The organism is Kitasatospora sp. NPDC023120 (genome assembly GCF_055560835.1).
Window position 1 is genome coordinate 1 of the sequence record NZ_JBVHHY010000021.1, and the last position, 55,531, is coordinate 55,531.

The 55,531-nt window shown below is 72.6% G+C and carries 55 protein-coding genes and 2 pseudogenes (1 of these 57 cut by a window edge); 24 read left to right on the top strand and 33 right to left on the bottom strand.

The window, feature by feature from the left end; genetic code table 11:
• Positions 1-594 precede the first annotated feature (594 nt).
• On the bottom strand, positions 595-1,380 hold the full coding sequence (locus ACZ3TI_RS28075; RefSeq protein ID WP_465730916.1) for a maleylpyruvate isomerase family mycothiol-dependent enzyme: 786 nt from the start codon (positions 1,378-1,380) through the stop codon (positions 595-597).
• Positions 1,381-2,139: 759 nt separating this feature from the next.
• Between ACZ3TI_RS28075 and ACZ3TI_RS28080 the strand changes: the two are divergent.
• A pseudogene (locus ACZ3TI_RS28080) lies at positions 2,140-2,768 on the top strand (zinc-binding dehydrogenase); the annotation flags it as partial.
• Positions 2,769-2,949: 181 nt separating this feature from the next.
• Here ACZ3TI_RS28080 and ACZ3TI_RS28085 read toward each other — a convergent pair.
• Together ACZ3TI_RS28085 and ACZ3TI_RS28090 are read right to left on the bottom strand one after the other, a co-directional pair.
• A complete protein-coding gene (locus ACZ3TI_RS28085; protein WP_465730918.1) occupies positions 2,950-3,318 on the bottom strand; it encodes an Imm63 family immunity protein in 369 nt (122 codons plus the stop codon).
• Positions 3,319-3,475: 157 nt separating this feature from the next.
• Complete coding sequence (locus ACZ3TI_RS28090; protein ID WP_465730920.1) at positions 3,476-4,600, bottom strand: alpha/beta hydrolase; 1,125 nt, start codon at positions 4,598-4,600, stop codon at positions 3,476-3,478.
• 268 nt (positions 4,601-4,868) lie between these two features.
• Here ACZ3TI_RS28090 and ACZ3TI_RS28095 point away from each other — a divergent pair, with 268 nt between their 5' ends.
• Positions 4,869-5,807, top strand: coding sequence for a hypothetical protein (locus ACZ3TI_RS28095; protein WP_465730922.1), 939 nt, complete (start codon positions 4,869-4,871; stop codon positions 5,805-5,807).
• 111 nt (positions 5,808-5,918) lie between these two features.
• Here the strand turns inward: ACZ3TI_RS28095 and ACZ3TI_RS28100 are convergent, their stop codons facing one another.
• Both ACZ3TI_RS28100 and ACZ3TI_RS28105 read right to left on the bottom strand, forming a co-directional pair.
• A complete protein-coding gene (locus tag ACZ3TI_RS28100) occupies positions 5,919-9,449 on the bottom strand; it encodes an NACHT domain-containing protein (protein WP_465730924.1) in 3,531 nt (1,176 codons plus the stop codon).
• Between the two features lie 845 nt (positions 9,450-10,294).
• The gene (locus tag ACZ3TI_RS28105; protein WP_465730926.1) at positions 10,295-10,654 is read right to left on the bottom strand and encodes a transposase family protein; all 360 of its coding nucleotides are present in this window, start codon (positions 10,652-10,654) and stop codon (positions 10,295-10,297) included.
• A gap of 287 nt (positions 10,655-10,941) precedes the next feature.
• On the opposite strand from ACZ3TI_RS28105, the gene ACZ3TI_RS28110 reads away from it, so the two are divergent.
• The 4 genes from ACZ3TI_RS28110 to ACZ3TI_RS28125 all read left to right on the top strand — a co-directional run bounded on the left by ACZ3TI_RS28110 (position 10,942) and on the right by ACZ3TI_RS28125 (position 16,116).
• Positions 10,942-12,318, top strand: coding sequence for an FAD-binding oxidoreductase (locus tag ACZ3TI_RS28110; RefSeq protein WP_465730928.1), 1,377 nt, complete (start codon positions 10,942-10,944; stop codon positions 12,316-12,318).
• Between the two features lie 206 nt (positions 12,319-12,524).
• Positions 12,525-12,776: a hypothetical protein gene (locus ACZ3TI_RS28115; RefSeq protein WP_465730930.1), complete on the top strand. Its 252-nt coding sequence runs from the start codon at positions 12,525-12,527 to the stop codon at positions 12,774-12,776.
• Positions 12,777-13,122: 346 nt separating this feature from the next.
• Positions 13,123-15,039, top strand: a complete 1,917-nt coding sequence (locus tag ACZ3TI_RS28120; RefSeq protein ID WP_465730933.1) for a lamin tail domain-containing protein — start codon at positions 13,123-13,125, stop codon at positions 15,037-15,039.
• Positions 15,040-15,171: 132 nt separating this feature from the next.
• Complete coding sequence (locus ACZ3TI_RS28125; protein ID WP_465730935.1) at positions 15,172-16,116, top strand: DUF5996 family protein; 945 nt, start codon at positions 15,172-15,174, stop codon at positions 16,114-16,116.
• Between the two features lie 5 nt (positions 16,117-16,121).
• Here the strand turns inward: ACZ3TI_RS28125 and ACZ3TI_RS28130 are convergent, their stop codons facing one another.
• Positions 16,122-16,481: a UBP-type zinc finger domain-containing protein gene (locus ACZ3TI_RS28130; protein ID WP_465730937.1), complete on the bottom strand. Its 360-nt coding sequence runs from the start codon at positions 16,479-16,481 to the stop codon at positions 16,122-16,124.
• Between the two features lie 221 nt (positions 16,482-16,702).
• Here ACZ3TI_RS28130 and ACZ3TI_RS28135 point away from each other — a divergent pair, with 221 nt between their 5' ends.
• From ACZ3TI_RS28135 to ACZ3TI_RS28145, 3 genes are all read left to right on the top strand, one after another.
• On the top strand, positions 16,703-17,563 hold the full coding sequence (locus ACZ3TI_RS28135) for an NAD(+)/NADH kinase (RefSeq protein ID WP_465730939.1): 861 nt from the start codon (positions 16,703-16,705) through the stop codon (positions 17,561-17,563).
• A gap of 132 nt (positions 17,564-17,695) precedes the next feature.
• Positions 17,696-18,076 carry a gamma-glutamylcyclotransferase family protein gene (locus ACZ3TI_RS28140; RefSeq protein ID WP_465730941.1) on the top strand — a complete coding sequence of 127 codons (381 nt, stop codon included), beginning with the start codon at positions 17,696-17,698 and terminating at the stop codon, positions 18,074-18,076.
• A gap of 256 nt (positions 18,077-18,332) precedes the next feature.
• Positions 18,333-19,886: an MFS transporter gene (locus ACZ3TI_RS28145; RefSeq protein ID WP_465730943.1), complete on the top strand. Its 1,554-nt coding sequence runs from the start codon at positions 18,333-18,335 to the stop codon at positions 19,884-19,886.
• A 129-nt stretch (positions 19,887-20,015) separates the two neighbouring features.
• Here the strand turns inward: ACZ3TI_RS28145 and ACZ3TI_RS28150 are convergent, their stop codons facing one another.
• The gene (locus tag ACZ3TI_RS28150) at positions 20,016-20,555 is read right to left on the bottom strand and encodes an ArsR family transcriptional regulator (protein WP_465730945.1); all 540 of its coding nucleotides are present in this window, start codon (positions 20,553-20,555) and stop codon (positions 20,016-20,018) included.
• 122 nt (positions 20,556-20,677) lie between these two features.
• Positions 20,678-21,169, bottom strand: coding sequence for a signal peptide protein (locus ACZ3TI_RS28155; protein ID WP_465730947.1), 492 nt, complete (start codon positions 21,167-21,169; stop codon positions 20,678-20,680).
• Between the two features lie 256 nt (positions 21,170-21,425).
• Between ACZ3TI_RS28155 and ACZ3TI_RS28160 the strand changes: the two genes are divergently transcribed.
• Complete coding sequence (locus tag ACZ3TI_RS28160) at positions 21,426-21,728, top strand: hypothetical protein (protein ID WP_465730949.1); 303 nt, start codon at positions 21,426-21,428, stop codon at positions 21,726-21,728.
• Between the two features lie 62 nt (positions 21,729-21,790).
• Positions 21,791-22,621: an ATP-grasp domain-containing protein gene (locus ACZ3TI_RS28165; RefSeq protein WP_465730951.1), complete on the top strand. Its 831-nt coding sequence runs from the start codon at positions 21,791-21,793 to the stop codon at positions 22,619-22,621.
• 30 nt (positions 22,622-22,651) lie between these two features.
• Here ACZ3TI_RS28165 and ACZ3TI_RS28170 read toward each other — a convergent pair whose 3' ends face one another.
• From ACZ3TI_RS28170 to ACZ3TI_RS28250, 17 genes are all read right to left on the bottom strand, one after another.
• Positions 22,652-23,377 carry a hypothetical protein gene (locus tag ACZ3TI_RS28170; RefSeq protein ID WP_465730953.1) on the bottom strand — a complete coding sequence of 242 codons (726 nt, stop codon included), beginning with the start codon at positions 23,375-23,377 and terminating at the stop codon, positions 22,652-22,654.
• An 80-nt stretch (positions 23,378-23,457) separates the two neighbouring features.
• Positions 23,458-23,844 (bottom strand): hypothetical protein, encoded by a 387-nt coding sequence (locus tag ACZ3TI_RS28175; protein WP_465730955.1) that lies wholly within the window; start codon positions 23,842-23,844, stop codon positions 23,458-23,460.
• 454 nt (positions 23,845-24,298) lie between these two features.
• Positions 24,299-25,288 carry a hydrogenase expression/formation protein HypE gene (hypE, locus tag ACZ3TI_RS28180; protein ID WP_465731199.1) on the bottom strand — a complete coding sequence of 330 codons (990 nt, stop codon included), beginning with the start codon at positions 25,286-25,288 and terminating at the stop codon, positions 24,299-24,301.
• Between the two features lie 79 nt (positions 25,289-25,367).
• Positions 25,368-26,498, bottom strand: coding sequence for a hydrogenase formation protein HypD (gene hypD, locus ACZ3TI_RS28185; RefSeq protein ID WP_465730957.1), 1,131 nt, complete (start codon positions 26,496-26,498; stop codon positions 25,368-25,370).
• Complete coding sequence (locus ACZ3TI_RS28190; protein WP_465730959.1) at positions 26,495-26,815, bottom strand: HypC/HybG/HupF family hydrogenase formation chaperone; 321 nt, start codon at positions 26,813-26,815, stop codon at positions 26,495-26,497. The genes hypD and ACZ3TI_RS28190 overlap by 4 nt, the downstream gene beginning before the upstream one ends.
• Before the next feature lie 6 nt (positions 26,816-26,821).
• Positions 26,822-29,140: a carbamoyltransferase HypF gene (gene hypF / locus ACZ3TI_RS28195; RefSeq protein WP_465730961.1), complete on the bottom strand. Its 2,319-nt coding sequence runs from the start codon at positions 29,138-29,140 to the stop codon at positions 26,822-26,824.
• A complete protein-coding gene (gene hypB, locus ACZ3TI_RS28200) occupies positions 29,137-29,925 on the bottom strand; it encodes a hydrogenase nickel incorporation protein HypB (protein ID WP_465730963.1) in 789 nt (262 codons plus the stop codon). The genes hypF and hypB overlap by 4 nt, the downstream gene beginning before the upstream one ends.
• Before the next feature lie 5 nt (positions 29,926-29,930).
• A complete protein-coding gene (hypA, locus tag ACZ3TI_RS28205) occupies positions 29,931-30,308 on the bottom strand; it encodes a hydrogenase maturation nickel metallochaperone HypA (protein ID WP_465730965.1) in 378 nt (125 codons plus the stop codon).
• Between the two features lie 177 nt (positions 30,309-30,485).
• Complete coding sequence (locus tag ACZ3TI_RS28210) at positions 30,486-30,590, bottom strand: DUF6893 family small protein (RefSeq protein ID WP_465730967.1); 105 nt, start codon at positions 30,588-30,590, stop codon at positions 30,486-30,488.
• A complete protein-coding gene (locus ACZ3TI_RS28215; protein ID WP_465730969.1) occupies positions 30,584-31,090 on the bottom strand; it encodes a hydrogenase maturation protease in 507 nt (168 codons plus the stop codon). Before ACZ3TI_RS28215 ends, ACZ3TI_RS28210 begins: the two co-directional genes overlap by 7 nt.
• Complete coding sequence (locus ACZ3TI_RS28220; protein WP_465730971.1) at positions 31,087-32,460, bottom strand: hypothetical protein; 1,374 nt, start codon at positions 32,458-32,460, stop codon at positions 31,087-31,089. Before ACZ3TI_RS28220 ends, ACZ3TI_RS28215 begins: the two co-directional genes overlap by 4 nt.
• Positions 32,457-33,119 (bottom strand): DUF6084 family protein, encoded by a 663-nt coding sequence (locus tag ACZ3TI_RS28225; RefSeq protein WP_465730973.1) that lies wholly within the window; start codon positions 33,117-33,119, stop codon positions 32,457-32,459. Before ACZ3TI_RS28225 ends, ACZ3TI_RS28220 begins: the two co-directional genes overlap by 4 nt.
• Positions 33,116-33,763, bottom strand: a complete 648-nt coding sequence (locus tag ACZ3TI_RS28230; protein WP_465730975.1) for a DUF5947 family protein — start codon at positions 33,761-33,763, stop codon at positions 33,116-33,118. Before ACZ3TI_RS28230 ends, ACZ3TI_RS28225 begins: the two co-directional genes overlap by 4 nt.
• Complete coding sequence (locus tag ACZ3TI_RS28235; RefSeq protein WP_465730977.1) at positions 33,760-34,239, bottom strand: thioredoxin; 480 nt, start codon at positions 34,237-34,239, stop codon at positions 33,760-33,762. The genes ACZ3TI_RS28230 and ACZ3TI_RS28235 overlap by 4 nt, the downstream gene beginning before the upstream one ends.
• Positions 34,236-36,020 carry a nickel-dependent hydrogenase large subunit gene (locus ACZ3TI_RS28240; protein WP_465730979.1) on the bottom strand — a complete coding sequence of 595 codons (1,785 nt, stop codon included), beginning with the start codon at positions 36,018-36,020 and terminating at the stop codon, positions 34,236-34,238. Before ACZ3TI_RS28240 ends, ACZ3TI_RS28235 begins: the two co-directional genes overlap by 4 nt.
• A gap of 83 nt (positions 36,021-36,103) precedes the next feature.
• The gene (locus tag ACZ3TI_RS28245; RefSeq protein WP_465730981.1) at positions 36,104-37,150 is read right to left on the bottom strand and encodes an NADH-quinone oxidoreductase subunit B family protein; all 1,047 of its coding nucleotides are present in this window, start codon (positions 37,148-37,150) and stop codon (positions 36,104-36,106) included.
• A 133-nt stretch (positions 37,151-37,283) separates the two neighbouring features.
• Positions 37,284-38,975, bottom strand: a complete 1,692-nt coding sequence (locus ACZ3TI_RS28250; RefSeq protein WP_465730983.1) for an enoyl-CoA hydratase-related protein — start codon at positions 38,973-38,975, stop codon at positions 37,284-37,286.
• A gap of 237 nt (positions 38,976-39,212) precedes the next feature.
• On the opposite strand from ACZ3TI_RS28250, the gene ACZ3TI_RS28255 reads away from it, so the two are divergent.
• Positions 39,213-40,106 (top strand): hypothetical protein, encoded by an 894-nt coding sequence (locus ACZ3TI_RS28255; RefSeq protein WP_465730985.1) that lies wholly within the window; start codon positions 39,213-39,215, stop codon positions 40,104-40,106.
• Positions 40,107-40,142: 36 nt separating this feature from the next.
• Here the strand turns inward: ACZ3TI_RS28255 and ACZ3TI_RS28260 are convergent, their stop codons facing one another.
• Entirely contained in the window at positions 40,143-40,751 is a 609-nt protein-coding gene (locus ACZ3TI_RS28260) for a hypothetical protein (RefSeq protein WP_465731201.1), read from the bottom strand.
• 110 nt (positions 40,752-40,861) lie between these two features.
• On the opposite strand from ACZ3TI_RS28260, the gene ACZ3TI_RS28265 reads away from it, so the two are divergent.
• Positions 40,862-41,365 carry an N-acetyltransferase gene (locus ACZ3TI_RS28265; protein WP_465730987.1) on the top strand — a complete coding sequence of 168 codons (504 nt, stop codon included), beginning with the start codon at positions 40,862-40,864 and terminating at the stop codon, positions 41,363-41,365.
• 54 nt (positions 41,366-41,419) lie between these two features.
• On the opposite strand, the gene ACZ3TI_RS28270 is transcribed toward ACZ3TI_RS28265, so the two are convergent.
• Positions 41,420-42,277, bottom strand: coding sequence for an alpha/beta fold hydrolase (locus tag ACZ3TI_RS28270; RefSeq protein ID WP_465730989.1), 858 nt, complete (start codon positions 42,275-42,277; stop codon positions 41,420-41,422).
• Between the two features lie 130 nt (positions 42,278-42,407).
• Here ACZ3TI_RS28270 and ACZ3TI_RS28275 point away from each other — a divergent pair, with 130 nt between their 5' ends.
• The 5 genes and pseudogenes from ACZ3TI_RS28275 to qcrB all read left to right on the top strand — a co-directional run bounded on the left by ACZ3TI_RS28275 (position 42,408) and on the right by qcrB (position 46,390).
• A complete protein-coding gene (locus tag ACZ3TI_RS28275; protein WP_465730991.1) occupies positions 42,408-42,911 on the top strand; it encodes a MarR family transcriptional regulator in 504 nt (167 codons plus the stop codon).
• 102 nt (positions 42,912-43,013) lie between these two features.
• Positions 43,014-43,658 (top strand): hypothetical protein, encoded by a 645-nt coding sequence (locus ACZ3TI_RS28280; protein ID WP_465730993.1) that lies wholly within the window; start codon positions 43,014-43,016, stop codon positions 43,656-43,658.
• A 48-nt stretch (positions 43,659-43,706) separates the two neighbouring features.
• A pseudogene (locus ACZ3TI_RS28285) lies at positions 43,707-43,997 on the top strand (outer membrane protein assembly factor BamB family protein); the annotation flags it as partial.
• Between the two features lie 151 nt (positions 43,998-44,148).
• Positions 44,149-44,568, top strand: coding sequence for an SsgA family sporulation/cell division regulator (locus ACZ3TI_RS28290; RefSeq protein ID WP_465730995.1), 420 nt, complete (start codon positions 44,149-44,151; stop codon positions 44,566-44,568).
• 115 nt (positions 44,569-44,683) lie between these two features.
• Positions 44,684-46,390: a cytochrome bc1 complex cytochrome b subunit gene (gene qcrB / locus ACZ3TI_RS28295; RefSeq protein ID WP_465730997.1), complete on the top strand. Its 1,707-nt coding sequence runs from the start codon at positions 44,684-44,686 to the stop codon at positions 46,388-46,390.
• Here the strand turns inward: qcrB and ctaF are convergent.
• From ctaF to ACZ3TI_RS28310, 3 genes are all read right to left on the bottom strand, one after another.
• Positions 46,359-46,751, bottom strand: a complete 393-nt coding sequence (gene ctaF, locus ACZ3TI_RS28300; RefSeq protein WP_465730999.1) for an aa3-type cytochrome oxidase subunit IV — start codon at positions 46,749-46,751, stop codon at positions 46,359-46,361. The two genes, qcrB and ctaF, sit on opposite strands and share 32 nt — an antisense overlap.
• Positions 46,748-48,436, bottom strand: a complete 1,689-nt coding sequence (gene ctaD, locus ACZ3TI_RS28305; protein ID WP_465731001.1) for an aa3-type cytochrome oxidase subunit I — start codon at positions 48,434-48,436, stop codon at positions 46,748-46,750. Before ctaD ends, ctaF begins: the two co-directional genes overlap by 4 nt.
• Before the next feature lie 175 nt (positions 48,437-48,611).
• On the bottom strand, positions 48,612-49,253 hold the full coding sequence (locus ACZ3TI_RS28310; RefSeq protein ID WP_465731004.1) for an L-threonylcarbamoyladenylate synthase: 642 nt from the start codon (positions 49,251-49,253) through the stop codon (positions 48,612-48,614).
• 164 nt (positions 49,254-49,417) lie between these two features.
• Between ACZ3TI_RS28310 and ACZ3TI_RS28315 the strand changes: the two genes are divergently transcribed.
• Complete coding sequence (locus tag ACZ3TI_RS28315; protein WP_465731006.1) at positions 49,418-49,759, top strand: hypothetical protein; 342 nt, start codon at positions 49,418-49,420, stop codon at positions 49,757-49,759.
• 73 nt (positions 49,760-49,832) lie between these two features.
• Positions 49,833-50,105 (top strand): helix-turn-helix transcriptional regulator, encoded by a 273-nt coding sequence (locus tag ACZ3TI_RS28320; protein WP_465731203.1) that lies wholly within the window; start codon positions 49,833-49,835, stop codon positions 50,103-50,105.
• A gap of 16 nt (positions 50,106-50,121) precedes the next feature.
• On the opposite strand, the gene ACZ3TI_RS28325 is transcribed toward ACZ3TI_RS28320, so the two are convergent.
• On the bottom strand, positions 50,122-50,277 hold the full coding sequence (locus tag ACZ3TI_RS28325) for a DUF6131 family protein (protein WP_465731008.1): 156 nt from the start codon (positions 50,275-50,277) through the stop codon (positions 50,122-50,124).
• Positions 50,278-50,457: 180 nt separating this feature from the next.
• Here ACZ3TI_RS28325 and ACZ3TI_RS28330 point away from each other — a divergent pair, with 180 nt between their 5' ends.
• The gene (locus tag ACZ3TI_RS28330; protein ID WP_465731010.1) at positions 50,458-50,868 is read left to right on the top strand and encodes a nuclear transport factor 2 family protein; all 411 of its coding nucleotides are present in this window, start codon (positions 50,458-50,460) and stop codon (positions 50,866-50,868) included.
• Between the two features lie 556 nt (positions 50,869-51,424).
• On the opposite strand, the gene ACZ3TI_RS28335 is transcribed toward ACZ3TI_RS28330, so the two are convergent.
• The gene (locus ACZ3TI_RS28335; protein WP_465731205.1) at positions 51,425-52,828 is read right to left on the bottom strand and encodes an FAD-dependent oxidoreductase; all 1,404 of its coding nucleotides are present in this window, start codon (positions 52,826-52,828) and stop codon (positions 51,425-51,427) included.
• Between the two features lie 86 nt (positions 52,829-52,914).
• Here ACZ3TI_RS28335 and ACZ3TI_RS28340 point away from each other — a divergent pair, with 86 nt between their 5' ends.
• Both ACZ3TI_RS28340 and ACZ3TI_RS28345 read left to right on the top strand, forming a co-directional pair.
• The gene (locus tag ACZ3TI_RS28340; protein WP_465731012.1) at positions 52,915-53,589 is read left to right on the top strand and encodes a TetR/AcrR family transcriptional regulator C-terminal domain-containing protein; all 675 of its coding nucleotides are present in this window, start codon (positions 52,915-52,917) and stop codon (positions 53,587-53,589) included.
• 156 nt (positions 53,590-53,745) lie between these two features.
• Positions 53,746-53,970, top strand: coding sequence for a hypothetical protein (locus ACZ3TI_RS28345; protein WP_465731014.1), 225 nt, complete (start codon positions 53,746-53,748; stop codon positions 53,968-53,970).
• Positions 53,971-54,133: 163 nt separating this feature from the next.
• Here the strand turns inward: ACZ3TI_RS28345 and ACZ3TI_RS28350 are convergent, their stop codons facing one another.
• Positions 54,134-54,370 carry a DUF6296 family protein gene (locus tag ACZ3TI_RS28350; RefSeq protein WP_465731016.1) on the bottom strand — a complete coding sequence of 79 codons (237 nt, stop codon included), beginning with the start codon at positions 54,368-54,370 and terminating at the stop codon, positions 54,134-54,136.
• 211 nt (positions 54,371-54,581) lie between these two features.
• Between ACZ3TI_RS28350 and ACZ3TI_RS28355 the strand changes: the two genes are divergently transcribed.
• Positions 54,582-55,531, top strand: partial view of an AI-2E family transporter gene (locus ACZ3TI_RS28355; protein WP_465731018.1) — the 5' portion only. Its footprint extends 310 nt past the window's final position; 950 of the gene's 1,260 nt are visible here — the first part of the coding sequence; its start codon is at positions 54,582-54,584; its stop codon lies beyond the right edge, outside the window.

The window sequence follows — 55,531 nt, forward strand, 5'->3', positions numbered from 1 at the left end:
ACAAGGGGTGGCGGTTCGCCTACAACGGGGTCGTGTTCACCGGCGCATCCAGCGTCGCAGTGGAGCGCTACCGCTACCGCGGAAGCGACATCCCGGCCCCATGGACCCCGAAACCAGCAGCCGCCACGACAGGCGGCTGACCAACGGTCAAGACACGTGGAGCGCCCGGTGCGGAGAAATTCGCACGCTGGGTGCGGGAGGGGGCCCGAGGGAGACGACCGACGGAGACGTCGGCACCGCGCCCACGGGCCTACCTCACCGACCTGCTGGCTTTGTACGCGAGAACGGGAGTCGTTTGTCGATGAGCTCGGGAGGCGCCCTGCCGGCGGGCAGGTCGATGTTCACGAGTTTGGGAGACACCCGCCGCTGAGCTGATGGGTACATGTACCGGTGTGCCCAGACTCCAGTGGCCGCGCATCGTTGCCGCCGCCCTCGTCACCAGCTACGACCAGACCGGCGGGTGTTAAATCCTCGAAGGACGCGAAACCCCCTGCTCTCAACCATGTCAGGACGGCAACGCCACGCCGACGCTCCGCCCAGGGCACGGTCGGATGAGCCGACGACGCGACCGGGCGCCGCGTCGTCGACACCGCCTTACGCGTTCGGGTCCCAGGCGAAGAGCCGCTCGAAGATGGCCCGGTCGCCGTCGATCTTCACCGAGTCCAGCGGGGTGCGTCCGTAGAACCACAGGACCAGCTCACCGGCCGTGCCCCGGGCGGAGGCGTCGGCCTGGGCCTCGCCCTCGCCGGCAGCCGGGAGGCGGACGGCGCGGGCGCCATCCGCCTCGACCGTGAAGCGCCAGGAGCGGCCCTCGGTGGCGTGGTAGTCGACGACGGCCGGCTCGTGCGGCCAGACGCCCGACCACGCGCAGCAGGTGAACAGGAAGTCCTCGACGCCGTCCAGCGCCACCTCCGCCGGCAGCGGCTGCGCGGCGCCCACGGTGAGCTGGGCGTCATAGGTGTGCATCGCGATCTCCTGAAGCTGGTGCCGGGCGACGGCACCGCTGGTCCGCGGCGACTGCGAGGCACCCCACCACGTCCAGCACTCGGCGTCCGGGCCGACCTCCCGCAGGGTGTCCAGCAGCTCCTGCGTCGACGCGGCCAGCCAGGCCACCAACGCCTCGCGCTCCCGGGGCGCCTGCGCCTCGGCGCGCGCCGCCACGGCCTCGGCCGGCGGGGCGTCGGCTGGACCGGCCTCGACGACGGCGGCCCAGAAGGGGCGGCCCGAGCCCAGGTGCCGCGCCAGGTCGAACAGCGTCCACTCGGGACAGGTCGGCACCTGCACGTCCAGGCTGGGCGCGGCGGCGATCGCGGCCCGGAAGGCCGTCGCCCGCTCGTCGATCAGTCGCAGCAGGTCAGGGAGTTCAAGATTCTTCTGCACTACGGCTGTCTATCACCGCACTCCGGCGGCCGAAAGCGAATTTCCCGGCCGCCGCCTGCCGACGCCGCCGTCCGAACCATCCGCCCGAACCGCCGCCGACACCGAACCTCCGGGCAAGGCGGGCGACGCGCGTTGGCCGGGGTTCGCCCGTCGGTACAAACTCGCCGCCGAACAGCCGGTGCAGTGGAAGGTTGAGGCTCTCGGCCCTGCCGAGCCTCAGCGCCTGGTCCTCGCCGCCGTCGCGCCGTACATCGACCGCCGCGTTCTCACCGACCGGATCACAGAGGAGGAACGGCAGCGAGATCAGCTCAGGGCCTTCACCGAGGGATGGACCCTGAATCGCTCGCCGGACCGTGAGTGACTCCCAAACTCATCGACATTGATCACGGAACAGGCCCACGCGGTGACTCCCGAAGCCGACGACAAACGACTCCCGTCCTCGCGTACAAAGCCAACCTGCTGAAGGAATCGCCGCATCTGGCTCCGTGGCGGCCCGAGATCGGCATCAAGCCGCGGCTGAGCGACGCCGAACTGGTCACCCTCGCGGTGATACAGGCACTGCTCGGTTTCACTTCCGAACGCCGCTGGATCCGCCACGCCCAAGCGCACCTGCGGCACCTGTTCCCCTACCTGCCCGGGCAGTCGGGCTACAACCGGCGTTTGCGCAAGGCCGCGGACCTGGTCGCACGGGTCAACCGCCTGCTCGCCCGGGACACCTCGCTGTGGGACGACAGCGTGTGGGTCGTCGACTCCACCCCGGTGGAGTGCGGCCGCTCGCGCGAGACGGCCAGGCGCTCCGACCTGGCCGGCTGGGCCGAGTACGGCTACTGCGCCAGCCACTCCCGGTTCTTCTGGGGCCTGCGCCTGCACCTGCTGTGCACCCTGCACGGGCTGCCCGTCGCCTTCGCGCTGACCGGCGCGAAGGCGGACGAACGAACGACCCTGCTCGGGATGTTCCACGCCGAGCCCGGCCTCGGGGCGGCCGGCGGAGTCGGTCACCTGGCCGTGCAGATCGCCAAGGCCCGTGGCGCGTACGTGATCGGCACCGCCGGCAGCGCCAAGCACGAGCTGCTGCGCTCACTGGGCGCGGACGAACTCGTCGACTACCGCACCCAGGACGTCGCGGCGGCCGTCCGCGAGGTCGACGTCGTGCTGGACCCCCTCGGCGGCGCGAGCCCGGCCCGCTCCCTGCGCTCCCTGCGCCGGGGCGGCACCTGGTCTCGCTCCTCCCGCCGGACGAGGCCTTCCCCCGGGCCGAGGCCGAGGCGGCCGGCGTCCGGGCGGACTTCATGTTGGTCGAGCCCGACCACCAGGGGCTGCGCGAGATCACCCGCCTGGTCGAGGACGGCCGCCCGCGGGTGGTCGTCGACACCGTCCTCCCGCTGGAGCAGGCCGCCGAGGCACACCGCCTGGGCGAACTGGGCCGCACCACCGGAAAGATCGTGCTCTCGGTCGCCGACCCCCCGGCCGGGCGGCTCCCGGGGCTGACCGGGTCGCGCCGGGGGCGCTCAGTCCGTCAGCCGGTGCCACCAGCGGCGAGGCTGCACCACCGCCACCGGCGGCACCGGCTCAGGGTGGTCGAGCACCAACGGTGGCGTGCAGCAGGGTCGCCTTGCGCTGCCACCTGGCCGCCAGGTGCTCCTCCCCGGTCAGACCCTGCTTGTTCACCCAGTCGAGGGCGAGCTGTGCGGTGGCATCGTCGAACGCCCAGTACAGCAGTTCTTCGGGATCACGGGTCGGCCGCTCGAAGCAGAGCTCTCCCCGTTCGAGGGCGAGGTAGTTCAGCATGCCGTTCTCGCCGACGGCGATGAACGGACAGGCGCCGTCGCGGTTTTCGAAGGTGGGTACCGCCCGGCCCGTCAGTCCGACGACGGCACTGAGCCGCGCGATCTCGATCGCCAGGTACTGCCGCATCAGCGCAGCCTTGCCCGTGGTCATCGGTCCTCACCGTGTCCCCGCGGCATCACCCGGATCGGGCGAAGCGACGCCCCGGCCTCGTCCGGCTCGACGTGGTCCGACTCGACCCTCGGATGCCGAGCACAGCCCATTATCGTCTCAATGACGATAATGGGCTATGGGTCGGAACCGGACGCGCTCAGCCGGTCTTGGCGGCGCCGATGGTCTGGGTAAGCCAGGCGAAGACGGACGGCACGAGGGGTTCCCAGGTGGAGGTGAGGTGGGGGCCGTTGACCTCGACGGGAGTGACGGTCGTCGGGGCCTTCGCGTTCTTCTGCAGCGCGAGGGCGTCCTCGTAGCCGTCGCCCTTCTTGCCGGTCACGTAGAGGGTGACGTCCGGCGGGGTCTGCGCGTGCTGGAGCAGGTGGAGCGGGTTCGCGGACTCGCGCAGGTGGGCGTCCTTGGCGGTGAGGGAGTCCGGCTCGCCGACCGGGTCGTTGTAGCCGGACAGGCTGACGGCGGCGTGGTAGCGGTTCGGGTGGGCCAGCGCGAGGCGGACGGCGCAGTGCGCGCCCGCCGAGTAGCCGGCCACCGCCCAGCGTTCGGGGCCGGGCTCGGCGCGGAAGTTGTCGAGCACCATCTGCGGGACGTCGCGCGCCAGCCAGGTCTCGGCGTTGACCTTGCCGGGCACGTCCGCGCAGCCGGTGTCGACGTGCCCGGCAAGCAGGACCACGCGCGGGGAGACCAGGATGAACGGCGCGACCTGCCCGGACTTCATCAGCGGGGCCAGCTGGCGGGAGACGTTCATGCTGCCGAACCAGGCGCTGGACGAGCCGGGGAAGCCCGCGAGCAGTTCGACGACGGGGAACTTCTTGTCCTTGAACGCCGGGTCGTCGTACTGCGGCGGCGTCCAGACCAGCACCTCGCCGTCCACGCCGGAGACCCGCCCCTTCAGCTCGGTCGTCCTCACGTCCTTCGGCACGGCCTTGTCGTCCACGGGCCCGAACTGCTGAACCACCTTGGCCTGTTCGGGCCCGTTCGCGGCCGCCGTCGCGTCCGCCGCGGGCGGGACGGGGACCGCCCGGACGTGGCTTCCGGTCCCGAGCAGGTCGTCCCAGGTGCCGTACAGCTGGTTGTCGTTGTTGACCATCACGAACACCAGCGTCACGGCGGTGAACTGAGCGAACGCCACCAGGAGCAGCCGGGTGCCGAAGCGCAGCGGGCGCGGCCCGCGCACCCGGTTCCACAGGTACATCAGCAGCCCCACGGAGAGCGGGACGAGGAGGATCGAGAGGACGAAGAACGCGGTGCCTGTCAGCTTCACATTCAGCTGCACGTGTCGGAACGGCCGTTTGGTTGCATCCGCCCCACGCGGCCCGTCGGCGGGCCCGGCCGGCCGGGGGCAAGCACCCGGAGCCACCACCGCACCTGACGGTTTTCCTTCTCACGCAAATTGCTTCCTGCGGTACGGGGTGCCATGTCAGGGTCATCGCCAGAAGGTGTATTCGTTGCGAGGAAGGGCTGATCCCTTGTTCAACCGACGAAAGGCAAGCGTACTCGCCGTAGCGGCGGTCACGGCGGCACTCGGTCTCGTGCCGACCGGCACCGCCCAGGCGGCGACCTGCAATTGGCAGAAGACGGCGTGGGACCTGCCGGCCAACTCGACCAGCGGCACGCTGTACGCGAGCGACGGCAGCCGGTACGGCGTCGGCATCACCGGCACGCGGTCGACCTCCTGGCCTTACGACTACAGGGTCAGGAACAGCACACTGTGGGACAACGGCAAGGTCGTGCTGCAGATCCCCGAGACCGGGCCCAAGATGTCGGACGTCAACGCCTCCGGCGTGATCGTGGGCAGTCAGATCATCAACAACAAGTTCATGCCCGTGACGGTGAGCCGTACCGGGACGGCGACCGTGCTGCCGACCAACCCGGCCTGGGACAGCTCGTCGGCCAGCGTGATCAACAACAGGGGTGACATCGCCGGTTCCGCCGGAATCGGATTGACGCACATCCTGGTGGTGTGGCCGGCGAGCGCACCCGGAACGTACCGCGAGATTCCCGTCCCCCAGGACAGCTACCTGAGCCTCGCCGACATCGACGAGCAGGGCAACGTCATCGGGTCGACCCTCAAGAACGGCTTCGTCACCGACCTCAGCGGCCAGCTGCACACCCTCACCACGCAGGGCACCAACGGCCAGAGCACTCCGGTGGCGGTCCGGGCCGGTCGCATCGTCGGCAGCATGGACAACGACACGAGCTACGCCGCAGCCGAGTGGAACGCCCAAGGTTCGCTGGTCCGGACCATCAAGAACGGTGCTCTCACGGGCAAGGCCATCGGCGGCCTCGGAAGCGTGGGCGGCAGCGCGTTCGTCAACTCGACGCAGCGGTCCGTCCTGTGGCGTGACGGCGTCGTCTCCGACCCGCTGACCGCGGTCTCGACCTCCTTCACCATCAACGCGATCAGCAACGACGAGAAGACCCTCATCGGGAACGACACCTCCCGCCCCGCGCACTACACCTGTCTGTGACACCTGCTCGTGAGGCGGCCGGCACGAGCAGCCGGTGAGCTCAGCAGGACCGGACGCAGCCCCGGGTACCTCACCCGGGGCTGCGTTCCGCGTTCCCACTCGGCCACGGCCCTAGCTTCGCGTGCGCTTCGCCATGTCGTCCCAGAAGCGGTCCAGTTCCAGGACGGGCATGCCGACCCACGACGGCGTCTTCCTCCGGAAGACTCGAGGCACCCGCCGGCGCATGCGTCCGGGCAGCAGGGCCTGCTGCTGGCGGCAGAACGGCTCGTCGATCTCGGCCCGCAGCTGCGTACCCTGCGGCGGGTAGGGGCAGAACTGGAACTTGCAGGTGGGCAGGCAGGTCGTGCCCGGTGCCGGCGGGTCCGAGGTACCGGCCGTCAGCTCGGGATGCAGCGGAGCGCGGTCCCTGGTCACGCAGGGCGGTAGGGACATGCCCGGCTGGTGGGACCGCTTCAGCCGATCCTCCACCTCGTCCGGGAACCCGTCCCGCTCGATCAGGTTGAGCATCACCAGAACGTCGGCGACGAGCCGCTGGGTGCGCCCGTCGAGGTTCGTCCACCCGACCGAGGGCGGGATCCACAGGTTGTGCTTGCGGTAGTGCTGCGAACCGTTGCTCCGGGAGCCGATGTTGTCGACGACGCCCTTCTCGTCGATCCACAGGAAGCGGTCCGGCTCCCGGGTCTGCAGGGCGAGGGCCACCAGGTCGCCGGCCTCGGCGACGAACGGGTGCAGACGCGGCGGGGGCGCCCCGTCGCCTCCCCCGTCCCAGGCGGAGCCCGCCATGGACAGCCAGCGCCCGACGGTCTGCACCGCGCTCATGCCGCCCGCGCCTTCGGACCGTTCTGCTGTGCCGTTGCCGTTGCCGTGCTTGCCATCCCTGCTGCCGTTGCCGCCGTTGCCGTGCTTACCGTTGTTGCCGTGCCTACCGTTGTTGCCGTGCCTACCGTTGTTGCCGTGCTTACCGCGCTTGGCGCCGTCCGGATGAGCTGCCGCCGCGTCACCGTCGGGATCGGACCGGGCGATGCTGTCCGGGAGCTCCCACAGGCACAGCGCCTGGAGCAGGCAGATCTGGGAGTACCAGCACCGGGCCTGCTGCAGCACGGTCTCCGCCTGCCGGATCAGGTCGTCGCACCCGCCGGGGTAGGTGTCGGGATGGCGCTTCCGCCGGTTGGCCGCAAACTTGAAGCCCTGGGCGAGGGCGTTCTCCAAGGAGAGCGGGAGCAGGTCCGGGCGTTCGGGGTCCAGGTGGCGCAACCACTTCGCGAGGCGGTTGCGGGCCTCGTCCCGGTGACCGTCGCTCACCGATCCGAGCAGCATCGGGATCATCCAGGCGCGCATGATGAACTCACGCCCGAGTTCACGGCGGTCCGCCCGGTAGCTTTCGATGATGCCCTGCCGTTTCCGGTTCAGCGGATCGTTCTCGCCGGTTGCCGTCCCGGACGGGCCCCGCGAGGCGGCCGCCTTCCGCATCTCGGCCACCCACGCAACGTACTCCTCCCTCTTCCGGGCTCTCAGCTCCTCGTTCCGCGCCTGGTACTCCTCCAGCGGATCCCTGTTGAGGCCGAACTTCTTGCGGATCACCTCGAAGGCCGGGTCGCCGCCGCTCCCGACCTCCTGTGCGGCGGCGAGGCGGATGGCGTAGGACGACTCCCCGCTGCCCAGCTCGAAGAGCCGCTCGTACAGGTCCGTGGTGTCGATCTTCGGAGCAGCGGTGCGCAGGGCCGCACCGTACTGCTTGACCAGGCCGTGCTTGGCTTCGTCGAGAGTCCGTCTGTCCCCCTTGATGCCGTTCCAGTGCTCCTGGAGGTTGGAGGTGATCCTGCCCAGGAGCCTCGGGGTCTCCTCGACGCTGTCGATCTCCAGGGCAGCCGCATAGAGGTCGAAGGCCTTCGGATCCGAGTGGTGGCTCGCCGCCCTGCAGAGCCGTTCGGCGGGGGTCTTCCCGGTCAGCGGAGCCCGGCGCCACAGCTCCTTGGCCTCCCGCTTCACGATCTCCTCGGCCTCCGCCTTCACCCCGGTTCCGGTGTTGCCGGCCTCGGTTGCGAGCTTGGTCGCCCGTCGGCGGGAGAGCAGGACCAGCGCGATCAGCAGTTCACGGCTGGGCCCGGGCGGGTGCAGCGCCTGCTCGATGAGCCGACCGGCCTGGCGCTCGCTCAGGTGGTCGAGCATGCGGAAGCCGCAGTACGCCTGGATGATGCTGTGCGGGAACCGGACCTTGGTGTCGAAGCCCTCCACCAGCTTGAGCCGGCTCGCGTGTCCGACGAACCGGGCCAGCTCCGTCCGGCACTGGCCGAGGCTCCCCTCGTCGAGGAGCTTGCTCTCCCCGTCGCAGAGCCGGCGGCACAGCTCGTCCCAGACCAGCTCGCGCTGCCATTCGGAGAAGGTGTTTCCGCGCTTGCCGTACTGGTCGAACCCGCGTTGTTCGAGCCAGAGTTGTCGGGCCTTGCTCTCCGCCCGCCGGGTCCGTCCGGGGTGGGCGTCCTCGCCCAGCAGGTCCGCGAACGAGACCTCCAGGGTGTCCTGGAGCAGTCCGATGCACGCCAGCGCGGAGACGATCTCCATGGTGTCGCGGCGCTCCTCCGGGCTCACGGTGACGTCGTCGTGCAGCCGGCCCTCCACCAGCGCGTGGTACCAGGTCTCCAGCAGCCACAGCCGTAGCGTGGACCGGTCCCAACTACGGGTGTTCAGGCGCTTGTCGTCGTGCCGGGGCCGGTCGCGTTCCAGGGCGTCGTGACTGTGCAGCTCCCGGGCGATCTGCAGGTAGATCGGCGACTCGGTGACCTCGGCCGTCTCCACGATCCAGTCGAGGCGGCGCTCGTCCGTCTCGGGAAAGTTCGCCTCGACGAACCGGAGCGCCGCTTCCTCGCTCAGCGGCTCCAGCTCGATGATCGCGGCGCGGGTGCCCTCCAGGGGAGCGTGCGGCCGGGAGGCGATGACCAGCGGGAGCCGCTCCTGGTACGCCCGGTCGATGGCCCTGCGGATGATGTTGTCGCGATCGTCCCGGAGGTTCTCGTCGAGGATGGCCTCCTCCAGTCCGTCGGCGATGACGACCGGTTTGTCGTCCGCGAGCAGTTGGTGCCAGACCCGGTCGTTCTTGCTGCGGGCGAGGATCCCCTGCGGCGCCTCCTCGGAGAAGCGGCGCTTGGCCATCTGCTCGAAGTTCAGATCGGACGCATGGGCGGCGTCCCGCAGCCGGATGGGCACGGGAACCGCGTGCTGCTTGGCCAGGATCTCCGTGAGCTGCACCAGTACGGCCGTCTTCCCGACGCCCACCCCGCCGACCAGCAGGTACGGCCGGCGGGTCTCCCGCTCGCGCAGCCGCTGCGCGATCACCTGGGCGAGCTCCTGGCGCCCGACGACCTCCGAGATGTGCGGCCCGGCGGTGAGGACCAGCTCGTTCGGCTTCTTCCGCGCCTTCGCGAGAAAGCGCCGCTTCGTCCAGCGGTACCACCAGAACAGGAAGATCGCGGTGGCGATCCCTGCGGTGAGGACCGGACCGACGAAGCGGATGAGGGCGTCGAACCCCGAATTCCCCCGCCGCCACGTCTCGAACGCGGTGCTCTCCCCCGTGATCACGATGTACAGGCCCTCCACGCACCACGCGAGGACCAGGAACGCGGCGATCCCCCAGAAGACCCGCATCGCATTGGTGTACGACCCCCACCTGCGCCACTTCCGCGGCCGCGGCGTACCCCGGCGGGCCTCCCACCGGATCATCGACCTGTGCCACCGGCAGGCGAAGACTTCCACGAGCCGGGCCCGGGCCCGCTGGAACGGCAGGCTCGACATCGGCGCGTTGGGCGGCCGCTCCTTGCCCGGCGGATGCCGGACGACTCTCGCCATCGTGACCTCCCCCTCCGGGAGCTCCGCACGACACCGGGGCAACGGAGAAGGGGGCGCGCTCCACGGACGGTCCATGTCCCGGTTTGCGCGAGGAATCGATGAATACGGATGAATGCGGTCGGACGCCTGACAGCCTGCGCTTCAGGTTGCTAGGAGTAATCAAATCAGCAGAATTTAACTAACCGTAGCCGGGAGGCGCGTTCGTCTTTTCCACATTGTCCCCTCGCCACCCCACGCCAGACAAGCATGGAATGTCCCGGTAGCGAATGCGACCCTTCACGCCGACTACTCCGACGTCCAGGCTTCCCCGGTCGGCTATCTCATAGAGTCCTTCGCAGTTGGTGCCCTGACCGGCAAGCTCGCGGTCCGCTATGGGGCGACCGTCCTCGTTGCGGCCATCAACAAGTGGCTGTGACCACACACGCGCACCGCCTTTTCGTCAATCCGTTGCCCAGGAGTCAATCGGCCGGTTAGGTTCACCCAGCCGCCTGCATCGGTGCAGGCCGGCGCTGTCGACGAGGAGGTGTGGAGCACATGCGCAGGAGTGCCCAGGAGTTGAGCTCGCGTACTGACCTTTGCCACCTCCTCACGACGGAGACACCTTGTCCCTTCGCATCACCCCATTGAGGTTTTCTCAACGGTGATCACTTCCAGATTCCGTTGAGGACGAGGGCGGCACGGGCGATGTGGCCGATCCGGTCGGGGCTGAGCGTGACGTGCTGCAGGATGCGCCACCGCTGCTTGAGCTCGGCGGCGGTGCGCTCACCGAGTGCCCGGACGTGCCGCAGCAGGGTGTTGAACATGCGGGTGTCGAGGTGAAGTGCCTGTTCGGACTTGCCCTTTGGCCGGCGGACCGGGATACGGATGCCGATGCCGGCGCCGATGTAGCACTTGTCGGCCAGGGCGGGCAGGCCGTCTTTCGCCGCCTTGTAGAGGGCGGGCAGGCGTGGATGCGGGCGGCGGTGATGTCCGGGGTGGAGCCGGGCTCGACGTCGGAGACCCACAGCGGGTGCCGTCCGGGGCTGACAGGAACCGGATGTTGCCGCCGAACGCCTGGTGCTTCTGGCTGAACCACAGGTCGTTGCCGTTGTCGCGGACTCTCGCAAGGCGGTCGGATTCGATCAGCGGTGCCGTCGGGGATCAGGTGCGTCATCCCCTCGCGCTGACAGCGGCTCGCACGACACCCCGGCCAAACATCTCTCGATCCCCGAATCGCCCACCCCGGACGATCGGCACATCCTGGAATGAGCGGGTGGCGACGCGCCGGGCAGCCCGCGACTTGGAGGCAGTCATGGACACGGCAACATTCGAGGCGCTGAGGACCGCGGTGCGCGGCCCGGTGACCGGCCCGGGGGAGCCGGATTACGACGAGGCCCGCAAGATCTACAACGCCATGATCGACAAGCGGCCCGCGGCCATCGCGCAGTGCGCGGACGTGGCGGATGTGATGACGGCGGTCGGCTTCGGCCGGGAGCACGGCATCGAACTCGCGATCCGCGGCGGTGGCCACAGCGGCGGCGGGATGTGCCTGGTGGACGACGGGCTGACGATCGACCTCTCCGCGATGCGCGGGGTGCGGGTGGACCCGGAGGCCAGGACGGCCCAGGTGGCCGCGGGCAGTCAGCTGGGCGACCTCGACCACGCGGCCCACGCCTTCGGCCTCGCGACCCCGGCGGGGATCATGTCCACCACCGGCGTCGGCGGCCTCACCCTGGGCGGCGGCCACGGCCACCTGACGCGCAAGTACGGCCTGACGGTCGACAACCTGCTGGCGGCCGATGTCGTCCTCGCCGACGGCAGCTTCGTCACCGCCGACGAGAACCAGAACCAGGACCTGTTCTGGGCCCTACGCGGCGGCGGCGGCAACTTCGGCGTGGTGACCTCCTTCACCTTCCGGCTGCACCCCGTCGACACCGTCGGCCTCGCGGTGACGCTCTGGCCCATCGAGCAGGTGCCCTCGGTGCTCCGCTGGTACCGCGAGTTCCTCCCGCAGGCGCCCGACGACCTGAACGGCTTCTTCGCGGTGCTTGTCGTCCCGCCCGGCCCGCCGTTCCCGGAGGAGATCCACCACAAGAAGATGTGCGGCGTGGTCTGGTGCTGGACGGGCGACCTCGACCAGCTCGACGGCGGCGCCTTCGCCGCCGTCGCCGACGCGGGCTCGCCCGCCTTCCACTTCGCGGCCCCGATGCCCTACCCGATGCTGCAGACCATGTTCGACGAACTGATCCCGAAGGGCCTCCAGTGGTACTGGCGCGGCGACTTCTTCGACCGGATCCCGGACGAAGCCGTCGACATCCACGCCCGGTTCGGTGCCGCCATCCCGACCGAACTCTCGACCATGCACCTCTACCCGGTCGACGCCGCCGCGCACCGCGTCGGCAAGGACGAGACCGCCTGGAGCTACCGCGACGCTGTCTGGTCCGGCGTCTTCGGCGGCATCGACCCCGACCCCGCCAACGCGGGCATCATCAAGGACTGGTGCGTCAACTACTGGAACGCCCTCCACCCGCACTCGATGGGCGGCGCCTACGTGAACTTCATGATGGAAGAGGGGCAGGACCGCGTCCGGGCGACCTACCGCGACCACTACGACCGTCTGGCCGCCATCAAGGGCCGCTACGACCCCACCAACCTCTTCCACGCCAACCAGAACATCACCCCGGCCTGAGCCATCGCGGCGGCCCTTCGCTCAGGCGGGCGCGGTGGTGAACAGCCGGCCGTAACCGGTGATCTCGCGTGCCGCCGCACCGGCTCCGGCCAGGTGGAGGGCGTGCCAGAACAGGACCTGATGGACCCGAAGATGGCCGTCGTCGCCCACGACCGGGGCACGGTCGAGGTCGACGAGCGCCTCGCCCCGCGCAGCCCGGTCGGCGCGTGAGTGCGGTGGGCCGGCACCGGCGACCGCCCGCACCGCAGCTGCCGGAGGACGTCGACGCCCGGCTGCGCGCCATCGCCTGCGGGCGGCCCGTCGTGGAGGAAGGGGTCGTCACCTTCCCGGAGAGCACCACCCCGTACGCCTACCGGACCGTGCACCAGCCGGACGGCGGGACCGACCGGCACCTCGTCCGCCTCGATCCCCCGCCACCACCGCTGCAACCGCCACCATCGCTGCAGCCGCCCGACTGATCGTCCCCTGGAGGAATTGCCGTGCCCGGTCCCACCGTTCGCCTCGCCTGCCCACAGGACGCCGACGAACTACTGCGCCTGCGCGTCGCGGTCCTCGACGGCGCCCGGCTCACCGACGAGTGGCGCTCCACCTTCCGTGACGACATGCGCACCCGCCTGCCTGCAGCCGCCACCCCGCGGTGCCCGTCGCACGCGTCGCGCGGCGCCCCGGTGCGCCGGACGTTCCGGTGGCCAGCAGGTGGCATTCAGCTGGAGTACACGCTGTTTCAAGCTCGCGGGGCCAGAGTTCGGCCTCGTGCCTACCTCACACTCGCGCGTCGGCGTCGCCTCCGTGTGCGCCACGGCTTTGACGTTTTCAGGACTGGTCGTCACGGGGGTGCTCGCCGCGCAGCCCGCGGCTGCCGCGGACCCGGCCGGCTACCAGAACGTTCGGATCAACGAGGTCACCTCGTCCGACAACGACACGGTGGAGCTGTTCAACGCCGGCTCGACCGCGGTGAGCATCAGCGGCTGGAAGATGTCCGACGACAGCTTCGCGCCGCAGTCGTTCAGCCCGTCCTCCAGCACGATCCCGGCCGGTGGCTTCGTCACCTTCAACTCGCCCAAGGGGCTGGGTGATGCGGACAAGCTGGTGATCTACACCTCCGACGGCACGGTGGTCGACCGGGTCGAGTGGGCCACCAACGCGGCGAAGCCGGCGATGGCGCGCTGCGGCGGCGACGGCACCGGGGCGTGGGTGACCACGACCGCGGCGACCACGTTCGGCGCCCCGAACGCCTCGGGCTGTCCGTCGTCGGTGCCGGCGGCGAGCCGGGTGCGGATCAACGAGGTCACCTCGAACGGCGCGGACACCGTGGAGCTGTTCAACGGCGGGACGAGCGCGGTCAGCATCGGCTCGTGGAAGTACGTCGACAACGACATCACCCACGCCCCGGTCTCGATCGCGTCCTCCTCCCCGAGCGCGACCAGCATCCCCGCGGGCGGCTACGTCACCTTCAACTCCACCCTCGGGCTGGGCGACAACGACTCGGTCTTCCTCCTCGACGGCAGCGGCACCACCGTCGACTCGGTGACCTGGGCGATCGACGGCGCCAAGCCGTCGGACGAGCGCTGCGCCAACGGCACCGGCTGGTTCCAGACCTCCGTGACCGCGACGCTCGGCGGCGCCAACTCCTGCTCGGGCGGGGGCGGCGGCGGTCAGACCGGCCGTCTGCTGGGCGGCGGCGGCGCGCTCACCAGCGGCTGCGCCCCCGAGGCGCCCACCGGTACGGGGTCCACGCCGGCGGGCACCCTGGCGTGGCCGGGCGGTCTGGACGTCACCATCGCCGACAACGTGTGCGCGTTCACCACGTCCACCGGCCCCGAGGGCCGTGACCTGAGCGGTCTGGCGTTCGACCCGGCGAACCCGTCGGTGCTCTGGGCGGCCAAGAACAAGAGCTGGCTGTTCAAGCTGGTCAAGAGCAACGGCAAGTGGATCCCGGACCCGTCGTGGAGTGCGACCGGCAAGCAGCTCCGCTTCGCGGGCGGCTCCGGGGAGCCGGACTCCGAGGGTCTGACCGTCGGCGGCAACGGGCACATCTACGTGACCTCCGAGCGCGACAACAGCGACAACACCGTCCCCAAGGACACGATCATGGAGTTCGACCCGGCCGCGACCGGCTCGACGCTCACGCCGATCCACCAGTGGGACATGACCTCGCAGTTCCCGCAGCTCAACACCGGCAGCAAGGACGACGCCAACCTCGGCTTCGAGGGCGTCGGCTACGTCCCGGACAGCTGGCTCACCGCCAACGGCTGGGTCGACCCGCTCACCGGCGCGGCCTACAACCCGGCGAACTACCCGCTGCACGGGTCGGGCCTGTACTTCGCCGGACTGGAGTGGGACGGCACGCTGCACGTCTACGGCCTGAACTCCGACGGCACGTTCACCACCTTCGGCACGATCGCGACCGGCAAGTCCTCCGTGATGGACGTGACCTTCGACGCCGGCACCCAGCGCATCGTCGCGACCTGCGACAACACCTGCGGCGAGACGCACACCTTCCTGAAGGTCAACACCGCCGGCGCGATCGTCCCGGACGTGACCTACACGAACCCGCCCGTCATGCCGGTCGACAACCTGGAGGGCTTCGCCCTCGCCCCGACCTCCACCTGCGTCAACGGCTTCCGCGAGGCCGTCTGGAGCGACGACGGCATCTACGGCTTCGGCACCGGTAGCTCCTCCTACGGACACTCGGTCTACAGCGGCACCTTCCCCTGCTGATCCACCCTGCCCCGCGCCCTGGAGGCGGCTCCCACCCCGGAGCCGCCTCCAGCGTCCGTCCGGCTTCCGTCTGCGCGTCCGGACCACCGCGGCCATCATGGAACCGCAGCCGACGGACAGGAGGGACACGCGATGGAGCTGTTCCCACCGATGCCGCTCGCCGAGTGGCGGGACACGAAGGAGACGCTGCACCGCTTCGCGCAGGTGGTGGGCAAGATCCGCCTCGCGGCGAGCGTGCGGCGCAACCACTGGTGGAACGTCCCCTTCCACCTCACCGGGCGCGGGATCACCACGCGGCCCATGGGACAGGTCGACGGCAACCCGATCTTCACCATCGACTTCGACTTCGTCGACCACCGACTGGTCATCGCGACGGCGGACGGCAGGACGGAGTCCTTCCCGCTCCTCGGCCAGTCCGTCGCCTCGTTCTACCGGCAGACGCTGGAGACGCTGGCGGCCTTGGACATCCGGGTGGAGATCCGGGCGCCCCGGCCCTACCGGTTGCCCGACGCCGACCGCCCGTTCGCCGAGGACTTCGAGCACGCCGCCTACGACCCCGTCCGGGCGAACCGCTCCTGGCAGGTGCTCGGCCAGGTGGGGCTGGTCCTGGAGGAGTTCGCGGCACGCTTCTCGGGAAAGGTCAGCCCCGTCCACCTGTTCTGGCACTCGTTCGACATCGCCCACACCCGGTTCTCCGACCACGCCCTCGACCAGCCCTCGCACATGGACCCGGTGACCCGCGAGGCGTACTCCCGGGAGCTGATCAGCTTCGGGTTCTGGTTCGGGGACGACAACCTGGGCGATCCGGCCTTCTACTCCTACACGACTCCCGCGCCCGCGCATCTGGCCGAGGACCCGCTCGCACCCGCATCCGCCCGGTGGACCGAGCTCAACGGCAGCCCGCTGGCGGTCCTGAGCTACGACGCGGCCCGCGCCGAGGCCGATCCGAGAGCGACCGTACTCGCCTTCTACGAGAGCGCCTACCAGGCCGGGGCCGGCCGTTCCGGCTGGGACGTCGGCGGTCTCGCATGCCCCGGTGGGATCACGGACCCGCGTCTGCCGGTCCCGCCGCTCTGAGCGTCTCAGTGCAGGTGCGCCTGCCAGTCGGCCGGAACCCGGCCCCGCGGGCCGGGCGTCGGCTGCGAGGCCGGGTGCGCGACGGGCGCCGCCAGCTCCGGCCCCTCGTAGTACTGCTCGGTCTCGATGTTCCACAGCCACGCCTCGCCCGGCTCGAAGCTGGCCAGGAACGGGTGCCCCGCCTCCCGGGCATGCCTCGTGCCGTGTTGCGAGGGTGAGGAGTCACAGCATCCGATGTGCCCGCACTCGGCGCATCGCCGCAGGTGGAGCCACCACCCCGGACCGTCCCCCGCCAGACACTCCACACACCCGTCCCCGCTCGGCCGCGCGGCGGGATCGATCCCGCGGATCGTGCTGTCAGTCATCGGACACGCCTCCCGGTGAGGGCTCGGCCGGGCGCCGGTTCGGAACGCCGCCGCCGGAGCCGAAGCCCATCGGCCGTCTCTCCGAATCCCAACCACCCGGCCCGCCCGGAGATTCCGCGACGGGCAGGGACCGGCGGTGGCCTGGGAGGCCTTGAAGGCGGCGACCGGCTGTGCGTGACTGGAGGGAGCAACAGTGGTCTGGCCGACATCGAGGTGCCCGGATGGGATTCATCGGCACGGTGGGGCTGGTGCTCCACCCCGAGCGCACCTGCGCGCCCACCGTGGAAGCCGTGGTCCGCTGGAGCCGGGCCCGGGGGACGAAGGTCCTCGGGCTGGCGGCGGAGGTGGGCCGGATCGGCTGCGAGGCCATCCCGGTCGGGGCCGAGGAGATGGCCGCTACGGCCGACCTGCTGATCAGTCTCGGCGGGGACGGCACCATGCTGCGCGCCATGCGCCTCGCGACCGGGGGCCACGCACCGGTCCTGGGCGTCAACGTCGGACGCCTGGGCTTCCTCGCCGAGGTCGACATACCGGAACTGCCCGCCGCACTGGACGCCGTCGACGCCCACCGTTTCACCGTGGAGAACCGCTCCGGCGTCCACGCCCGCTTCGGGGCCACCCAGGAGACGGCCCTCAACGACGTCGTGCTCCTGCGCAGCCCGGGACACAAGTCCGCGGCGGTCGCCGTACGGGTCCAGGGCGAGCCCTTCGTCGCCTACACCGCCGACGCGGTCGTCGTCGCCACGCCGACCGGCTCCACCGCGTACAGCTTCTCCGCCGGCGGCCCGATCGTCTCCCCCAACGCCGAGGGGCTGCTGATCACCCCCGTGGCACCGCACTCGGCGTTCAACCGCTCCGTGTTCCTCTCCAGCGGCGAGCGGCTCGATCTGGAGGTCCTGCCGCACAGCGGCGACCTCGCCGTCGAGGCCGACGGCCTCCTGGTCGGCCGCGTCTCACCGGGCGACGACGTCGAGGTGACCATGCTGCCCGCCGCCGCACGCGTCGTCCGGCTCGGCCACACCACCTTCTACCAGCGGGCCCAGCGCAAACTCCGGCTCACCGGCTCCGCGGAACACGGCTGAGCCGCCACCGCGGCGGAGCGGGCTGAACCGCTGCCCTCGGAACCCGCTGCCCTCTCAACCGCTGCCCGGGGAGGTCAGGCCGGGTGTGGCTAGGATCGTGCCACCGCCCGCCCAACCCGGAGGTCACGCCTCATGGCCGACACGGCTCCTCATCGTCTCTTCTCCTACGGCACGCTGCAGTTGGAGCAGGTGCAGCTCAGCAGCTTCGGCCGGTTGCTGGGCGGGCAGCCGGACGCACTGCCCGGGTACCGGCTGACCATGATCGAGATCACGGACCCGGACGTCATCGCCACCAGCGGCACCGATCGCCATCCCCTGGTCCTGGCGTCGAGCCAGGCCGGTGACGCCGTCGACGGCACGGTCTTCGCGATCACCGACGAGGAACTCGCCGCAGCGGACGCCTACGAGGTGGACGACTACGCCCGCCACGAGGTGGTGCTCGCCTCCGGCACCAAGGCCTGGGTCTACCTCTCCGCCGCCCACGACCCCGCCCGCGACCCTGCCGACGCCTGACGCCGCGGGTGAAGGCCTGGGGGAGGTCGCCGAGCTGCTCGCCGGTCGGGCCGATCTTCGGGTGGTGAGCGCGTCGAGGGTGGAGGGCCACTCGGCCGGTGTCCGTCGGTGACCTCGACCGGACGGGGCCGCCGCGAGGGCGTCCGGTCGTGTCGGCCCGGGTCCGGGCGGCGGTGTTGCGTACGGTCGACGGCGTCGCCACCCGGACAGCGGTCGAGGTGGACCGTCCGGATCCCCGTCGAAGGAGACCGCAGCCGTGCAACGCAAGTGGTGGACGCTCATCGCCGTCTCGGTCGCGACCTTCATGCTGCTGCTCGACATCACGGTGGTCAACGTCGCCCTGCCCTCCATCCGCAAGGACCTGGGCGCGAGCTTCACCGACCTGCAGTGGGTGTTCGACGCCTATGCGCTCTCGCTCGCCGCCCTGGTGCTGACGGCCGGTTCGCTGGCCGACCGGCTGGGCCGGCGGCGGGCGTTCGCCGCCGGGCTGGTGATCTTCTCCGGCGCCTCGCTGCTCTGCGCCCTGGCGCCGAACCCGGTGTTCCTCAACGTCTCCCGTGCGGTGCAGGGGGTCGGCGGCGCGGTGATGTTCGCGGTCTCGCTGGCCCTGGTCGCGCAGGAGTTCCCGCCCGGTCGCGAGCGCGGCACGGCGATGGGCGTCTACGGGGCGACGATCGGGGTGGCCGTCGCGGTCGGGCCGCTGGTGGGCGGGGCGCTCACCAGCTCGCTCGGCTGGGAGTGGATCTTCTACCTCAACGTGCCGATCGGAGCCGCGGCGCTCGTCGTCACCTTCCTCAAGCTGGCGGAGAGCCGGGACCCGAACGCCACCCGGATCGACTGGGCCGGGGTCGCGGCCTTCAGCAGCGGCCTGTTCCTGCTCGTCCTCGCGCTGGTGCGGGGCAACGCCGAGGGCTGGGGCAGCGCGCTGATCGTGGGGCTGTTCGCCGGCGCGGCCGTCCTGCTCGCGGTCTTCGTGCTGATCGAACGCCGCGTCCCCGAGCCGATGCTGCCGCTCGGGCTGTTCCGGCGGCAGGCCTTCACCGGGGTGCAGCTGGCCGCGTTCGCCGTCTCCAGCTCGCTGTTCGCCCTCTTCCTCTACCTGACGCTGTACCTGCAGAACTACCTCGGGCTGTCCCCGTTCGCGGCCGGTGTGCGCTACCTGCCGATCACCCTGCTGAGCTTCGTCGTGGCACCGGTGGCCGGGATCATGCTCTCCCGGGTGCCGGCCCGGCTGATGCTCTGCGTCGGTCTCGTCGCGGTCGGCGCGGGCATGCTGCTGATGGGCGACGTCCAGCCCGACGACACCTGGACCGGACTGCTGGCCGGGTTCCTGGTCGGCGGCGCGGGCGTCGGCCTGATCAACCCGGTGATCGCCGATGTCGCGGTGAGCGTGGTGCCGAAGGAGAAGAGCGGCATGGCGGCCGGGATCAACGACACCTTCCGACAGGTCGGCATCGCGGTGGGCATCGCCGTCTGGGGGGCGATCTTCGTCGGCCGGGGCTCCCACAAGGTCCGCGAGCTGGCGGCGGGCACGCCGCTCGCGGAGGGCGCCCGTCCCCGCGAGCTGATCGAGGCCGCTTCCTCCGGCAGCCTGCCGCAGGCGCTGGAGGCGATCCCCGAGCCGGCCCGGGCGGCGGCCTCGGCGGCCGCCCGGGCCGGGTTCCTCGACGGGCTCAACCTCGTGCTGCTGCTCGGCGGACTGGTCAGCCTCATCGGTGCGGCCCTCGCGCTCTGGCTGGTCCGGGAGGACCAGATCGACCGTCAGGAGGACGCGCCCCCGCTCCCGGGCCGTCACCCAGGCCCGAGCTGACTTCAAGCCGAGGCCCGCAGCATCTGCCCCGGTGGGGGGACGTTCCCGGCTCTTCGGGAGGACCTGGTGCCGCTGCCCACCGGCGAGCGCCGCCACTGCTGACCACCGAGAGCCCGAGGGCCACCGTCGTCAACCGGCCGACGTGCCGGTGAGGGCCGTGCCCGCGGCGGTGCGGAGGTGGACGGCGGTGCGGCCGGTGCGCCGGGTGGCGACGAGGCCCGCGGCACGGAGGGCGCCGAGGTGTTGGGAGACGGCGCTGGGGGTGACACCGAGACGGGTGGCGAGGTCGGGGTCGGCGATCCTGGGCAGCAGCTCGACCGGTTCGGGCAGGCTCCCGGCTCGGGCGCCCGGGGCGGCTGCGCACTCCGCCGCGACGTACGCCGGATCCGTCGCGCGCAGGCCCGCCAGCTCGGTCGCGAAGGAGGGCAGCCGCTCGTCGGGCACCGGGAACAGGAAGGAGGGCAGACAGCCTTCCAACAGGGCGTGCAGCAGCGGAAGTTCGGTATCCCGCGCGAGGACGGGCCGCGCCCGCCGCACCCAGGGCCGGTGCACGCCGTGCGCGCCGATGCCGAGTGCCGCCCGCAGTGCGAGCACCGTCTCGGCCAGCGGCGACACCGCGAACCGGACCCGGGCCACCTCGGCCGCGGACAGCCCGATCTCCACCGCCACGTACGCCCCCAGCTGATCATGTAGCGACCACGACCGCGACCTCCGCCGCACCCTCGTCCGCCACCTCCGCACCGGCCACGGCACCCCCGCCGACCGCCGCCCCTGGTGACCACCCCTCCGCATCAGCCGTACAGCGCCACCCTCGGCTGCACCGTCCCCGGCGATGCCGTCAGCACGGTGAGCCGGTAGTACTGGGTGAGCGTGTGGTGGCTGTGCAGGACCAGCTTCGCCGAGGTGAGGCTGGTGAACAGGGTGCCGGTCTGGCTGCCCAGCGCCACGGTCCGCCAGTGGCCGCCGGTCAGGACCTCGAGCTTGACGTTCTCCGGCGTGAGGAAGGGCCCCTGGTCCGGTGACTCGATCAGGATCTGCGGGGCGATGGTCTGGTCCGCCGCCGTGGGGTTGCGGTAGGTGACCGTGATCCGGTGCGCCGCGTGGTCGGTCGGCAGCGGGCTGCTGGGCAGGTCGACGAAGGCGACCGGCACGGCGGCCGCCACCGCCTGCGAGGCGGAGGCCACCGTGGCGACCGCCTCCGAGGGCAGCGTGAACGCGGCGGCCGGCAGCACGGCGAGGGCGGTCAGGGCCAGAGCCCGCCGGAGGTACTTCCTGGTCGGCATGGCGCCTCCTTCGGTCGTCGTCGGCTCCCCGGGGGTCCACCGGTCGCCGGACCGTACCCGTCCACCCTGCACTCCGACGGCGCAACGCGCATCCGCGCGCCGGGCCTGGTGGCGGAGGTGGAGCGGGAGGTCCGGATCGACCCGGACCGGCCCCGGCGGCCCCGTCGTCCCCGTCGGCCGCGGTGGCAGGGCGGGAGCGTCGGGGAGACCCTGGAGGAGCAGTGGACTGCCCGCGCCGAGCCGAGGAGGTCGCCTCGTGAGGTTCATCCAGATCATCGAGTACCGGACGAGTCGCATCGACGAGTTCAACGCCCTGCTCGACAGCTGGGTCGAGAAGAACGCGGGAAACCGTCTGGCGTCGCGGGCCCTGCAGACCCGTGACCGCGACGGCGAGAACGTGTACCTCAACATCGTGGAGTTCCCCTCCTACGAGGAGGCGATGGCGAACTCCGACCGCCCGGAGACCGCCGAGTTCGCCGCCCAGGCCGCGGCACTGTGCGACGGCCCGCCGACCTTCCGCAACCTCGACCTGCTGGACGAACGGACCTTCCAGGACTGAGGTCTCCCCTGATCCGCACCCTACGGTAGATTCGCTCCCCACCACCGACCGAGGGAGCACCCGTGCCCGATCGGCCCAGCCTGCTGTACGTGACCGACCTGGCTTACCGGGCCCGCGGACGCCGCTACGGCGACGAGGACGTCTTCCTCACCTCCCGGCTGCGGAAGTGGTTCGACCTGGCCCTGTGCCACCCGCTCGACGCCCGCGCCCTGATGGAGCGCTTCGACGCGGTCGTGGTACGCAACAGCGGACCGGTGCTGCACTACCGGGAGGAGTACGCCCGTTTCCGCGCCCGGGCGCTGGCCGCCGGCGTCCGGGTCTACAACCCGCTGACCGGCCGGGGGGACATGGCCGGGAAGCGCTACCTGCTCGACCTGACCGAGGCCGACTACCCGGTCATCCCCACCGTCGACCGTCCGCAGGACCTCGACCGGCTGCCCGCCGCCGACCGCTACGCGGTGAAGCCCCGGGAGGGCGCCGACAGCATCGGCCTGCGCTTCCTCACCCGCGCCGAGCTGGACGGCCCGGACGGTCCCGAGTGGGGCGAGGTGCTGGTCCAGCCGCAGATCGACTTCCGGTACGAGGTCTCGTTCTACTTCGTCGACGACACCTTCCAGTACGCCCTCCACGCACCCGACCCGGCCAAGCGCTGGGTGCTGGAGCCGTACGCACCGAGCGCGGCCGACCTCGAGTTCGCGCGGCGCTTCGTCGCCTGGAACACGCTCGACCAGGGGATCCAGCGGGTGGACGCCTGCCGGGCGCCGGACGGGCGCCTGCTCCTGGTCGAGCTGGAGGACCTCAACCCCTACCTGTCCCTCGACCTGCTCCCCGCGGAGACCCGGGAGCGCTTCGTCCGAGCCATGGCGGACTCCCTGCGCCGCTTCCTGAACTGACCCGGGGCCGTACCGCCCGCCCGGGTCCCACTACCGGGGGACGCCCCCGATGAAGTCCTTCAGGGCGTCCATCCGGGTCCGCCGGCCGGGCGGGTAGCGCCGCAGCGCGCGCTCGGCCCGGCGCGAGCCCGGCGGGTAGCGCCAGCGGGCCCACGGCGATTCGGGCTTGGCCAGCCGCAGGCTGGCGACCATCGAGACCAGGGGCACCAGCAGCCCGATCACCCCGAGCGCCGTCTTGCCCTTGAGGATCGCTCCGACGGAGAACAGCAGGTCGATGAGCAGCACCACGGCCAAGGTCACGTGGGCGGAGGTGCCCCGGCCGGTGTCGGCGAACGGGTTGACCCCGGCGACCAGCAGCAGGCCGACCGCCACCGCCAGGAACGCCGCGTCGACGGACTTGCGACCCTCGCGCGCCCAGTAGACGTCCTCCAGGTGCAGCCACAGCGCGTACTCGTCGAGGGTGAGCGCGGCGCCGGCTCCGAAGAGCGCGGCCAGGATCTGCGCACCCGGCGTGTCCGGGCGGTAGGCGAACTCCATCGCGCCGGCCACCAGCATCGCGAGGATGCCGTACACCTGGTGGTGCACGTGGGTGCCGCCGACCTCGACGTTGCGGAAGGGCCCGCGCCCGGCCCGGATCAGCCGGGTGATCACGCGGGTGCCCACGAAGGTGAGCACGAACGCGCCGACCATCCACAGGCCGATGCCGTGGTTGGGCGCGGTCACGACCACTTCCACCTCGGAGTCCGCGGAGCGCACGGTCGGTCCTCCCCTGCTCTTCGTGTCGGGATCAGGCGGAAGGGGCCCGCAGGGCGGGCCCCTTCCGGCTCATGTCGGTGTCACAGGGCGCTGGTGATCTGGGTGGTGGTGGGCGTCGGGTTGTTCCAGCCCCACGACGCGAGCTTGGTCGGATCGGTGGTCGAGCCGGTGACGATCTGGTTCCCGCCGGTCAGGAAGGTGGCGTAGAGCGTGCCGTTGCGGCCGAAGTCGATCGTCTGGTCGTTCGGCCCGCCCGCGGTGTTCGCCACGCCCGGGGGCGGCGGGATGGTCGCCTCGTCGTTCCAGGTGATCTCGCCGTCGGCGGAGTAGAGCAGGTCGGCGTTGTTGTTCCACGGGAACGTGAAACGGGTGATCGCGATCTGCTTGGGGTCGGTCGGGTTCACCGCGATCGAGGCTTCCCCGAACGTGGTGGCGCCGACCGCCGCGTCCACGTCGACGACGTACACGCCCGGCGCCCTGACGGCCGGCCGCACCCTCCTCGGACTCGTCGGTTCGGTCCGCGGCGAACGGTCCGGCGGCTGGTCGCTGCCGCCCTGGACCACGGGTGCCGGTGTCGACGGGCTCCCGGCCGCCACGCGTGCGCCGACACCAGGGCCGGACCGGCGGCCAGGGAGAGCGCCAGTACCGCGGTGAGCGGCCGTCCGAAGGCGACCGGGCGCGGTCGAGGTCTTGCGGGTTCCACCGATGGCTCCTTCCGGACGGACACGAGTGGTCACAGTGTCCGGAGCACTGAACCCGAACAGCCGCAGGGCGCGTGCGCCCTACACTCGTTCGCCCGCCGAATCACCCCCTTCGGCCGAGCGGCGCACGCCTGGGGCCATGCCCGGGACACGCCACCGCCCCGGGAGCCGGGCTCCCGGGGCGGCACGGCCAGGCATGCCTGGCATGCCTGGCGCAGCGTCAGCAGATCCGCGGCAGCTGCTCCCCCATCGGCAGGTCCACCACCCGGGTGCCGCCGAAGCCGGTCCGGGCGACGACCATGCCGGGGTGGTCCGCGACGCACTCGCCGATCACCACCGCCTCCGCGCCGAGCGGGTGGGCGCGCATGGCGGCGAGGACCGCGTCCGCCTCCCGCCGCGGCACGAAGGCGACGAGCTTGCCCTCGTTGGCGACGTACATCGGGTCCAGCCCCAGCAGGGCGCAGGCATTGGCCACGGCCTCGGGTACGGGGACGGCCCGCTCGCTCAGCGTCACGCCCACCCCGGCGGCGGCCGCGATCTCGTTGAGGGCTGCCGCCAGCCCGCCCCGGGTGGGGTCGCGCAGCACGTGCAGGTCAGGGGTGACCGCCAGCATCGCCTCGACCAGGCCGCCGAGCGCCGCGCAGTCGCTGCGCACCTCGACCCCGAACTCCAGTCCCTCCCGGACGCTCATGATCGCGATGCCGTGCAGCCCGATCGGCCCGCTGACGATCACCACGTCGCCGGGGGCGGCCCGCTGCGGCCGGATGTCGACCCCCGGGGCCACCAGCCCGATGCCGGCGGTGTTCAGGTAGACGCCGTCCCCGTGCCCGGCCTCGACCACCTTGGTGTCCCCGGTGGCCACCTCGACCCCGGCGGTGCGGGCGGCGGCGCCGAGCGCCCTGGCCACCCGGTCGACCACGGCCATCTCCACCCCCTCCTCCAGGATGAACCCGCAGGAGAGGTACGCCGCCTTGGCCCCGCTCATCGCGAGGTCGTTGACGGTGCCGTTGACGGCGAGGTCGCCGATGCTGCCGCCCGGGAAGAACAGCGGCCGCACCACGTAGGAGTCGGTGGAGAAGGCGAGCCTGGCCCCGCCGAGTTGCACCACGGCGGAGTCGCCGAGCCCGGCGAGGACCGGTCCGCCGAAGGCCGGCGCGAAGAGGTTCTCCACCAGTTCGGCGGACATCGCCCCGCCGCCGCCGTGCCCCATCACCACCCGGGGGTGGTCGCGCAGCGGCAGCGGGCAGCTCCAACCGGAGAAGTCGGGCGCTGCGGTGAGGATCTCGGTGTCAGCCAACGGGGCTCACCTCTTCCGTGACGACCGGCGTCGGCGTGCTCAGCCGCCGGTAGAGGTAGTACGCGGCGCAGGCGCCCTCGCTGGAGACCATGGTGGCGCCGAGCGGGGTGCGCGGGGTGCAGACCGTGCCGAAGGCCTCGCACTGGTGGGGCTTCAGCAGGCCCTGCAGCACCTCGCCGCTGCGGCAGGCGGCGGGCTCGCGGGTGGTGATCCCGGCGACGTCGAAGCGGTGTTCGGCGTCGTGGTCGCGGTAGCGCGGCGAGAGCCGCCAGCCGCTCTGCGGGATCACGCCGATGCCCCGCCAGGCGCGGTCGGCGACCTCGAAGACGTCCTCCAGCATGGCGCGCGCGGCAGGGTTGCCCTCCGGCCGTACGGCCCGCGGGTACGCGTTGTCGACGGTGTGTTCCCCCCGCTCCAACTGCCGTACGGTGCGCCGGATCCCCTCCAGGATGTCGAGCGGCTCGAAGCCGGTGACCACGATCGGCACCCGGTGGCGATCGGCGAGCGCCGGGTACTCCTCGGTGCCCATCACGCTGCACACGTGCCCGGCGGCGAGGAAGCCCTGGACGCGGCAGTCCGGCGACTCCATGATCGCGTCGATCGCCGGGGGCACCCGGACGTGCGAGACCAGCATGCTGAAGTTGCGCAGGCCCTGCTCGCGGGCCAGGTGGACGGCCATCGCGTTCGGCGGCGCGGTGGTCTCGAAGCCGATGCCGAAGAAGACCACCTCGCGGTCCGGGTTCTCCCGTGCGATCCGCAGCGCGTCGAGCGGCGAGTAGACCACCCGGACGTCGCCGCCCTCGCCGCGGACCCGGAACAGGTCGCGGTCGGTGCCGGGCACCCGCAGCATGTCCCCGAAGGAGCAGAAGACCACCTCCGGCCGGGCGGCGATCGCCAGCGCGCGGTCGATCACCTCCAGCGGGGTGACGCACACCGGGCAGCCCGGGCCGTGGATCAACTCGACCTCGTCCGGCAGGAGTTGGTCGATGGCGTGCCGGATGATGCTGTGCGTCTGACCGCCGCAGACCTCCATCAGCGCCCACGGCCGGGTGACCGTCGCCCTGATGTCCGCGAGCAGGCCCTCCGCCAGCTCCGGGTTCCGGAACTCCTCCAGGTACTTCATCGTCCGCCCTCCTCGACCTCTCGTGCCGGGTCCGACTTCCCCGCCGTCCCCATGGCCCCCGCCGCCTCCCAGGGGTCTCCGAACTCCTCCTGCAGCAGCCCGAGTTCCTCGAACAGGGCGAGGGTGCGCCGCGCCGACTCCTCGTCCAGCCGTTGCAGCGCGAAGCCCACGTGGACGATGGCGTAGTCGCCCACCTCCAGGTCGGGCAGGTACTCCAGGCACACGTCCTTGACCACTCCGCCGAAGTCCATGACCGCCATCCGGGTCCCGTCGCGTTCCCCGATCTCCGTCACCCTGCCGGGCACCGCCAGGCACATCCGCTCTCACTCCTCCCGGGCGGCCGCCGACCGGGCGGCCACCATCAGCTGGCCGAGCGCCAGCCCTCCGTCGTTGGGCGGCACCCGGCGGTGCCGCAGCACGGTGAACCCGTCCGCCCCGAGGCCGCTCGCGCAGGCCGAGGAGAGCAGGGCGTTGGCGAAGACTCCGCCGCTGAGCGCCACCGTCGTCGTGCCGTACCGCTCCCGGACGGCCGCGCAGACCCGCCGGACCAGGCCGGCGACCGCGGCGTGGAAGCGCGCGGCGACCAGCCCGACGGGCGCTCCCGCGGTCACGTCCGCCACCACCGCGGCCAGCACCGGCGCCGGGTCGGCGATCCAGCCGCCGTCCCGGGTGGGCAGCCCGAACCGGTAGCCCTCCGCCGGGCCGAACCCGGCCGCTGCCGCCTCCAGTTCGATCGCCGCCTGGGCCTCGTACCCGGCCCGCTGGCAGATCCCGGCGAGCGAGGAGACCGCGTCGAAGAGCCGGCCCATGCCGGAGCTCGGCACGCAGTTCAGCCCGCGCTCCAACTGCCGCTCCAGCAGCCGCAGTTCCTCCGCCGAGCAGGCGGCGACCGGCGGTAGCCCGGGCGTCCAGGGCAGTCCGGCGGCGCGCAGGTGCGCCAGCGCCGTCCGGTACGGGCGCTCCACCGCCGCGTCCCCGCCGGGCAGCGGTACGGAGGCGAGGTGGGCGAGTCGGCGGAACCCGTCGTAGTCGGCGAGCAGCACCTCGCCGCCCCAGATCGCGCCGTCCTCACCGTAGCCGGTGCCGTCGAAGGCCAGGCCGAGCACCGGACGGCTGCCGTCGAGGCCGTGCTCGGCCATCACGGCGGCGATGTGCGCGTGGTGGTGCTGCACCTGCCGCACCGGGCGGCCGGCGGCGGTCCGCTGGGCGTGCCGGACCGAGCGGTAGCCGGGGTGCCGGTCGGTGACCAGCAGTTCCGGCCGCACCCCGCTGACCGTGCCGAGCTGCTCGACCGCGCGGTCGAAGGCGCGCAGCGTGGCCAGGTCGTCCATGTCCCCGATGTGGCCGGAGAGCCAGGCGTAGCCGTCCCGGGCCAGCGCGAAGGTGTTCTTCAGGTCTCCCCCGACCGCGAGCACCGGGCGGACGGGCACCGGCAGCGGGAGCGGCAGCGGCGCGTACCCGCGCGAGCGGCGCAGCGGCAGCTGCTCGCCGTCCACCACCCGCACCACCGAGTCCTCGCAGGGCACGTGGATCGGCCGGTCGTGGGTGAGCCAGCCGTCGACCAGCGGGGCGAGCCGGTCCAGTGCCTCCCGGTCGTCGGTGACGATCGGCTCGCCGGAGAGGTTGGCACTGGTCATCACCAGCAGGTCCGGCCCGGGCGCGGCGAGCAGCAGGTGGTGCAGCGGGGTGTACGGCAGCATCACCCCGAGGTCGGGGCTGCGCGGGGCGACCGCCTCGAACCCCGGCGGCGGGGCGCCGGGGCGGCGCAGCAGGACGATCGGCCGGACCGGACCGGTGAGCAGTTCCCGCTCGACCGGGCCGAGCGGCAGCAGGCCCTCCACGGTGGCGAGGTCCCGGGCCATCAGGGCGAAGGGCTTGTCGCCGCGCCGCTTGCGCCGGCGCAGCAGGGCGACGGCTTCGGCGTCGCGCGCGTCGCAGGCCAGGTGGTAGCCGCCGATGCCCTTGACGGCGAGGACCGCCCCGGCGGCCAGCAGTCGGCGGGCTCCGCTGAGGGCGTCCTCCCCGGCGAGGTCGGCGCGCCCGGGCACGGTCAGCGCGAGCCGCGGCCCGCAGGCGTGGCAGGCGACGGGCTGCGCGTGGAAGCGCCGGTCGGCCGGGTCGGTGTACTCCCGGGAGCAGTCCGCGCACATCGGGAAGCCGGCCATGGTGGTGTTGGCGCGGTCGTACGGCAGGCCGGTGACGATGGTGTGCCGGGGGCCGCAGTTGGTGCAGCTGATGAAGGGGTGCCGGTGGCGGCGGTCGGCCGGGTCGGCGAGTTCGGCGAGGCAGTCGGCGCAGACGGCGACGTCGGGCGGGATCAGGGTGGCCCGGGGTCCGTCGGTCCGCGACGGGGTGATGGCGAAGCCGGTCGCCCCGGTGGCGGTGAGCGGCGTGTGGTCGACGGAGGCCACGTGCGCCAGCGGCGGCGCGTCCCCGGCCACCCGTCGGCAGAACTCCTCGACCGCCGCCCGGCTGCCCTCGACCTCGGCCAGCACGCCCTCGCCGGTGTTGGTGACGCTGCCGGCCAGTCCGAGTTCACCGGCCAGGGTGAAGACGAAGGGCCGGAAGCCGACCCCTTGGACGAGGCCGCGGACGGCGACCCGCCGCCGCTCGCGGTCGAGCTCCGGGTGACCGGCCGTCACGGGGCCTCCCCGACCACCGCGTGCCCGTGCCCGTGCCCGTGCCCGTGTCCGTGCCCGTGCCCGTGCTCGTGCCCGTGCTCGTGTCCGTGCCCGTGGGGCGCGGCAGCCATCACCGGCCGGTGCGGCTCGGCACCGCCCAGGACGGCCGACGCCCGCTCCAGCAGCGCCCCGACGCCCTCACCGGTGCGGGCGGAGGTGTGCACCACCTCCACCCCCGGGTTGACCCGCCGGACGTTCGCCGTGAACGCGGCCTCGTCGAACTCGGCCGCCGCGGCGAGGTCGGTCTTGGTCACCAGCACCAGGTTGGCCAGCCCGAACGCGGTCGGGTACTTCAGCGGCTTGTCCTCGCCCTCGGTCACCGAGGCCAACACCACCCGCAGCGACTCCCCGAGGTCGTACGAGGCGGGGCAGACCAGGTTGCCGACGTTCTCCACGAACAGCAGCCGGCAGTCCTGCGGCAGCCAGCCGTCCAGGTGCCCGGCGAGCATCCGCGCCTCCAGGTGGCAGAGCCCGTCGGTGAGGACCTGCTTGACCGGCACGCCGGAACGGGCCAGCCGCAGCGCGTCGTTCTCGGTGGCGAGGTCGGCGGTCAGCGCGGCGACCGGCACCCCGCGCCGCCGGGCCAGCCCCAACTCGGCTTCCAGCAGGGCGGTCTTGCCGCTGCCCGGGCTGGAGAGCAGGTTCACCGCGACCGTGCCCCGGGCGGCCAGTGCGGCCCGCAGCTCGCGGGCGCTGTCGTCGTTGCGGGCGAGGACCGCCTGGCGGAGGTCGACCGTGCGGCACATCGGCATCAGCCTTTCTGTTCGACCGGGACGTCCGGGCGCTCGGCCCACTCGACGTCGAGGATCTGGAGCTCGCGTCCGGACAGCAGCTCGACGCCGCCGCCGGTGCAGCTCGGGCAGCCGAGGTCCGGCGGCATGCCGACGGCCCACTCGGTGTCACAGGGCACGCAGCGGGCCCGCGCCTCGACCGGCTCGGTGTGCAGCACCGCGCCCTCCACCAGCGTTCCGGCGCAGACCAGTTCGAAGCAGAAGTCGAGCGCCTGCGGGACGACGCCCGCCAAGTCGCCCACCTGCAGCCGCACCCGCGCCACCCCGGGGGCCCCGTGTTCGCGCGCGGCCGCGTCCACCTGCTCGACGACGGCGGCGGCGATCGACATCTCGTGCATGGGTCCCTTCCCACGGCGGGCGGCAACGGGCCGGGCTCCGGCGGGCGACGGGTCGGGCTTCGGCGTCGACGGGCCGGGCTTCGGAGACGCGCCCCATTACAAGGCGCGACGGCGGCGACGGCTCGAAGCCGCGCCGCCACCGCGCCCGGGGCTGCGCCGTTCGCAGCAATGCGCCGCTCACATGCGCGAGATCCGCAGGTACCGCTTGATGTCCGGCAGGCTCTGCCAGACCAGGGCGCCGATCCCGGCCAGCAGGGCCGCGCAGAACAGTTTCCTCAGCATGGTGTCGTCTCCTTCTCCGGCTGCGTGGCCTCGTCCACGACCCGCAGGACCACTCGGACCGCCTCCTCGACGGCGGCGGCGACGGGGGCGCTCAGTCCGATGCCCTCCTCCAGGGAGGCCGGCTCGCAGCCGACCACCAGCACTCGCCCGGGCGGTTCGCCGCCGGTGCCGGCGGCGAGCGTGGCGAGCAGTGCGAGCACGGCGTCCGGCCCCATCCGGTGCCCGTCCAGCAGCGGCTCCGCCGACGAGTCGGCGGCCGCCTCGATCAGGTACACCGTGCCGGGCGCCCCGCCGCGGCGGGTGGCGTCCACCAGGACGGCGGTCCGGTAGCCGTCGAGCAGCCGGTACGCGAGGTCCACCCCGCGCACGCCGACGTCGACCACCTCCACGCCGTCCGGCAGCGGGTGCGCGGACAGCCGCCGGACGGTCTCCACGCCGAACCCGTCGTCGCCGAGGAAGATGTTGCCCACCCCGGCGACCAGCACCCCGCTCCCGCTCACGACTCCTCCAGCGGGGTGACCTCGTCGGGCTGGAAGTAGCGGAACCGGCCCTGGGCCCGCCAGAGGTCGGCGCCCGGGTCGTCCTCCACCGTGACGGCCAGGTGCACCGAGCCGTCGACGTCGTGCAGCACAGCCTCCACCACGCCGGTGCGCCCGTCCAGGAAGAGGTCCTGGGCGTCGGTGCGCCGCCGCCCGGGCCGCAGCAGGACCCGGCTCCCGGCGCCGACCGACCGGCCGTCGACCAGGACCCGGTCCCGCTCGGGGTCGACCCCCGGGTCGCCGCCCGGGTCCCACCAGGGCTGCTGCCCGTCGTCGGCGCCCCCGGTGAGCTCGCGCAGCCCGCGGATGGCGCCGTGCAGGCGCTCCAGCACCTCGGGCGGCATGGAGTCCGCGAGGTCGATCACGGCCGCGGCCCGTTCGTCGGTGCCCCGGGCCTCCCGCTTCTCCTCCTCGGTCAGGGCGGCCGTCCGCAGCGCGAGGATCTCGTCGATCTCGGTGGCGTCGTACAGCGTGCCGAGGCTCTCCGGGGCCACCTTCGGGTGGTCCTCCAGGATGATCGGCGAGGACAGCACCACCCGGGACTCGCCCTCCGGCCCGGCCAGTACGGGCCAGGTGTGCCGGTTGCGGCACCGGTCGACGGCCGCACGGGCCCACTCGGGCGGATCGGTGGCCGACACGAACCGGCCGTGCTCCAGCCCGATCAGCAGGTGCGCGGAGACCAGGGAGCGGGGCAGCGCCTCCTCCCGGCTCGCCCGCCGGGGCGGCACCCAGGTGGAGACGTTCTCCACCACCGCCGTCAGGCGCTGCGCCCGGAACGGCCCGGGCAGGTCCTCGGCGGTCAACCGCACCAGGCCGTCGACCTGTTCGCGTCGGCGCATCAGCCGTCCGACGGCGGTGCCGTGCTCGCGCAGCAGTTCGGTCTCGCCGACGCCCGGCAGCCGGAACGCCCGCTGGACCCCGCCGCCGGCCATCAACTCCTCGACCTCCAGCAGGAGTTCGACCCGCTCCAGGACACCCTCGTTCCACTCCACCAGCACCCGGTCGGCGAGCTCCAGCCGCTCGACCGGCTCGAACCCGCCGGCGGCCGTCGCCTGTTCGACGGTGCGCCGCTGCACCCGCAGGAAGCGCAGCTCGACCGCCAGCCGGTCCTCGCCGCGCGCTTCCATGACGCACTCGGTGCGCTGGTGCGAGTGCTCGCCGCCCTGCGCGGTGTACTCGGGCGGCACCAGGACGCCGAACTGCCAGCGCAGCCGGTTCTTCGCCGCCGAGGCGCGGTACGGGTAGAGCACGTAGCCCTCCAGCAGCACGGCGTCGGCGACCTGCCGGGCGGCGGCGAAGCCGCGCTCGATCACGGCCGGGTAGCCGCTCACCGGGCCGCCTCCCCGATCGTGGCCGGCTCCTCGGCCGCGGCCGCCGCCAGCAGCTCACGCACCGTCGCCTCCCAGGAGGGCAGGGCCCGCCGGGAGCGGTAGGCCAGCAGTCGGTCCATCAGATCGTCGGGCAGGCGCAGCCAGCCGCAGCCGGGGAAGTGCTGGTCGATCGCCTCCCGCCAGACCCGCACCGGCATGCGTACCGGGACCTCCTTGTCCCAGGGCACCGGGGCGACCTGGAAGCCGCCCGGCCCGACGAAGGCGGTGCCGGAGAAGAGCAGCAGCAGTGGTACCTCGCCGCCGTCGAGCGCCCGGAAGTAGCGGGCGGAGGCGACCTCCAGGTCGTAGCTGCACGGCACCGCGAGGTCGGTCTCGGTCTCGCCGGTGAAGCCGGGCACCAGCAGCGGCACGGTGGCGAACTGGATCGGGTGGAGCGTGCTCGCCCAGCGCTCCCGTTCGCCGAACAGGTCGGCCAGCCGCCCGCCCTCCGGCTCGGCGTAGGAGCGGCGGACCGGTTCGATCCGCAGCTGGCAGCGCAGGGCGAGGGCGTGCACCCGGGTGTCGGGCGGCGCGGTGATCCGCAGCCGGAACACCAGGGTCGGCGCGGCCGCGTACGGGTCGGCGCGCACGCCGGTGCAGGCGAAGCCGAGCTCCGTCATGCCGTCACCTCCGCGGGCAGCGGGCGGGCCCGGGCGGCCAGGCGCTCGAAGAACGCGTCGAGTTCGGCCCGGGCCTCGGCGCCGCCGTCGAAGCCGTGCCGGCAGCGCCGCAGCCGGCCGACCAGCTCGTAGCAGACGTCGATCGGCACCAGGAAGCACTCGACGCGCTGCTCGGCGCGGCGCAGCAGCAGCGCCTCGACGTCCGGTTCCAGGGCCGCGGCCAGCCGGCTGCCGCCGAGAGTGCGTTCCCAGGCCTCCTCGTCCACCTCGCTCTCGGTGGCACCGGCCGGGCCCGGGTAGCAGGCGAACAGTTGGTCCAGTACGGCGTTGCGGAACAGGAACGCGGTGCCGACCGGGATGCCCAGCGCCGACCAGGCCCGCTCGTCCAACCCGCCGTCGGGGTCGGCGAGGTAGCGCTCCGGCACGGTCCGGTAGCGGCCGCCGGCCGCACCGGGCTGCTGGAACAGCAGGGCGCAGCCGGTGCAGGTGCAGGCCAGGGCGCGCTCCTCGACGTCCACCAGGTGGCGGTGGCCGGCGGGCAGGTCCCGGCCGCAGAAGCCGCACTGCTCGGGGCGCGGCGGCGCCGGCTCGCGCAGCCGGCGCAGCAGGGCCGTCCCGTCGCGGGAGATCCGCCGGGTGTTCATCGGGCCTCCGCGGTCTGCGGCGGGCGGGTGCCGATCTGCAGCAGCTTCGGGGCGCGTTCCAGCTCCAGGGACGTCACCTCGGGGGCGTGGCAGGCGAGGGCGGCCTCGACGTCCCCCTCCGCGAGGCCGCAGCCGCAGCCGGAGGAGGGGGCGGTGCGGCGCAGCCGCAGGACGCCGCTGGCCGGGTCGAAGCCGAGCACCTCGACCCGTTCGGGCAGGGCCGCGAGCGCCCGGTCGATCCGGGCGGCGACGGGCTCGGGGTGCAGGTCGTGCAGGAGCAGCAGCCCGGCCACCGCCGGGTCGTCCAGCATCCGTTCCAGGGCGGGCGGCGGCAGCGCGGGGACGATCCTGGTGAGCCCCTGGCCGTAGAAGTCCATCAGGTCGCGGACCAGTTGCTCGCCGGCCTGCTCGACGCCGCTGCCGGCCAGGGCGTCCAGCGCCTCCTGGATCCGCAGCCCGGTCTGCTCGGCGGTCATGCGGTGAGCCCGCTCAGGCCGGTGGGCACGTGCATGGTCTGCAGGGTGCGTCCGCCGACGTACATGTGCACGCCGCAGGGCAGGCAGGGGTCGAAGCTGCGCACGGTGCGCATGATGTCGATGCCCTTGAAGTCCTCCGGGGAGTTCTCCTCGAAGATCGGGGTGTTCTGCACCGCGTCCTCGTACGGTCCCGGCGTGCCGTAGCTGTCGCGGACGCTGGCGTTCCACGGGGTGGGCGGGTACGGGTGGTAGTTGGCGATCTTCCCGTCGCGGATCACCATGTGGTGCGAGAGCACGCCGCGCACGGCCTCGGTGAAGCCGCAGCCGATCGACTCGTCCGGCACCTCGAAGCGCTCCCAGGTCTGGCTGCGCCCGGCCCGGACCTCGTCGAGCGCCTTCTCGGCGAAGTGCAGGGCGGCCGCGGCCGCGTAGGCCTGGAAGTAGGTGCGGGCGCGGTTGCGTTCGAGGGCGTTGCTCCACTGCGGGATCTTCCACTCGAAGGTGACCTCGGGCTTGGTCATCGAGCGGGGCAGGTTGATCTGCACGCTGTGCCCGGTCGCCTTGACGTAGCCGATGTCGACCAGCCCGGACAGCGCGGTGGACCACAGCCGGGCGATCGGGCCGCCGCCGGTGTCCAGGGCGAGGTGGTCCTTGCCGTCGAACCAGCGCGGGGACATCACCCAGCTGTACTTGTCGTCGAAGTTCCGCTTCTGCGGCTGCGGGATGGTGTGCTGGTTCCAGGGGTGCCGGGGGTCGACCGGGTTGCCCAGCGGGTCGTGGGTGACGAAGAGCTCCTTGCCCTGCCAGTCCTCGTAGTAGGAGCTGCCGAGCAGGATCCGGATGCCGAGGTTGATCTGCGTCAGGTCGTTGGTGACGAGCTTTCCGTCCACGACGACGCCGGGGGTGACGAACATCCTGCGGCCCCAGTCCGTCATGTTGCGGTACGTGAAGTCGCAGTGGTCCGGGTCGTTGAGGCTGCCCCAGCAGCCGAGCAGCACCCGCCGTCGGCCGACCTCCTCGTAGCCGGGCAGCGCCTGGTAGAAGAAGTCGAACAGGTCGTCGTGCAGCGGCACGACCTTCTTCATGAACTCGACGTAGCGCATCAGCCGGGTCAGGTAGTCGGTGAACAGCTGCACCGTCGCGACCGTGCCGACGCCGCCCGGGTAGAGCGTGGAGGGGTGCACGTGGCGGCCCTCCATCAGGCAGAACATCTCCCGGGTGTACCGGCTGACCTGCAGCGCCTCGCGGTAGAACTCGCCCTCGATCGGGTTGAGCGAGCGCATGATGTCGGCGATCGTCTTGTAGCCGTGGTCGCCGGCGTGCGGCGCCTCGGTGCGCTCGGCCAGTTCCAGGACGCCCGGGTTGGTCTCGCGGACCATCTTCTCGCAGTAGTCGACCCCGACCAGGTTCTCCTGGAAGATGTTGTGGTCGAACATGTACTCGGCGGCCTCGCCGAGGTTGATGATCCACTCACCGAGGTGCGGGGGTTTCACCCCGTACGCCATGTTCTGGGTGTAGACCGAACAGGTGGCGTGGTTGTCGCCGCAGATCCCGCAGATCCGGCTGGTGATGAAGTGGGCGTCGCGCGGGTCCTTGCCGCGCATGAAGACGCTGTAGCCGCGGAAGACCGAGGAGGTGCTGTAGCACTCGGCGACGCGCTTCTGCTTGAAGTCGATCTTCGTGTGGATGCCGAGGCTGCCCACGATCCGGGTGATCGGGTCCCAGGACATCTCGGTCAGGCCGCTGCCGTCGCCGGCCGCCCTGGTCGTCGGTGTTGCCATCGTGTCTGTGGTGTCCTTCTCTGAACGGGGGCGGGGGCGGCGGCGACGGGCCGCACACCGCGACGGTGTGCGGCCCTGCGACGTCACCAGGGCGGGCGGTAGCCCGTGGTCAGGTGGCGGCCGGTGTGGCGCCACTTCGGTTCCTTGTCGAGGGTGTGCAGTGTGATCGCGCGCAGCCGGCGGATCACCGCGCCGTACGCGCCGCTGGCGTTGCTGGAGATCCGCGAGCCGGGCGGCGGGTCCATGAAGGGCATGAACTTGTCCGGGAAGCCCGGCATGGTGCAGGCGATGCAGATGCCGCCCACGTTCGGGCAGCCACCGATGCCGTTGGTCCAGCCGCGCTTGGTGACGTTGCACTTGACGACCGGTCCCCAGCAGCCGAGCCGCACCAGGCACTCGGGCGTGCCGTAGTCGGTGGCGAACTGGCCCTGCTCGTAGTAGCCGCCGCGGTCGCAGCCCTCGTGCACGGTGGCGCCGAACAGCCAGGCCGGGCGCAGCTTGTCGTCCAGCGGGATCATCGGCGCGGAGCCGGCCAGCTGGTACAGCAGGTAGGTGAGCGTCTCGGCGAAGTTGTCGGGCTGGATCGGGCAGCCCGGCACGCAGACGATCGGCAGTCCGGCCTTCGACTTCCAGTCCCAGCCCAGGTAGTCCGGCACGCCCATGGCGCCGGTCGGGTTTCCGGCCATCGCGTGGATGCCGCCGTACGTGGCGCAGGTGCCGATCGCGACCACGGCGGTCGCCTTGGGCGCGAGCCGGTCCAGCCACTCGCTGGTGGTGATGGGCTGACCGGTGACGGGGTCGTCACCGAAGCCGCACCAGTAGCCCTCCTCCTTGATGTTCTCGTTGGGGATGGACCCCTCGACGACCAGGACGAACGGCTCGATCTCGCCGCGGTCGGCCTTGAAGAACCACTCGACGAAGTTGTCCGCGCCCTGGACCGGGCCGCACTCGAAGTCGATCAGCGGCCAGTGCACCGCGACCTTGGGCAGGCCTGGCAGCGCGCCGGTGACGATCTCCTCGATGCTGGGCTGCATCGCGGCGGTCAGCGAGACGGAGTCACCGTCGCAGCTGAGGCCGGCGTTGATCCAGAGAATGTGCACCACGTCGGTGTCGGTTGTTGCAGCACCCATGAGGATGCCTCCTCGGGGATGGGAGCCGGACGAAATGGCTCGAAACCCAGTCATAGCAACACTCCGGCCCGCGCGCCGGTCCGGAGGTCCGGCCGGGCCACCCAGGGAGCGCAAGCCGACCGTGCCGTTCGGGTCACGTCCGGGCGAGGAGCCCGGCGGGCACGGGGCGCTTGCGGACGAACGCGGACCGCAGCGCGTGGTACGGCGATTCGGGGGTGAAGAACTGCCGGCGCATCACCGCCAGCTCCTCCGCCCGGTAGGCGGCGAGCGGCTTGGCCGCCTCGTCGGCCTCGCGCGCGGCCTTCTTCGCCGCGATCCGCCGCTGGGCGGCGGGCGAGGCGGCGAGCAGCCCGGCCAGTCGGGCCACGCCCGGCCCGAACTCCTGGGGCCCGCAGTCCAGCACCCGGTCGACCAGGCCGAGCCGCTCGGCCGACGCGGCGGAGACCGGCAGCGCCCGCCGGGTCAGCCGCTCGGCCTCGGCCGGCCCCACCCGGCGCGGGAGGGTGTACGTCCAGTACTCCGACCCGTACAGCCCCATCAGCCGGTAGTGCGGGTTGAGGACGGAGCCCCGACGGCACCACACCTCGTCGGCCGCCAGGGCGAGCATCGCCCCGCCGGCCGCCGCGTTCCCGCCGAGGGCGGCGACCACCAGACGGTCGGTGGTGGTGAGCACCTCGGCGACCAGGTCGTCCATCGCGGTGATGTTGGCCCAGGACTCCGCGGCCGGGTCCGGCGCGGCCTCGATGACGTTCAGGTGGATGCCGTTGGAGAAGAAGTCCCGGGCTCCGCCGAGCACCAGCACCGCGGTCGGCCGGCGCAGCGCGAAGCGGTACGCCGCCAGCAGGCGGCGGCAGTGCTCGGTGGACATCGCGCCGCCGGGGAAGGAGAAGCGCAGGAAGCCGACCGGGCCCTGCTCGCGGTAGTCGAGGTCCGTCCAGCCGCGGTCGCTGGCGGTGGACGCCACCAGCGGCGCCGCCACCTCCGGCAGCGCGGGCAGCAGGGCGCCGAGCGCCGTCACCGCCGGGAGTTTGAAGGTCGCGGGCCCGCCGGGCGGGCGCCGGCGCCGGAGTTCGGGGATCCACACCGCGCCGTCCGTGGTGGCCCGGCACACCGCCCCGGCGCGGGTGGCGACCAGTTCGCCCGGGCGGCCGCGCAGCAGCGGCTCCGGGTGCCCGCCGTGCAGGTACCACTCGTCGCCGGCCAGCGTGTCGAGCACCCCGGGCTGGGAGTCCGCCGCGCGGAGCTTGCGCAGGACCGTTTCGGTGCAGTCGCCCGCCCAGTCGATCCGGCGCTCCTCCTGCCGCAGGAAGGGCCGCACCCGGACCGGCTCCCGCCATTCGGGACCGTGCTGCGGCTGCGGCGCGTACGAGCCGGCGGCGAAGCGCTCGACGGCGCGCAGCGCGGCCCGGACGGCGGCGTCGGCGACCTCGTTGCGGTACAGGTCGCTCTTCCCGAGGGCGGGAAGAGCGCAGGGCTCCCAGGCCCAGACCGGGCCTGCGTCCATCTCCGCCTCGGCCTGGAGCACCGTCACGCCCCAGTCGGCGGCGCCATCCTGGACCGCCCGGTCCAGCGAGGAGGGGCCCCGGTCGCCGGGCGGGCCGGGGTGGACGACCAGGCAGGTGAGCGCCGACCAGACGTCCTCGGGGATCGCGGTGCGCAGCATCGGCGCCAGCAGCAGGTCCGGCGCGAGTCGGCGGATCGACGCCCGCAGCTCCTCGTCGTCCCCGGCGAGCCGGACGTCCACGGTGTGCCGCCGGTCCCGCAGTTCGGCGTGGAGGCGCTGGCTGAGGCTGTTGAAGGCACTGGCGAGGAGCAGGATCCGCATGTCTGCCTCCGGGGGTGCGGGCGAGCCGGGAACCCGGCGATCATCACCCCCGGTCCGGCGGTGCCCCGTCCGGTCAGGCATGCCGCGCCGCCCGTTCACCCGGGTGGGGGCGGCCGGCCGGGTCCGTGGGCTTGGTGGCTCGCGACCGCGGAGCGAACGTCACCGGGGACGCCCTGGTCAGGCGCTCGGCGTGCGGCCCGTAGCATGGCCACCTTCGGAACAGCGGTGCGAGGAGAGGTGCGGGACGTGCGCGGGGGCGAGCTGGTGGGCGGTCTGGGGCGACTGGTCGGAGCGGCGGCGGGGGCGGCAGCGGGGGCGGCGGCCGGGTTGGGCGAGGCCGGGCGGCAGGCCGTCCTGCGGGGCGGGCGCGGAGCGGCGGCGGGCGGGCGGTGGGTGCACACCGCCCTCGCCGCCGTCGCGCCGCCGCTGGTCCCCGCCACCGAGCCGTGGAAGCTGTCGGTGGGCACCCTGATCGGCCGCCACCCGCTGTCCCCGGCCGTGGTGCACAAGCTGCTCGGGCTCCTCGACGGCCTCGGCGCCGTCCACCTGGGGCCGTCGCAGGTCGGCTTCGACGGCGAGGAGGTCGAGTGGGACAAGGTCGTGGAGATCCGCACCCGCAACGCCTTCGAGGTGCTGACCACCACCGCGCTGGAGCAGGAGGTGGACCGGATCCGCGAGTTCCTCCCGCCGGTGCCCGGCCGCAAGTGGGTCGTCACCCGGGCCGGCGAGGCGCTGGCCACCGTCGTCCTCGCCGCCCTCGAACGCGCCTCGGCCGACCAGCGTCTGGACGAGCTGACCGTCCCGGCCCGGATCGTCCACCGCGGCCTGCTCGGACGGCAGAAGACCATGGAGGCGGGCGTGTTCGCCGCCGCGGCGCTCGTCGTCGCGGACGGGGCCGGCGAGAGCCTGATCGCCACCGCCCGCAGCCGGGGCATCCCGGTCCTGCCGGTGGACGAGCTCGCCGAGTCGACCGACGCCGCCCGGGTCGCGGTGCTCCGGGAGCGCACCGACTCCGTCGCCCGGCTGCTGAGCCGCATCGAGCAGAGCGACCCGCAGGAGCCGGAGGCCGTCCCGGCGGCTCCGCAGCCGCCGCTGTCGCTCGACAAGGCCGGGAGCGACAACGGCCGGTAGCGGCAGGGAAGTCGGGTGGCGGCCGGGCGTGGGCGGTCAGTGGCCGCCGCGCGGCTCCTCGCAGCCGGTGCCGTCCGGGTAGCCCGCGAAGGCCTCCGCCTGGGTGGCGGCGCTGTTCATCGTGCCCTCCAGGCACAGCCCGGTGGCGTCGACCAGGAAGCTGACGCCGCCCGGGCCGTTCTGGGTGACCTTCACCCTGGCGGGCTGGTAGCCCAGGCCGGTGAGCAGGCCGCGGGTACTGTCCGGGGTGAAGTCGCCCCGGGTGCGGAGGGGTTCGAGCGCTCCCTTGATCCGCTTGACGGCGTCCAGGCCGTCGCAGCGGCGCCGGCCGTGCAGGGGGATGGGCACCTTGAAGCCGTGGTTCTCGGCGTAGTGATCGACGAGCGGGCCGGTCGACTCCTGGCCGCCCGCGCTCGCGGTCGGGGTCGGGGTCCTGGTCGGTGTCTCGCCGGGGCAGGGGAAGTCCGCCTGACCGGCCGTCACCCCGCTCCCGGCCGACGGCACCGCCGTCGTCGCCGTCGCCCCCGCTGCCGGCGCCCCCGCACCGCCGGGCGCGTCCACGTGCTTCGTCCCGCACCCTGCCGCCAGTACGGCCAGGGCCGCCACCGCCGGTATCCGGAGGTGCCCCCACCTGGTCCCGATCATCGTCACCCCGTGATGATGCCCCGTCGGCCGGTCCGGCGTCATCCCGGGGGTCCCGCACCGCTCCGATAATCCGAGCAGGCCGGAGCCCCGCTCGGTTAGCCTCCGGGATCATGACCTGGTTGCCAGCCGATTTCGTCCACCCCGTCCATGTGCCGCTGCCCGGTGGCGGCTACCACCTGCGCCCGATCGCCGGGACCGACACGGAGCTCGACTACCCCGCCGTGATGGGCTCCCGGGAGCGCCTCTGGTCCATCTACGGCAAGGCCTGGGGCTGGCCCGCCGCCACCATGACCTACCAGGCGGACCTCGACGACCTGATCCGGCACGAGCGCGAGATCGCCGCCCACGAGTCGTTCAACTACGCGCTGTTCGACGAGGCGGAGACGGCCCTGCTCGGCTGCGTCTACATCGACCCGCCGCAGAAGGCCGGGTCGGACGCCGAGGTCTCCTGGTGGGTGGTGGACGACCGCGTCGGCACCGAGCTGGAGCGGGCGTTGGACGCGCTCGTCCCGCGGTGGATCGCCGACGAGTGGCCCTTCCGGCAGCCCTGCCTGATCGGCCACGAGGTGTCCTGGGCGGAGTGGCTGGCCCGGCCCGCGGCCGCCGACGCCTGAGTCCGGAGCCGCGCGCGCCTTCGGCCGGTGGGTGATGACGGCCGGGGGCGGCCCTCACCGACCCAGGACGGCCTTCAGCATCCGCGCGGTGGCACGCGGGAAGGCGGTGTTCCCGTTGTGGCCGCCGGGGAAGACGACCGGCTCCGCGCCCAGCAGCTCCGCCAGCGCCAGCGCGCAGCGGTAGGTGTGCACGGTCGGCCGGGTGTCCTCGCCGGTCGCCGGGACGATCCGGGTGCCGCCGGCGCCCGCCGCGGCCCGGGCGATCTCCGCCGGGCCGAGGCCGTCCGTGGTGACCGCCGTGAACTCCGTCCCGATGAAGTAGCCGAAGTTGGCCAGCCGGCGGGGCGTCAACGGCTGCGGGGTGAGGCCCTTCTCGGTCCGGTCGCGTGCCGGGTCGATCCCGAGGTGCCGGGCGATCGCCGGGAAGGCGGCCGCCGCGCCCCCTTCGGCGTAGGCCTCCTGGATGCGCATCAGCTCGTCCACGTGCTCCGCCCGGCCGTCCGCGGGCAGCAGGTTCGGCACGACGGGCTCGTGCGCGATGAGCGTGTCCAGCACGCCCGGATGCCGGGCGACGACCTGGAGGCCGATCGCGGCGCCCATGCTGAACCCGGCCATCAGCGCCGGCCCGTCGGTCACCTCGGCGAGCAGTCGGGCGACGTCGTCGGCGTGGTCGGCCATGGTGACGGGGGCGGCCGGGTCGTCAAGGATGCTGCGGGACAGGCCCCGGCGGTCGTAGGTGACCACGGTGAAGGTGTCCACCAGGTGCGGGACGAGGTCGACGGTGCGGTCCGCGTCACCCTCACCGCTCTGCGAGAGCAGCAGTACCGGCCCGCTGCCCTCGACCCGGTAGTGGAGCGTGGCGCCCGGGACGTCGAGCGTGCGGACGGCGGCTGCGGTCGGGCCGGTGGCCATGGCGTGTTCCCCTCGGTCGGTTGCCGGCGGCGGTTCCCGTCCGGCTCCAACAGGATAAAGCATCGAAATAGATGCATCAAGATGGATGCATCTATTTCTGATACATCTACCTCGATGTACTCTTGCGGACATGAACGGAGTAGAGCTGTTCCTCCTGGGCCGCACCCTCATGAAGATCGGCGAACAGGCGATGCCCCAGCCGAACCGGTCGGACCGGTCGGAGGCAGCGGCACCCGGCTCGGTCCGCTCGGTCCTGGTCACGCTCGGCGACGTCCTCGCCCACCCGGGGACGACCGTCGGCGAGATCGCCGCCCGTACCGGCCTGCCGCAGAGTCAGGTCTCCACCGCCGTCGCCCGCCTGGTCGAAGCCGGCTCGGTCGACACCGAACCCGACCCCGCGGACCGCCGCCGTCGGCTCGTCCGCCCCGCCCCGCACCCGTCCGCCCGCGTCGCGGAGGTCCGCTCCACCACCATCGACGACGCCCTCGCCGCAGCCCTCACCGCGCCCGACGGCACCACCCCGGACCGGCAGTTGCTCCACGAGGTGTCGGCCGCCCTCGACACCCTGGCCCGCCACCTCACCCCCGCCGCCGCACGCCCCCGCCGACCGGTCGGGGACGGCCCCGAGGCATAGGAGGGCCGCCCAACGCGCCCCATCCGAGCACAAGTTCGGGTTCAGGCAGGTCAGCGCGCGGTGTTCTGGACGAGGCCCGACGCGGCGTCCCAGGATGAGTCCATGACGGACGACGAATCGGCGCAGCCGCCCGCGCCGGGCACCGGGTGGGCCCGACGCCTGGACTGGGGAGCGGTCGGGGCGATCTCGGGCGCGGTGGCCGCACTGATAGCGCTGGTCGCCTACCTGCTGCCACCGGACGCGCCGCAGTCCTCGGCCGCCCCGGTGGCCACCAGCCCCGCCCCGCAGCCGCCGGACCCGCTCCCCACGCCCACACCCACACCCGCCCCCACACCCACCCCCAAGCCGGCCCCGACGCCCACCCCGACCCCGGAGCCCGATCCGCCCTCCCCGGAGCCGAGCCCGTCACCGATCCGCACCCGGACCCCCACCCCGACGCCGGAACCACCGCTCCCGGCGGTCCGACCCGGCGGCTGCGACGGGGCCGAGACGGCGCTGGCCACGTACCGCCGCAACGCCGGGAGCACCCGCCGCAGCCAGGCGGACGCGGCGAGCCAGGCCCACCAGGACCTGATGGGCGCCGGTCTGGACGCGCAGGGCGCGGTCGGCTCGACGATCCGGCGCCTGTCCGCCGAGTTCCAGGAGCTGGGCTTCCGGTTGAGCGGCATGGTCATGGCCGATCCCAACCAGGTGATCACCGACATCAACGCGGACACCGCCCAGCTCAGGAGGCTGTGCGGATCCTGACGTGACGACACGGCAACTGCCGTCTTCGAGGCCGGAGCGGTCGTCCGCGCCTTCGACGCCGCCACCGGGGACGTGCGCTGGACGGGCGAGCTGTCCACGGATTCGGCCGCGCTGACCATGGCGCTGCACTGCGCGGACGGCAACGTCTACCTGTGGATCAAGACCAAGATCTACGCCATGGACGCGGCCACCGGGGCGCCCAAGTGGAGCTACCAGTTCGGCGGCAAGGCCGACGGCACCGGCCCGATCGCGTTCTGGGCGGGCGCCGGCACTCTCCTCGGCAACACCGACCAGGGCCTGGTCGCCATCGCCGCCGACGGCAAACCCGCCCGCGTCTGACCCACCGTCACCGAGCAATTCGCCTTGGCATGCAAGGAAGTTGTGAAGCCTCGGCGCAATCCGACTGCACCGCAGGGCATCGGGTAGGCGCGGGACGGGGGCGTCGACCCACCCGGGGTCGGCGCGTCACGACCACTTGGAGGGTCGCCCGATGCAGATGCCCGCCCACCCGCTGCCCGTCACCTTCCCCGACAGCCCGCTGCCCGACGTCCCGGTCGTCGCGGAGCTGCGGTTCGACCCGAGCCTGCCGTACGCGGCGTGCCTGGCGTTCCCGCTCACCCCGTGCGACTGCGTGGCCGAGGACGCGCAGGTGTGCTGGTACTTCAGTCGCGAGCTGCTGAACGAGGGGCGGCTCGGCCCGGCCGGCAGCGGCGACGTCCGGGTGCGCCCCGGGCACGAGGGCGAGGTCCTCATCACCCTGCGCGGGCCCACCGGCAAGGCCGTCCTCAGCGCCCCGGAGGAGGAGGTCACGGCCTTCCTCTCGGACTCCTTCACCCTGGTGCCCGCCGGATCGGAGTCCGAGCACCTCGACGTCGACGCCGCGCTCGCGAGACTGCTCCCGGACGACTGACGACGCCGCCGCCGAAGCGCACCCGTTCCGCCGTCGGAGTGATCTGCCGCCGTCCGCCACGGGAACCGCAGCGCTCGGCCGCGCCGCGCGCTGCGACTCCCACTAGGTTCCTCCCGTGGACGTAACCAGGGCTTCGATCGGGCGCGAGCCGTCCGCCGGTGAACGCGTCGCGGTCGGCCTGGACCGGCGGCTGCCGGTCATGGAGGCCGGCCGGGAGCTGCTGCGCAAGGTGTTCCCGGACCACTGGTCGTTCCTGCTGGGCGAACTCGCCCTGTACAGCTTCGTCGTGCTGCTGCTGACCGGCGTCTACCTGACGTTCTTCTTCGACCCGAGCATGAGCGAGGTCGTCTACGACGGCGCCTACCTGCCGCTGCGCGGCGTGCGGGTGTCCGAGGCGTACGCGTCGACGCTGCGGATCAGCTTCGAGGTGCGCGGCGGGCTGATGATCCGTCAGATCCACCACTGGTCGGCGCTGTTGTTCGTCTCCGCGATCGGCGTGCACCTGCTGCGGGTGTTCTTCACCGGGGCGTTCCGCCGCCCGCGCGAGCTCAACTGGGTCATCGGGGTGACGCTGTTCAACCTCGCGCTGCTGGAGGGGTTCTCCGGCTACTCGCTGCCGGACGACACCCTCTCCGGCACCGGGCTGCGGATCGCCGAGGGCGTCCTGCTCTCGGTGCCGCTGGTCGGCACCTACCTGACCTTCTTCGCCTTCGGCGGCCAGTTCCCCGGCCACGACATCATCCCCCGACTGTTCACCCTGCACATCCTCCTGGTGCCCGGCCTGCTGCTGGCCCTGGTCGGCGCCCACCTGACGCTCGTGGTGGTGCTGAAGCACACCCACTGGGCGGCCCCCGGCCGCACCAACCGGAACGTCGTCGGCATGCCCTTCTTCCCGCAGTTCCTGACCCGCACGGCGGGCCTGGCGTTCACCGTGACCGGCGTCATGGCGCTGTCGGCCTTCCTCGCGGAGGTCAACCCGATCTGGCGCTACGCCTCCTACCGGCCCGATGTCGCGGCCGCGGGCGCCCAGCCGGACTGGTACATCGGGTTCATCGAGGGCGCCCTGCGGCTGATGCCGGCCGCCGAGACCGACCTGTTCGGGCACACGGTGTCCTGGAGCGTCTTCGTCCCGGCGCTGGTGGTGCCCGGCCTGCTGTTCGCGCTCCTGTACGCCTACCCCTTCGCCGAGCGGTGGCTCGACCCGGACACCGGCGAGCACCACCTGTGCGACCGTCCGCGCAACAAGCCGACCCGCACCGGGCTGGGCGTCGCCGGGATCACCGCCTACGCGGTGCTGCTGGTCGCCGGGGGCAACGACGTGATCGCGTACGCCTTCGGCATCTCGGTGAACGCGCTCACCATCGTGCTGCGGGCGGCGCTGGTCGTGCTGCCGCCCACGGCGTTCCTGCTCACCCGGCGGCTCTGCCTCGCCCTGCAGGCCAGGGACCGCGACCGGCTGCTGAAGGGCGACGAGACCGGCAGGATCGACCAGTCCCACGACGGCGGCTTCACCGGCCGCCGGCGCCCCGTCCCCGCGGACGAGCGCTTCGTGCTGCTGGCCCGGTCGACGCCCGAACCGCTGCCGGCGCCGGAGGGGGCGCCGCGGCGCGACCGGGTGCGCGCCGCGGCGAGCTCCTGGTTCTACCGTGACCGGGTCGAACTCCCGGCCGCCGAAGGGGAGTCGGAGCGCATCGCGGGCGTCCTCACCGCCCCCTCCCACCCCCGTACCACGCCGGAGGAGCCGCCCGCGCACACCAGGCCCGGGCTGGTCCGCCGACTCCTCGGCAGGCTCACCCGTCGTCGTCGCCGTACTGGAAGATGAAGCCGAACACCGCGAAGGCGAGCACCAGCGCACCCGCGACGATCAGCCAGCGGGCGAAGACCAGCCCGAGGGCGAAGACCGCCACACCGACCGCGGCGAGCACCGGGTAGCCGCTGCGGGCCGGGAAGAACCCCGCCGGCCCGGCGGTCTCCGCGATCTCGGCGTCCTTGCGGTCCTGCGCCCGTCCGCCGCCCCGCCGCCGGTGCTGGACGAACCAGAACAGCGCGATCAGCCCGGACATCAGGAACGCCACCGCCAGGATCACCGTGCCGGTGATCTCCCGGGACCAGAGCCCGTAGACCAGCCCGGTCACCGCGAAGAACGCCGTCATGACGGCGAACAGCCGGCCCTCCGCCTTCATCGCCCGCTCCCCCGCCCGCCGGTACGGCCGGAGGCCCCGCTCGACTCCTCGCTCGGCACCTCGGGGTGGTGCAGGTCGAAGGCCGGGGACTCGGAGCGGATCCGGGGCAGCGCGTGGAAGTTGTGGTGCGGCGGTGGACTGGAGGTGGCCCACTCCAGCGAGCGGCCCCAGCCCCACGGATCGTCCTCGGCGATCCGGGTGCCGTACCGGGTGGTGGTCCAGACGTTGTAGAAGAACGGCAGGTTGGAGACCCCGAGCAGGAACGCGCCCACCGAGGCGCACACGTTGAGCGCGGTGAAGCCGTCTACCGGCAAGTAGGTCGCGTAGCGGCGCGGCATGCCCTGGGCGCCCAGCCAGTGCATCACCAGGAAGGTGGTCTGGAACCCGACGAACAGGATCCAGAAGTGCACCTTGCCCAGCTTCTCGTCGAGCAGCTTCCCGGTCAGCTTCGGCCACCAGAAGTAGAAGCCGCCGAAGGTCGCGAAGACGACCGTACCGAACAGCACGTAGTGGAGGTGGGCCACCACGAAGTAGCTGTCGGTGACGTGGAAGTCGATCGGCGGCGCGGCCAGCAGCACCCCGCTCAGCCCGCCGAACAGGAAGGTCACCAGGAAGCCGACCGACCACAGCATCGGGGTCTCGAAGGACAGCGAGCCGTCCCACATCGTGCCGATCCAGTTGAAGAACTTCACCCCGGTGGGTACCGCGATCAGGAAGGACATCAGCGAGAAGAACGGCAGCAGCACCTGGCCGGTGACGAACATGTGGTGCGCCCACACCGACATGGACAGCGCGGTGATGGCGATGGTCGCACCGATCATCCCGTAGTAGCCGAACAGCGGTTTGCGGCTGAACACCGGGACGATCTCGCTGACGATGCCGAAGAACGGCAGCGCGACGATGTAGACCTCCGGGTGGCCGAAGAACCAGAAGAGGTGCTGCCACAGGATCGCCCCGCCGTTCGCCGCGTCGAAGGCGTGCGCGCCGAACTTCCGGTCCGCCTCCAGGCAGAGCAGCGCGGCCGTCAGCACCGGGAACGCCAGCAGCACCATCACCGAGGTGAACAGCACGTTCCAGGTGAAGATCGGCATCCGGAAGAGCGTCATGCCGGGCGCCCGCAGGCAGGTGATGGTGGTGATGAAGTTGACCGAGCCGAGGATCGTGCCGATGCCGGCCACCACCAGCCCGAACGCCCACAGGTCCCCGCCCGCACCCGGCGAGAACAGCGGCCCGTTCAGCGGCGCGTACGCGAACCAGCCGAAGGCGGGCGCGCCCTGGGAGGTGAGGAAGCCGCTCAGCACCATCAGCCCGCCGAGCAGGAAGGCCCAGTAGGTGAAGGCGTTCAGGCGGGGGAAGGCGACGTCCGGCGCCCCGATCTGCAGCGGCATGATCGCGTTGGCGAACCCGGCGAAGGTCGGGGTGGCGAACAGCAGCAGCATGATCGTGCCGTGCATGGTGAACATCTGGTTGAACTGCTGGTTCGACAGGAAACCCGTGTCCGGGCCCATCAGTTGGGCGCGCATCAGCAGCGCCAGCACGCCCCCGACCAGGAAGAACCCGAACGCGGTCGCCAGGTAGAGGTTCCCGATCACCTTGTGGTCGGTGGTGAACAGCCAGCGCAGCAGCGTGCTGCCCTGGCGCACCCGGGCCTTCGTCCGGGGCGACGCGGTGGACGTGGCGCTCATGGAACCTCCGCAGCGGAGCCGACGACGCCCCCGGTGGCGTCGCCGACACCCCCGCGCGCGGCGAAGGGCCCGCCCCGGCGCGCCATCGCCGACCCTAGCGGCGGCCGTCCGGCCCACCGGGGCGCCACGCGGTGCGCCGCCCCGGTTCGGAGGCCCGGGGCGGGGCCGGGAGTGGCTACCGCTCCCGCAGGTCGGGGACGACCTCACGCAGCCGCTCGGCGCTGATCGCGCCCGCCCGCAGCAGGACGGGCACCTCGCCGGTGACGTCCACGATCGAGGACGGCACGGCGGCGGCGGTCGGACCGCCGTCGAGGTAGACGGCGACCGAGTCGCCCAGCATGCCCTGGGCCGCGTCGCAGTCCTGCGGGGAGTCGTGCCCGGTCAGGTTGGCGCTGGAAACCGCCAACGGACCGGTGGCGCCGAGCAGTTCGATGGCGACGGGGTGCGCGGGCATCCGGACGGCGACCGTGCCGGCGGTCTCGCCGAGGTCCAGCTCCACCGACGCCAGGTGACGGGCGACCACGGTCAGCCCGCCCGGCCAGAACTCCGCCACCAGCTTCCGCGCTCGGTCCGTCACCTCGACCAGCCCGTCGAGGCCCTCCGGGGAGCCGACCAGCACCGGCGAGGGCATGTTCCGTCCGCGGCCCTTGGCCGCCAGCAGCCTGGCGACCGCCTCCGGTGCGAAGGCGTCCGCGCCCACCCCGTACACCGTGTCCGTGGGCAGCACGACGAGTTCGCCGCGGCGCACCGCGGCCACGGCCTCCCGCAGCCCGGCTGCACGCTCGGACGGGTCAGAGCAGTCAAAACGACGAGTCATCAAGGTTCTCCACCGGCGGGCCGCCGGCCCGCACCGTTCATCCGGCCCGACCACCTCGCCGGCCGGGCACGACCCGGTCAGACTACCGGGCGGGCGCCCCGCCCCCCGCCGGGCCCTCCGCCGCCCGGAGGGCGGGCGGCGCCGGGCGGACGTAGGTTGCGGACATGACCAGTGACGAGACGATCCCCGCCGTGGGAGTGCGCCCGCTGGACGAGGTGTTCGCCGCGATCGACACGGCCAACCGGCGTCCCCGGCCGTGGACCGGCTTCGAGCACGGCGTGCTGGGGGCCTACCGGTGGGCGGCCGGGGCCCAGGTCGCGGCGCCGGTCACCGCCACCGCCGCGGTCGGCGCCGCCGAACCGTGCCGGGCACAGCTGCTGGCGGAGTGCCAGGCCGCCGCCGTCCGCCTGCGCCGGGCCCTGACCCAGGGCACCGAGCACGCCTACGTCCTCGGCGCCCACCAGGCACTGGCCTGGCTCTGCGGGCTGCACGAGGAATGCCCGTAAGGGCGTGCCTCCGGCGGTTTCGGACGCGCTCCGGCGGCCATATCCTTGGGCTGTGGAAAACGGCCCGGCCACCATGCGGCAGTGGACCTTCCTGACGAACCACGCCCGCGTCCTCGTCCAGATCGCTCGCGACCCCGGCATCCGGGTGCGCGACATCGCCGCACAGTGCCTGCTCACCGAGCGCGCGGTGCAGCGGATCATCGGCGACCTCGAGGAGGCGGGTTACCTCACGCACGAGCGGCGCGGCCGCGCCAACCACTACAGCGTGATCACCGGCAAACAGCTGCGGCATCCGGCGGACGCCGGTCCGACCATCGCCGAGCTGCTGGCCGTACTGCTGCGCTGACGGTAGCGGCAAGCCGTCAGTAGTAGTGACGGCGTCCGCCGATGGCGTGGCCGATGCCGCCGGCGACCCACAGGACCAGGCCGATGAGCAGAAGCACGATGCCGATGGTCCAGAGGATCGAGATACCGGTGACGAAGCCGATGATGAGCAGGATGACACCGAGGACGATCACGGGAGTCTCCGGAGTTCGATGAGGGTGGGCGTCGAACGGACGGCCTCGCGGCGACCCGCTCCCGGCCCGGTTCACAGCCCCGCGTCTACCGCCGCGGCGGCCGGCCAAACCCCGCGGGCCGGCACCGGTCGGGGCTTCCCCGCAGGCGGGAGTCGACGGACAGGCCCTACGATCCTGAGCATGGCCACGAGCGACGAGGAGCAGGTCGCCGACCTGATCCGGAACTGGGCCGCCGCGGTCCATGCGGGCGACCTCGACGGGGTCCTCGCGGACCATGCGGCGGACATCGTGATGTTCGACGTGCCGCCCCCGTACGAGGGGGTGCGCGGCATCGACGCTTACCGGGAGACCTGGCCGCCGTTCTTCGAGTGGCAGGCGCAGGGCGCGGCGTTCGAGATCGAGTCGCTGGAGGTGACCGCGGGCGCGGACGTCGCCTTCGCGCACGCCCTGTTGCGCTGCGGCACCCCGCAGGACTTCGCCGACCGTCCGGCGCAGCGGCTGCGGCTGACGGTCGGGCTGCGCAAGGAGGGCGGGCGGTGGGCGGTGGTGCACGAGCACCACTCCTTCCCGGATCCGGGCGAGGCCTCGTAGCGGGTGCGGTCCGGGACTCGCGGCGGCTCCCAGGATTCGCGGGACTCCCGGGATTCGCGGGATTCGGGGCGGCTCCTTCGGGTAGGCGCGCGCGTGCAAGGACCCCGCGCAATGACCGCGCGCAATGACCTCGACCGAGGATGGTGCCCGATGACCATTCCGACGCCCCCGGACCCGGACACCCAGCCGATGCCCCACCCGAACCCCTCACCGGGGCCGGACGGCCCCGATCCGGCGCCGCCGCCGATCCCGCCGTTCCCGCCTCCGGAACCGTTCCCGGACGATCCCGATCCGGCGCCGCCTCCGCAGCCGCACCCCGGGCAGGCCTGACGGCCCTCGGACCCGGGGCGAGCTGTTCGATCTCCTCGCGCAACCGGGCCCGGCAGCGCCCGCGCGGGGCTTTCGCCATGCCCTGCCCCTCCCGGACCCGGTACCGCACCGAGCCGGTGGTCCGCGCACCGAGGCGGTGATCCACCACCGTTGCGATGCACGACCGGAAGACCACCGCCCGGGCCTCGCGGCAGCAGGCGGACCGAACCGCGGGCCGGCGCCCCGGTCAGCGGGCGAGGAGCCCCTGGCCGGCGGCGTATTCTGCGAGGCCGTCGGGGGTGTGGCCGGCCCAGCCGACGTAGCCGTCGGGGCGGACGAGGAAGATGCCGGTGCCGTAGGCCTCGTAGGCCGGGATCCGGACCACGGGGGCGGTGACGGCGGGCAGCGGCGCGTCGGTGCCGACGGTGAGCAGGGTCCAGTGCGGGCCGCGGAATGCGTCGAACAGGCGGGTGCCGTCGCGCCGGCCGTCCGGGGCGCGGTCGCCGGCGCGCAGCGCGTCCTCGGGGAGATCGGTGCGGGTGTCCACGGCGAGCGAGGATTCGCGGTAGCCGAGGCCGAGCTGCTGGGTCGCCCGGCCGCGGCGCTGCTGGCCGCGGTGGACGCGGGTGGACAGGTCGAGCATCGCCGCCGCGCTGGCGCGCCGCTCCTCCTCGTAGGTGTCGAGCAGCGCCGGGTCCGCTCGCCCGGTAAGGACGGCGGCGAGCTTCCAGGCCAGGTTGTACGCGTCCTGGACGCTGGTGTTGAGGCCCTGCCCGCCGGCCGGCGAGTGGACGTGCGCGGCGTCGCCGGCGAGGAAGACCCGGCCCGCGCGGAAGCGGTCGGCGAGCGCCGCGCGCGGGCGGAACTCGGAGATCCAGCGCAGCTCGGTCACCTGTTCGGCGGTGAGGTGGGAGCGGGCGGCGACGACCTTGCGCAGGCCCTCGAGGGTGAGGTCCGGGGCCGTGCCCTCGGGGAACTGGGCGACGAGCTGGAAGTCCTCGGTGCCGCCCAGCGGGCAGATCGCCAGCAGACCCTCCTCGGACGGGAAGACGTGCCAGTGCGCGCGGCCGAGCCCGGTGACCCGTACGTCCGCGACGAGCATCGGGGCGGGATCGACGGTCTCCCCCGTCATGCCGATACCGAGCTGCCGCCGGACGGTCGAGCGCCCGCCGTCGGCGGCGACGAGGTAGCGCGCCCGGACCGGGGCGCCGGTGGCGAACTCGGCGGTCACGCCCTCCTCGTCCTGGGTGAGGCCGACCAGCTCGCGGCCGAACGCCACCTCGCCGCCGAGCTCGCGCAGCCGCCCGTACAGGACCCGCTGGGTGAGCCACTGGGGCAGCATCAGCGTCTCGGTGTACGGCTCGGCCTCGGAGGGCTCGGTCGGGTCGTACATGGTGCGCTCGCCCTGCGGTTCGCCGTCCTTCCAGAACAGGTTGGGCGGGTAGTGGCCCGCCACCTCGCGGACCCGGTCGAGCACGCCGTAGTCGTCGAGGACCTCCAGCGTGCGCGGCTGCAGGCCCTTGCCGCGCGAGCCGGGGAAGAGTTCCGCGCCGCGCTCGACCGGCAGCGCGCTGACGCCGTGCCGGGCGAGGTCGAGTGCGAGGGCGAGGCCGGTAGGCCCGGCGCCGGTGATCAGGACGTCCGTGTGCATGCCGCGAGCAGTCACGGCAACCCCCCTTAACGTTGTTAAGTAGCCGATGCCCACAGCGTGCACTTAACGGCGTTAAACTGTCAAGCGTGACTCCGCAGAGAACCCCCAAGCTCGACCGCACCCAGGTCGTCGACGCCGCGCTGCGCCTACTCAACGAGGTCGGCCTCGACGGCCTCACGCTCCGCGCCATCGCCGCCGAACTCGACGTCAAGGCACCCGCGCTGTACTGGCACTTCAAGGACAAGCAGGCGATGCTGGACGAGATGGCGACCGAGATCATGCGCCGCATGACGGCCCGCGCGGCCGAGGCGGGCGGCGACCCCGCCGGCGCTTCGCAGGGGCAGGGCGACTGGCGGGCCGTGTACCTCACGACCATGCGCACCCTGCGCGCCGAGCTGCTGCGCTACCGCGACGGCGCGAAGGTCTACAGCGGCGCCCGGTTCACCGACACCTCGTACGCGGCCGGCCTGGACGCCTCGCTGCGGGTGCTCATCGAGGCGGGCTTCACCATGGCGACGGCCACCCGGGCCTGGTACACGGCGTACAGCTACACCATCGGCTACGTCATCGAGGAGCAGGCCATGGGCCCCACCCCCTTCGACGGCCAGGAGGGCTACGACGTCGAGGCCCGCGCCGAGCGCCTGGCCGCCCACCCGCTGGCCGCCGAGGCGGGCCGGGTGATGTTCCGGGACTTCGACGAGGGGTTCGAGAACGGCCTGGCACTGGTGCTGGCCGGGGTCGAGGCCACCCTGCCCGGCTGACGGCACACCGCACGGCTGACGCCGCCGGCTCCTGCTCGGCCCCGCCGGGCCTTGCCGAGGGCCACAACCATCCCACCGGGTCTGGCCCGGTGGCCGTTCGGGACCCCCCGGGGTTGCATGGACTGACCGAGCCCCCAGCGATCCGGAGGTAGCGCCGTGTACGAGATGTGGGCCGAGCACGACCCGGCGGTGTCCCCGCCCGCCGTGGTGTGGCACGTGGTGGCCAAGGACGACGCGACGTCCTCGTTGTGCGGGCGGTTCCTCGAACCGTCCCAGCGCGTCGTCCCGGCGGCGGACGGCACCGGCGAGAACACGCCGGACCGGTACTGCGACCCCTGCCTGGTCACCGTGCGCGAGGCGCTGGCGGCCAGCGCGCGGTAACGGTCCGCCCGAGGCGTTCCTCGCTGCAGTCGGCACGGCGAACGCCGCGGGGATCGGCCGCGGCGTTCGTCCCTCAACGTTGTTCGTTGTTCGTTGTCGTTCCCGGCGGTGTCCGTCACGGGGTCGATCCGTCACGGGGTCGATCCGTCACGGGGTCGATCCGTCACGGCAGCGGTACGGCCAGCAGACACGGGTGCCGACTGCCGGTCCCCGGAGCGGCGAGGACGGTGGCCACCCCTCCGGTGATCTCCACGCGGAATCCGCCGTCCGCGCTCTCCCAGACGACGCCTCCGTCGGGCCCCACGGCGTGCGTCTCGTGGACGACCACGACGTCCGGTGGAGCGTGCCCACCGATCGGGCCGGGGAGCGTCACCGCGTAGCGGCGCGTGAGGCTCTTCATGACGGCCTCCTTCTCCCCCCACCCTGCAGACCGATTCTCCTCCCGCGCCGAACACCTTGTACACGCCCTGGGAGGAGGCCGCCGCGCGGGGCGGGGGTCACCGCAGGTGTACGAAAGCCCCCGGCCGGAGAGACGCCGGGGAGCAGGACTTCCACCCGGGAGGCTTCCATGGACAGCGGCGGCATGACCGCGCTCGCGGGGTGAGGGGCCGGTGAGCCCCCGCCCGCGGCGGGCCGAACCGCTCGGCAGCCGCCGTCCCCGGGTGGGGCGGCGGCGCGGCAGCGCGGTGACGCCGCACGGGAGCCGGGCGCCCTCCGCCGAGCGGGTGCCCTCCGGGCTGCGGACGGCCGCCGGGTACACCTGGCGGCTGGGGCTGCTCGGCGTCGGCGCCTACCTGGCCGTCGACGTCCTCGCCCGGCTCGAACTGCCGCTCATCGCATTGTTCGTGGCGCTGGTCATCACCTCGGTCCTGCGCCCGCTGGTCGACCTGCTGGCCAGGGTGATGCCCCGCTCGCTCGCCGTCCTGCTCGCCATCCTCTGCAGCGTCGCCGTCATCGGCGGGGTCCTGACGCTGGTCGGGACCACTGTCGCCGACGAATGGAGCCGGCTGGGCAACGAGCTGCGCGGCGGCCTGGGCCGGATCGACCGCTGGCTCACCGGCGCCCCCTTCCACCTGCGACCCGGCACCGTCACCGACCTGCGGGCCAAGATCGGCGACTTCATCGCCGCCCACCGCTCGGCGCTGGTCAGTACCGCGCTCAGTGGTGCGGGCCGGGCCGTCGAACTGGTCACCGGGCTCGCGCTCGCGGTGTTCTGCTCGGTGTTCTTCCTGCACGCCGGCGACCGGATGTGGTCCTGGGCCCAGCGCCAGCTGCCGGCCCGCAGCCGTACGGTCTGGGACCGGGCCGGGCAGGCCGCCTGGCGCACCTTCGCCGGCTACACCCGGGGCGTGCTGATCGTGGCGGCGACCAACGCCGTCCTGGTCGGCATCGCCCTGGCGGTCCTGGGCGTGCCGCTGGTCCTGCCGCTGACGGTGCTGGAGTTCGTGGCGGCGCTCATCCCGCTGATCGGCTCCCCGATCGCCCTGGCAGTCGCCTCGCTGGTCGCCCTGGCGGCCCGCGGCCCGGTGGTCGCCCTGCTGGTGCTCGCCCTAATCGTGGT

Bases quoted from the DNA above. Each gene is read 5' to 3' on its own strand.
- ACZ3TI_RS28085 (WP_465730918.1), bottom strand. From the start codon at position 3,318: ATGACCACGGGCAAGGCTGCGCTGATGCGGCAGTACCTGGCGATCGAG.
- ACZ3TI_RS28100 (WP_465730924.1), bottom strand. From the start codon at position 9,449: ATGCGGGTCTTCTGGGGGATCGCCGCGTTCCTGGTCCTCGCGTGGTGC.
- ACZ3TI_RS28110 (WP_465730928.1), top strand. From the start codon at position 10,942: ATGGACACGGCAACATTCGAGGCGCTGAGGACCGCGGTGCGCGGCCCG.
- ACZ3TI_RS28125 (WP_465730935.1), top strand. From the start codon at position 15,172: ATGGAGCTGTTCCCACCGATGCCGCTCGCCGAGTGGCGGGACACGAAG.
- ACZ3TI_RS28130 (WP_465730937.1), bottom strand. From the start codon at position 16,481: ATGACTGACAGCACGATCCGCGGGATCGATCCCGCCGCGCGGCCGAGC.
- ACZ3TI_RS28135 (WP_465730939.1), top strand. From the start codon at position 16,703: ATGGGATTCATCGGCACGGTGGGGCTGGTGCTCCACCCCGAGCGCACC.
- ACZ3TI_RS28140 (WP_465730941.1), top strand. From the start codon at position 17,696: ATGGCCGACACGGCTCCTCATCGTCTCTTCTCCTACGGCACGCTGCAG.
- ACZ3TI_RS28155 (WP_465730947.1), bottom strand. From the start codon at position 21,169: ATGCCGACCAGGAAGTACCTCCGGCGGGCTCTGGCCCTGACCGCCCTC.
- hypE (WP_465731199.1), bottom strand. From the start codon at position 25,288: ATGGGGCACGGCGGCGGCGGGGCGATGTCCGCCGAACTGGTGGAGAAC.
- hypD (WP_465730957.1), bottom strand. From the start codon at position 26,498: ATGAAGTACCTGGAGGAGTTCCGGAACCCGGAGCTGGCGGAGGGCCTG.
- ACZ3TI_RS28190 (WP_465730959.1), bottom strand. From the start codon at position 26,815: ATGTGCCTGGCGGTGCCCGGCAGGGTGACGGAGATCGGGGAACGCGAC.
- hypB (WP_465730963.1), bottom strand. From the start codon at position 29,925: ATGTGCCGCACGGTCGACCTCCGCCAGGCGGTCCTCGCCCGCAACGAC.
- hypA (WP_465730965.1), bottom strand. From the start codon at position 30,308: ATGCACGAGATGTCGATCGCCGCCGCCGTCGTCGAGCAGGTGGACGCG.
- ACZ3TI_RS28210 (WP_465730967.1), bottom strand. From the start codon at position 30,590: ATGCTGAGGAAACTGTTCTGCGCGGCCCTGCTGGCCGGGATCGGCGCC.
- ACZ3TI_RS28225 (WP_465730973.1), bottom strand. From the start codon at position 33,119: ATGACGGAGCTCGGCTTCGCCTGCACCGGCGTGCGCGCCGACCCGTAC.
- ACZ3TI_RS28230 (WP_465730975.1), bottom strand. From the start codon at position 33,763: ATGAACACCCGGCGGATCTCCCGCGACGGGACGGCCCTGCTGCGCCGG.
- ACZ3TI_RS28235 (WP_465730977.1), bottom strand. From the start codon at position 34,239: ATGACCGCCGAGCAGACCGGGCTGCGGATCCAGGAGGCGCTGGACGCC.
- ACZ3TI_RS28240 (WP_465730979.1), bottom strand. From the start codon at position 36,020: ATGGCAACACCGACGACCAGGGCGGCCGGCGACGGCAGCGGCCTGACC.
- ACZ3TI_RS28245 (WP_465730981.1), bottom strand. From the start codon at position 37,150: ATGGGTGCTGCAACAACCGACACCGACGTGGTGCACATTCTCTGGATC.
- ACZ3TI_RS28250 (WP_465730983.1), bottom strand. From the start codon at position 38,975: ATGCGGATCCTGCTCCTCGCCAGTGCCTTCAACAGCCTCAGCCAGCGC.
- ACZ3TI_RS28260 (WP_465731201.1), bottom strand. From the start codon at position 40,751: ATGATCGGGACCAGGTGGGGGCACCTCCGGATACCGGCGGTGGCGGCC.
- ACZ3TI_RS28265 (WP_465730987.1), top strand. From the start codon at position 40,862: ATGACCTGGTTGCCAGCCGATTTCGTCCACCCCGTCCATGTGCCGCTG.
- ACZ3TI_RS28270 (WP_465730989.1), bottom strand. From the start codon at position 42,277: ATGGCCACCGGCCCGACCGCAGCCGCCGTCCGCACGCTCGACGTCCCG.
- ACZ3TI_RS28275 (WP_465730991.1), top strand. From the start codon at position 42,408: ATGAACGGAGTAGAGCTGTTCCTCCTGGGCCGCACCCTCATGAAGATC.
- ACZ3TI_RS28280 (WP_465730993.1), top strand. From the start codon at position 43,014: ATGACGGACGACGAATCGGCGCAGCCGCCCGCGCCGGGCACCGGGTGG.
- ACZ3TI_RS28290 (WP_465730995.1), top strand. From the start codon at position 44,149: ATGCAGATGCCCGCCCACCCGCTGCCCGTCACCTTCCCCGACAGCCCG.
- ctaF (WP_465730999.1), bottom strand. From the start codon at position 46,751: ATGAAGGCGGAGGGCCGGCTGTTCGCCGTCATGACGGCGTTCTTCGCG.
- ctaD (WP_465731001.1), bottom strand. From the start codon at position 48,436: ATGAGCGCCACGTCCACCGCGTCGCCCCGGACGAAGGCCCGGGTGCGC.
- ACZ3TI_RS28310 (WP_465731004.1), bottom strand. From the start codon at position 49,253: ATGACTCGTCGTTTTGACTGCTCTGACCCGTCCGAGCGTGCAGCCGGG.
- ACZ3TI_RS28315 (WP_465731006.1), top strand. From the start codon at position 49,418: ATGACCAGTGACGAGACGATCCCCGCCGTGGGAGTGCGCCCGCTGGAC.
- ACZ3TI_RS28320 (WP_465731203.1), top strand. From the start codon at position 49,833: ATGCGGCAGTGGACCTTCCTGACGAACCACGCCCGCGTCCTCGTCCAG.
- ACZ3TI_RS28330 (WP_465731010.1), top strand. From the start codon at position 50,458: ATGGCCACGAGCGACGAGGAGCAGGTCGCCGACCTGATCCGGAACTGG.
- ACZ3TI_RS28335 (WP_465731205.1), bottom strand. From the start codon at position 52,828: ATGCACACGGACGTCCTGATCACCGGCGCCGGGCCTACCGGCCTCGCC.
- ACZ3TI_RS28350 (WP_465731016.1), bottom strand. From the start codon at position 54,370: ATGAAGAGCCTCACGCGCCGCTACGCGGTGACGCTCCCCGGCCCGATC.